A 55,437-nucleotide genomic window follows, 5' to 3' on the forward strand; every position below is an offset into this window, starting at 1 on the left:
CCACCAGCCCGCCCAGCCCCAGCAGAAGAAAGGCGTTCACGGACACTTCGGCGATGGGGAGGTATATCTGCATGATCCCTGTTAGACCACAGGGCGCCGCAAAATCAACTGCGTATGCTGCCCTGCAGAAACAGGACCGACCGAGGCGCCGGATCTGGCCCTATCACCGCTCCTTGACATAGGGCGACCCACCGGCGCGTGGCGGGATCGCCTTGCCCACGAACCCAGCCAGGATCACCACCGTCAGGATGTAGGGCAGCGCATCCATCGCCTGCACCGGAATCACGATGCCGCCCAGGTCGATATTCTGGAACCGCAACGCCACCGCCTGCAGCAGACCGAAGAGCAGGCAGGCCCCCATCGCCTGCCAGGGCCGCCACTTGGCAAAGATCAGCGCGGCCAGCGCGATGAACCCGCGCCCGGCGGTCATCTCCTTGACGAAGCCCGCCTGCAGGGCAGTCGCCAGATAGGCCCCGGCGATCCCGCACAGCACGCCACAGATCGCCACCGCGGCAAAGCGCAGACCGACCACCGACACGCCGGCGGTGTCCACGGCGGCCGGGTTCTCGCCCACCGCCCGCAGGCGCAGGCCGAACCGGGTGCGGAACAGCACGAACCAGGTCGCCGGAACCGCCAGAAACGCGACATAGACCAGGATGGAATGGCCCGAGAGAAGCTCGGAATAGATCGGCCCGAAGATCGGGACGTCGCGCACCGCGTCCGCGAAGGGAAAGGTGATCGGCGTGAACCGCGCCCCGCCCATGAGCGACGGCGTTCGGCCGCCCTGCTGGAACCAGTCCTGCGCGATCAGCACGGTCATGCCGGAGGCGAGGAAATTGATCGCCACGCCCGAAATCAGCTGGTTACCCCGAAAGGTGATCGAGGCCAGGCCGTGCAGCCCGGACAGGACCATCGACGCGACGATCCCCGCCAGCAGGCCCAGCCAGACCGATCCGGTCATCGCGGCCGCCGCGGCCGAGAAGAAGGCGGCCATGAGCATCTTTCCCTCGAGCCCGATGTCGAAGATCCCCGACCGCTCGGAATAGAGCCCGGCCAGGCAGGCCAGCAACAGCGGGGTGGCAAGGCGGATGGTGCTGTCGAGCACCTGGATGATGGTCAGGAATTCCATGTCTCAGCTCCGATCCGTTGCCAGTCGCAGGGCGAAAGCGGCGAAGACCAGCCCCAGCGTTCCGTCGATCCAGCGGCGCACCCGCACATAGCGCCGCCGCAGCGCGCCGCCCGACAGCAGGAGCGCCCAGCCGCCGTGACCCGCGAAGGAGATCGCGAAACAGATCGCCACGAAGGCGAAGATCAGCCAGGGGCCGGCGCCCGCGGTTGCCCCCAGGGCCGCGATGGCCAGCCAGAACATGATCGCCTTGGGGTTGGTCAGTTGCATCAAGGCCCCCATCACAAACAGCCGGGTGGCACCCAGCGCGGGCGCTTGCGCCGGGTTCAGGGCTGCAGGCGGCGAGAACGCGGTGCGGAACGACCGCAGCGCGAGCCAGGCCAGGTAGGCCGCGCCGGCCAGCTTCACGGCGGACAGCGCCCAGGCGGTCTGCTGGATCAGGACGCCGACGCCCAGCATCGTCAGGACGTTCAGGCAGGCGCTGCCCGATGCGATCCCAAGCGTCGCAATCAGTGCCGCGCGGCGGCCCTGCGCCATGCCCAGCCCCAGCAGGAAGGCCACCGCCGGTCCCGGGCTGAGCGTGCCCACGAACAGGATCGCGAAGGCGGGCAGGAAGAGGGGCAGGTGATCCATGCGCGGGCCTTTCCGGTCACTCCGTCTTGGTGCTGTGCTCGGCGTCGGGCAGCGGGTTGGTTTCGCCGATATTGCGCCGCTTGTTGCCCATCGCCATGAAGATCCGCTCCAGCGGCATCCGCACCATGTTGTCCAGCGCCCCGGTGAACAGGATCACCAGCGCCTGGATCACCACGATCAATTCGCGCGGGATGTTGGTCCACAGCGCCAACTCCGCGCCGCCCTGGTAGAGGAACCCGAACAGGATCGCCGCCAGGAAGACGCCGAACGGATGGCTGCGCCCCATCAGCGCCACGGCGATGCCGATGAACCCCGCGCCCTCGGTCGAGTTCAGCACCAGCCGCTCGGCCTCGCCCATCACGTTGTTGATCGCCATCAGACCGGCCAGCGCGCCCGAGATCAGCATCGCGATCATGGTGATGCGGAAGGGCGAGATGCCGGCATAGATCGCGCCGGTCTCGGAATGGCCATAGGCGCGGATCTCGTATCCCAGGCGGGTGCGCCACATCAGCGCCCAGACCACGACGCAGGCCAGAACCGCGATCACCAGCGACACGTTGGCCGGGGCGGCCTTGGAGAACGTGATGCCGATCGGCGCCAGCAGGTCGTGCAGCGTCGGCAGGTGGACTGCCTCGGGGAAGCTGCGGGTCGCCGGATCCATCGATCCCTCGGGGCGCATCACGTTGACCAGCATGTAGTTCAGGAGCGCCGCGGCGATGAAGTTGAACATGATCGTGGTGATCACGATATGGCTGCCGCGCCGGGCCTGCAGATAGGCCGGGACCGCCGCCCAGGCGGCGCCGAAGACCATCGCCGCAACGCTTGCGCCCAGGATCGCGATCGACCAGTGCGGCCAGGGGACGTAGAGGCAGGCCACCGCCACGCCCAGCCCGCCCAGCATCGCCTGGCCCTCGCCGCCGATGTTGAACATGCGGGCGTGAAAGGCGATGGCCACGGCCAGGCCGGTGAAGATGAAATTCGTGGCATAGTAGAGCGTGTAGCCCCAGCCATAGGTCGATCCCAGAGCGCCCGAGACCATCATCTTGACCGCGGCAACCGGATCCTCGCCAATGCCGATGATGACCAGCGCCGACAGGATCGCCGCCAGGATCAGGCTGATCAGGGGGATGAGGACCACATCGGCCCATTTGGGCATCCTGTCCATGTTACGCGGCCTCCCCGGATACGCCGGCCATCAGCAGGCCAAGTTCCTTCTCGTCGGTCTCGTCCGGCAGGCGTTCGCCCATGATGTGACCGTCGAACATCACCGCGATCCGGTCCGAGAGCGAGAAGATCTCCTCGAGCTCGACCGAGACCAGCAGCACCGCCTTGCCCTCGTCGCGCAGGGCCACGATCTGCTTGTGGATGAACTCGATGGCGCCGATATCGACCCCTCGCGTGGGTTGACCCACCAGCAGCAGATCCGGGTTGCGCTCGATCTCGCGGGCCACGACGATCTTCTGCTGGTTGCCGCCCGAGAAGTTCTTGGCCGACAGCCAGCCGTCGGTGGGGCGCACGTCGAACTTCTCGATCTTGCGCTCGGTGTCGGCGCGCAGCGCGGCGTTGTTCATGAAGATCCCGCGCTGATAGGCCGGGTCGCGGTGATAGCCGAAGGCGACGTTCTCCCAGGCGTGGAACTCCATGATCAGCCCCTCGCGCTGGCGGTCCTCGGGCACATGCGCAATACCGCCCGCGCGCCTTGCCTGCCCGTCCGAGCCGGGCCCGGACAGCGCCAGAGGCGCGCCGTTCAGGCGCACTGTGCCGGCGCCCTCACGCATACCGCCCAGCACCTCCAGCAGTTCGGACTGGCCGTTGCCGGCGACCCCGGCAATGCCCAGGATCTCGCCGGCCCGCACGGTCAGGTCGACGCCCTTGAGCCGTTCGACCCCCTTGTCATCGACCACGCGCAGGTTCTCGACCTCGAGCACGGTCTTGCCTGGCTTGGCCGGCACCTTGTCGACCCGCAGCAGGACCTTGCGCCCCACCATCAGCTCGGCCAGATGCTCGGGGCTGGTCTCGGCGGTCTTGACCGTCGCCGTCATCTCTCCGCGCCGCATCACCGAGACGGTATCGGTCGCCTCCATGATCTCGCGCAGCTTGTGGGTGATCAGGATGATCGTCTTACCCTCCTCCTTGAGCCGGTGGAGGATGCGGAACAGCTGATCGGCCTCGGCCGGGGTCAGAACGCCGGTCGGCTCGTCCAGGATCAGGATGTCGGCCTGCCGGTAGAGCGCCTTGAGGATCTCGACGCGCTGCTGGCGGCCGACGCCGATCTCGTCGATCCGCGCATCGGGATCGACATTCAGCTCGTATTCCTGGGCCAACATCTTCAGCTCCTTGCGGGCCCGCGCCAGCGATGGCTTGAGCAGGCCGGAATCCTCGGCCCCCAGCACGACATTTTCAAGCACAGTGAAGTTCTCGACCAGCTTGAAATGCTGGAACACCATGCCGATGCCGGCGGCGATGGCGGCCTGGCTGTCGGGGATCTCGGTCCTGGTGCCGTTGATCCAGATCTCGCCCCTGTCGGCCTTGTAGAAGCCGTAGAGGATGCTCATCAGCGTCGACTTGCCGGCGCCGTTCTCGCCGATGATGCCGTGGATCGTGCCGGGCGCGACGCGGATCGAGATGTTCTTGTTGGCCTGAACGGGTCCGAAGGACTTGGATATGCCCTTGAGTTCGATGGCGGGGGCGTCGGAGCTCATGGTCTGTTCCTCGGTCGCCGGCGCGGTCCGGCTGTGCGACGGTCGCACGCGCCGTGCGTCAGGGGTGGTCCGGATATGGGGAATGCAAAGACAACGGGGCCGCGACACGGGGCGGCCCCGCCGGGTTCATTCGATCAGAAGCTCAGCGCCGGGCAGCTGTCATTGGCGTAGTAGCTCACCACGTCGATCTCGCCGTCGATGATCTTCTGGCGGGCCTCGTCGACCGCGGCCTTCATCTCGTCCGAGACCAGCGACTGGTTGTGCTCGTCCAGCGCATAGCCGACGCCGTTCTCGGCCAGGCCCAGCACCATCGAACCGGTCTCGACGTCCGCACCGGCCTTCATCGCCTCGTAGACCGCGACATCGACCCGCTTGAGCATCGAGGTCAGGACCTTGCCGGGATGCAGGTAGTTCTGGTTACTGTCCACGCCGATCGACAGGATGTCTTCGTCCGCGGCGGTCTGTAGGACCCCCACGCCGGTGCCGCCGGCGGCAGCATAGACCACGTCGGCGCCCTGGCTGATCTGCGCCTTGGTCAGTTCAGATCCCTTCACCGGGTCGTTCCAGGCGGCCGGCGTGGTGCCGGTCATGTTGGCCAGGACGTTGATGTCGGGATTCACCGCCTTGGCGCCCTGCGCATAGCCGCAGCCGAAATGCCGGATCAGCGGGATGTCCATGCCGCCGATGAAGCCGATCGTGTCGGACTCCGAGGCCATCGCCGCCATCATGCCGACCAGGTAGGAGCCCTGGTGTTCCTGGAAGCTGATCATCAGGACGTTGTCGGGGATCTCGGGAAGGAAGCCGTCGATGTTGACGAACTTGGTGTCGGGATAGTCGCCGGCAACGGCCTCGACCGGTGTGGCGAAGGCGAATCCGGTGGTGATCACCGGGTTGGCACCGGCCTCGGCAAAGCGGCGGAGCGCCTGTTCGCGCTGCGCCTCGGACTGCAGCTCGATCTCGCGGAATGTGCCGCCGGTCTCGTCCGCCCAACGCTTGGCGCCATTATACGCCGCTTCGTTGAAGGACTTGTCGAACTTGCCGCCCAGATCGAAGATCAGGGCGGGTTCAGCCAGCGCGGTGCCCGCGGTCAGGGCGATAGCGGCGGCGGCTCCCGTGAGGGATTTCATGAGGGTCATAGTCTACTCCCGTTGGTTCTTGTCGGTCCGGCGGCGCGGGTTGTCCCGTCGCACCGGTTGCAGAGCAGAGAACTGCAATGATGCCGGCAATCAAAGCCGCAGCCGGCGCAGGTGGTCAACAGCTTTTTGACCAATCGGTTCAACATTCCGGGCTTGCCGCTAGGGCAGGTCGCACACCATCAGAATCGCATCGGCGGCGTCAAGTCCCGGGCGGCGGTAATATCCCCGGCGCAGGCCATGCCGGCGGAACCCGCAACGGTGGTAGAGCGAGATCGCCGGCAGGTTGTCCGACGCGACCTCGAGAAAGGCCCGGGTGGCGCCCCTGCGCGTGGCCTCGGCCTGCCAGGCGGCCATGCAGTCCGCCGCCAGTCCGCGGCGGCGATGCTCGGGATGCGTGGCGATGGTCAGAAGCTCGGCCTCGTCGACGATGATCCGACCGAGAGCAAAGCACCGCACGTCCCCGGCAAGAATGGTATCGGCGCCATCGAGCAGCGTGGCAAACTCGGCGGCGCTCCACGGTCGGGTCAGCGTGAAGGCCGCGGCATGGGTCTCGGCCAGCGTCTCGGGGGTCATCCGTCCAGCAGCATCGGCGGCACGTCGCGCGACGGCGCGGCGTCGGCGGGGCGCAGATAGAGCGGTGCAGGGGGCGGTGCTTCGCTGTGCCGGCGCGTGGCCGCGATCCGGGCGATCGCGCAGGCCAGGTCGCCCGGCGCGGCATCGTCGAACAGCGGGGAGGGCGCATCGGCCCGTGCGATCAGCGAAGGCTCCCGGCCCGGCGGAGCGACATAGACCTGCTCGCGCGGGGCCGGGATCGCGGGCAGGTGGCCGGCGGGCGCCAGCGCGGCGCGGGCCTCGAAACCCGTCACGCCGATCGCAGGAACCCCGAGACCCAGCGCCAGTCCCCGCGCCGCCGAGACCGCGATTCGGATCCCGGTGAAGTTGCCCGGACCGATGCCGACGCCCAGGGCCGCAAGGTCGCGCCAGTCGGCGCCGCCCGCCGCCAGCACCTCCTGCAGCAGCGGCATCAGCCGTTCGGCCTGTCCGCGCGACATCTCCTCGGCGCGGATGGCGACGATCCGGTCGCCGCACAGCAAAGCGGCCGCGCAGTGCGCGGCCGACGTGTCAAAGCCCAGAACCAGCGTGTCAGACGGCAACCGGCCGCACCTCGGTGACCTCGGGGATGTAGTGGCGCAGCAGGTTCTCGATGCCCATCTTCAGCGTCAGCGTCGAGGACGGGCAGCCGGCACAGGCCCCCTGCATGTGCAGGTAGACCACGCCGCGGTCGAACCCGTGGAAGGTGATGTCGCCGCCATCCTGCGCCACTGCCGGGCGCACGCGGCTGTCCAACAGTTCCTTGATCTGGCCCACGACCTCGGCATCCTCGCCGGAATGCTCGGCATGGCCCGACGCCGGCCGGGCATCGTCGCCCATGATCGGCTGGCCGGACTGGTAATGCTCCATCACCGCGCCCAGGATCGCCGGCTTGATGTGATCCCATTCGACGCCATCGTCCTTGATGACCGTCACGAAGTCGTTGCCGAAGAACACGCCGGAGACCCCGTCGACGGCAAAGATCCGGTTGGCCAACGGCGATTTCGCAGCTGCCTCGGCGCTGGGGAAATCCGCGGTTCCGGCCTCGAGAACGGTCTGGCCCGGCAGGAATTTCAACGTCGCGGGGTTGGGGGTCGATTCGGTCTGGATGAACATGGCGTATCTCCGCTTGGTTGCTTCGGATATGCGCCTCCGGGCCGGTCAAGTCAAGGTTTAGAACCGTTCTAATTCCGAGGCGCGCGCGTCCGCCCGCGCAGGTATTTCGCCGCCGAGCGATAGTGGCTGGCACCTGCCGCCTCGGCCCAGCGGCCGGTTGTCCAGTCGTTGCGCGCGCCCTTCATCGGCCCGCCATAGAGCGCCGCCTGATCCAACCCTTCGAGCAGCGACATCAGCCTTGCATGGTTCGCGTCCAGAAGAGCCCGCGCCGCGTCCCAGTCCAGCCCGGCCTGCGCCTGACGCAGATCGGCGTTGTAGGCCTTGAGCTGGTTCCACTTGTAACCCGGCGCGGGAAAATCGACCGGTTTGCCGGCCTGCCCGTCCGTGTACCAGCCCAGAAACAGCTGGATCCAGTGTGCGCGGTGTCCGACGAGATCCTTGGGGGTCACGCCGTCCTCATCGGCGACCAGGCGCAGGGCGCGCGGAAACCGGTCCAGCACATCGCTCAGCTTGGCGAAATCCTGCGTGGTGCGGGCGATCAGGTCTGGCTTGGTGACGGCTGCGGGCATCTGGTCCTCCGGCCCGCAGTTTTGCCCTGCCGGCCACGGCGCGCCTTGCGCCAGATCAACCGGGCAGGTTCAGGTGATCGCCTCGAGCTTTTCCTTGCTCAGATGCCCCGGCACGATGGTGATCGGGATCGGCAAATCGCCCGAGCTCCGGCTGAGCTGCGACACCAGCGGCCCGGGTCCCTTCTTGTCGGTGCCCGCGCCCAGGACCAGAACGCCGATCTCGGCGTCGTCCTTGATCTGCGCGATGATCTCGTTCACCGGCTCGCCCTCGCGGATCACCAGCTCCGGTTCGACCCCCTGCTTGTCGCGCATCCATTTCGCGAAGACCTCGAAATGGGCATGGATGCGTTCGCGGGCCTCCTCGCGCATCACCTCGCCGACGCCGATCCAGTGGTTGAACTCGTCCGGCGGGATCACCGACAGGATCGCCACGCCGCCGCCGGTGCGCGCTGCGCGCATCGCGGCGAAGCGCATGGCGTTGAGGCACTCGCGGCTGTCATCCAGGACGACAAGGAACTTACGCATGTATCCGGCTTTCCATTTGCCGCGGATCATGCCCGAGGCCGCAAAGGCTGGCAACCGTCGGCACGGGCATCATGCCGATGCCGCCCAGTCCCAATACATCTCGCGCACCCGGCGGGTGACCGGGCCGACCTGATAATGGGTGTCGTCGAAGGCCGTGACCGGCGTCACCTTGTTCATGTTGCCGGACATGAACACCTCGTCGGCGTCGCGGAAATCGTCGAAGCCCAGAACCGTCTCGTGCACAGTCACGCCATCGGCGCGCAGGTTCGCGATGTGGCGGGCGCGGGTGATCCCGGCCAGGAAGGTGCCGTTGGGCACGGGGGTGAACACTTCGCCGTCGCGCACCATGAAGATGTTGGCGGTCGCGGTTTCGGCGACGTTGCCCATGGCATCGGCCACCAGCGCGTTGGTGAAGCCCTTGGCCCGCGCCTCGCGCAGCATCCGGGCGTTGTTGGGATAGAGGCATCCCGCCTTGGCGTTGACCACCGCATCCTCCAGCACCGGCCGGCGGAACCGGGTGCGGGTCAGCGTGACCGACGCGCTCTCCGGTGCCATTGGGATCTCTTCGAGGCAGATGGCGAATCCCGTCGCGTCGGGTTTCGGCACGATCGCGGTGGCATCGCCGTCGATGCCCCAATACATTGGCCGGATATAGACGGCACTGCCGGCGGGATAGGCCTTGAGCCCGTCCTGGACGATCTCGACCATCTCGGCCGCGCTCTTGGTCGGCGTGATCAGCAGCGCCTCGGCCGAGCGGTTGGTGCGCGCGCAATGCGCCTCGAGATCCGGCGTCAGCCCGTTCACGAAGCGGGCGCCGTCGAACACGCCGGATCCGAGCCACGCGCCATGATCGGCCGCCCGCATCACGGGGATGTCCCCGTCATGCCAGCTGTCTCCGAAAAAGGTGCGGATGTTCTTGCCCGTCGCCATGTCAGCCTCCCTTTCAACGGCCGGAGCCTAGGCAGAGCTGGGTCAGAGGTCCAGACCCTTTCGCAGCTTGCCTAGCGCGTCGCGTCCGGAAGCGGCAGCGCGTTGCGCCGGGTGATGGTGCGAAGGGCGAAGTTCGAGCGCAGGTTGCGGATGCCGGGCACCTGCATGAGCTGGTTTTCAAGGAACGCGTCGAATGCCGGCAGGTCGGCGGCCACCACCCGCAGCAGGATGTCCCGCGATCCGGTCATCAGATAGCACTCCATTACCTCGTCGCAGCCCTGGATGGCCCGTTCGAACTGATCGATGGCCGCGCGGTCCTGGCGGCTGAGTTCGACCGAGACGAAGATGCTCACGCCGAGCCCCAGCTTGGCGGCATCGACCCGCGCGCCGTAGCCGGTGATCACGCCTTCCGCCTGCAACCGCTCCACCCGCCGCGCGCAGGGCGTCGGTGACAGGCCGACCCGTTCGGCCAGCCCGGTAATGGTGGCCCGCCCGTCCTCCTGGAGGGCGGCGACGATGCGGCGGTCGATTCCATCCATTGGTGGATTCCTCCATCCTGGTGCCTCGTGGTGGAGAAATACCCTAAGGCCCGCGTGGCCGTAAGGCAAGAATGGTGACAATCACTGTGCGAAGAGTTGCAAAATGAGTCGAAGAACAAAGGAGGAGTCGCATGAAACTGTTTCCCGTCGACGCGCCCGGCCATGAGCAGGTCGTGCGGATCGAAGACCCCGAGAGCGGGCTGCGCGCCATCATCGCCGTGCACTCCACCCAGCTGGGTCCGGCGGCAGGCGGTGTCCGGATGCGCCCCTATTCCAGCCCCGAGGCGGCGCTGGAGGATGCGCTGCGCCTGTCGCGTGGCATGACCTTCAAGAATGCCGCGGCCGGCCTGCCGCTGGGTGGCGGCAAGGCGGTGATCGACGCCGATCCCGCCCGCCAGAAGACCCCCGAGATGCTGCGCGCCTTCGGCCGCGCCGTCGAGGCGCTCGAGGGCCGCTACTGGACGGCCGAGGACATGGGCATGACGCCGCAGGACATGGCCGAGATCGGCACCCAGACCGCGCATGTGGCCGGCCTGGCCGATGGCGCCTATGCCAGCGGCGATCCCTCGCCGATCACTGCGCGCGGCATCTTCAACGCCATCGGCACCGCTGCCCGGCACCGTTTCGGCAGCGATGATCTGTCGGTACGGACCGTTGCGGTGCAAGGGCTCGGCCATGTCGGCTGGCATCTGTGCGATCTGCTGCACAGTGCGGGCGCGCAGCTGGTCGTAACCGATGTGGATGCCGAACAGGTCGGCCGCGCCGTGGAGAGCTTTGGCGCACGGCTTGTGGGAATCGACGAGATCTATGGCGTCAAGGCCGATATCTTTGCGCCCTGCGCAATCGGCGCGATCCTGAACCGCAACACCATCCCGCAACTGAAGGTCGGTGTGGTGGCCGGCGGCGCCAATAACCAACTGGCCACCGACGAGGACGGCCGCCGTCTGCATGAGCGCGGCATTCTCTATGCGCCGGATTTCGTGGCCAATGGCGGGGGCATCATCAACGTGGCGACCGAGATCCTGCGGATCGACAACCGCGCCGCGTGGGTGGACGAGAAGCTGGACGCGCTGAACCGGACGATGGACCGCATCCTGACCGGTGCCGCACGGCGATCGGTCAGCCCGAACGAGGTTGCCGAGAGCATCGTCGCCGAGATCCTGCACAAGACCGCGGCTTGAGCCGCGGCGCCGCCCCGGCCGTCAGATCACGGCCGGCGGCAGCATTCCCACGATGTCATAGGTCTGGCGCAGGATCGGCGCCGTAATCGTCCGGGCGCGTTCGGCGCCGCGGGTCAGGATCCGGTCGATCTCGGTCGTGTCGTCCATCAGGCGGGCCATCTCGGCGGCGATCGGCGCAAGCTTCTCGACCGCCAGATCCGCCAGCGCGGGCTTGAACGTGCCGAATTGCTGGCCGCCATATGCCGCCAGCACCTCGCCGACGCTCTGATCGCTGAGTGCTGCGTAGATATCGACCAGGTTTCGCGCCTCGGGCCGGTCCTTCAGCCCGGCCGCCTCGGAGGGCAGCGGTTCCGGGTCGGTCTTGGCCTTGCGGATCTTCTTGGCGATAGCATCGGCATCGTCGGTCATGTTGATCCGGCTCATGTCGGACGGGTCCGACTTGGACATTTTCTTTGACCCGTCGCGCAGGCTCATGACACGAGTGGCCGCGCCCTGGATCACCGGCTCGGTGAGCGGAAAGAACTCCACCCCGTAGTCATGGTTGAACTTCGCCGCGATGTCGCGGGTCAGCTCCAGGTGCTGCTTCTGATCCTCGCCCACCGGCACGTGGGTCGCGTGGTAGACCAGGATGTCGGCCGCCATCAGTGCCGGATAGGCGAACAGCCCCAGCGAGGCGTTCTGCGCGTTCTTGCCGGCCTTGTCCTTGAACTGCGTCATCCGCTGCATCCAGCCCATGCGGGCGACACAGTTGAAGATCCAGGCCAGCTGCGCGTGTTCGGGCACCTGGCTCTGGTTGATCAGGATGGATTTCGCGGGGTCCAGCCCGGCGGCGATATAGCCCGCGCACAGCTCATGCGTGGCGCGGCGCAGTTCGGCCGGGTCCTGCCAGACGGTGATCGCGTGCAGATCGACCATGCAATAGATGGTCTCGAAGTCGTCACCCTGCATCCGCACCCAGTTCCGCAGCGCGCCCAGGTAGTTGCCCAGGTGCAGGTTGCCCGAGGGCTGCGCCCCGGAAAACACGCGCGGAGTGAATTGCGTCTCGGCCATGAAAGGGAACTCCCGTCTGGAAAATTCGGCCCATGTCGCTTACCCATGCCTCTCAGGGACGTCAACCGCCGCAAAACAAGGCCCCGCACCCATGAGCAGCCCGCACTACACCCCCGCCGTGAACCCGTTGCCCCCCGTCGTCGTGGCGCTTGTCCTGGTGATCACGGGGATCGAGCTTGCTTTTTCGCTGGGCGCGCGCGGCATCATCGGTGGCCCCGAGGCGGTGGGCTGGCGGCTTGCGGCGATCCAGGGCTATTCGTTCTCCGGCGATATCCTGGAGTGGATGTGGCAGACCGGCCAGTGGCCGCCCGAGCACCTGAAACGTTTCGTCACCTATCCCTTCGTGCATGCCAGCTTTACCCACACGCTGTTCGTCTGCGTCTTCGTTCTGGCGATGGGCAAGATGGTGGCCGAGGTGTTCGGAAATGCCGCCATGCTCGCGGTCTTCGTGCTGTCGGGCGTGGGCGGCGCGCTGGCCTATGGCCTGCTGCTGTCCGAACCCTATCCGCTGATTGGCGGCTTCCCGGCGGTCTACGGGCTGATCGGCGCCTTCACCTGGCTGTTGTGGCGCAACCTGTCGCTGGTGGGCGAGAACCAGAGCCGGGCCTTCGTTCTGATCGCCTTCCTGATGGGCGCGCAACTGCTCTTCGGCCTGCTCTTCGGCGGCACCAATGACTGGGTGGCGGACCTGGCCGGATTTGGCACCGGCTTTGCGCTGTCCTTCTTCGTCGCGCCCGGCGGTTGGGCAAGGATCCGGCGCGGGATCCGGCACGACTGACGCCCGCCGCCTATCCCCGGCGCAGCGCCCGGCGCATCTCGGACAGGCGGAAGGCGCCCAGCATCTGGCCCAGTGCGAAATACACGGCAGCGCCCAGCGCGATCAGCCCCAAGAGCGCGGCATAACGCCAGCCCGGCAACCCAAACACCGCCGGCGCGGCCCGGACAACCGCCCACAGGCAAAGCCCCATCAGCGCCGAGGCCAGCGCGATGCGCAGGCTGCGGGTGCGGAACCGCGCGTCGAACCGGGCGGCCTCGCCCATGCCGCGCGCGCCCAGCGCCAAAAGAACCACCATTGCCCACCCGGCGGTCGAGGCGGCGATGGCCGGGGCCAGCCAACCCACCAGCGGATAGAGGCCGAAGGCCAGCCCGGCATTGATCGCCATCGCCACGACGGCATAGCGGAACGGGCTTACCGTGTCCTCGCGCGCGAAATAGAGCGGCTGAAGCAGCTTCTGCAGCACGAAGGCCGGAAGCCCGACGCCATAGATTGCCACCGCGACGGCGATGGCGGCGCTGTCCTCGGGGCCGGTGGCGCCGCGCTCGAACAGGACCGAGACCAGGGGCAGGGGCACCGCCAGGAACGCGGCGGTCGAGGGCAGCGTGAGCAGCAGCGTGAACTCGCCCGCCCGGGACAGTGCGTCGCGGGCGCCGGTCTCGTCCCCCACCCGCAGACGCCGGGACAGGTCCGGCAGCAGCACAATGCCGACCGCGATGCCCACCACGCCCAGCGGCAGTTGATAGAGCCGGTCGGCGGCGAACAGCCAGCTTACCGCCGTCTCGGTGCGCGACGCGACCAGCTGACCCACCACCAGATTCACCTGCGTCACCCCCATCGCCAGCGCCGCGGGCACCGCGACACGCACCAGGTGGCGCATCCGCGGGGTCACGCGCGGCAGGCCGGGGCGCAGGCGGAACCCGGCGCGTTCGGCGGCGACCCAGACCAGCGCCAGTTGCGCGATACCGGCCACCGGGATCACCCAGACCAGCCAGTCGATGACCGCCCCGCCGACAATCGCGCCCGCGATCATCGCCCCGCAGGCAAAGACATTCAGCAGAACCGGCGCGGCGGCGGCAGCGGCAAACCGGCCGGTGGCGTTCAGGATCCCGGAAAACAGCGCCGCCAGCGACATGAACAGGATATAGGGGAACACGATCCGGCCATATCCGACCGCCATGTCGAAACGCCCGTCGCCGGCGAAGCCGGCTGCAGTGGCCCAGACCAGAACCGGCATGAAGATCATGCCCAGCGCCACCAGCCCCAGCACCACCGCGCCGAGGAGCGAGAATGCCTCCTGCGCCAGGCCGTGCGCATCCTCGCCGCCCTCCAGCCGTTTCGAGAACATCGGCACGAAGGCGGCGTTGAACGCGCCCTCGGCGAAGAAGCGGCGGAACAGATTGGGCAGGCGGAAGGCGGCGACGAAGGCGTCCATCACCGGGCCGGGGCCGATATAGGCGGTCAGCAGGATCTCGCGGGCAAAGCCCAGGATCCGGCTGGCCAGCGTCCAGAAGCCGACGGTGAAGAACCCCGACAACAGGCGGATGGGTTTCATGAAGCCGCCCGTTCGACGCCCGCGGCGATGGCCTTGCGCAGTCGCGCCTCGAGCGCGCGCTGTTTCGGCTGGGAATGGTATTTCAGCCCGAACATGTCCTTGACGTAGAACGTGTCGACCACCTGTTCGCCATAGGTGGCGATGACGGCGTTGGCGATATAGACATTCGCCTCGGCCATCGCCCGCGCCAGGTCATAGAGCAGGCCCGGCCGGTCGCGGGTGTCGACCTCGATGATCGTGTAGATCTCGGATCCCTCGTTGTCGAAGGTGATATGCGTCGGCACCCGGAAAGCGCGCTCACGCTTCTTCACCTTGTCGCGCGAGACCAGCGCATCGCGGGCCACGACCTCGCCGCCCAGCGTCTTGTGGATCAGCTGCGTCAGGCGCGGCAGACGGTCGGCCTCGTAGGGATGACCCTCGGCGTCCTGGATCCAGAACGCGTCGGTCACGAAGCCGTCCTTGGTGGTATAGCTGCGCGCGTCGACCACGTTGGCCCCGGCCAGCGCCAGCGCCCCGGCGATGCGGGCGAAGATGCCGGGGTGGTCGGCCATCGCGAAACAGGCGCGGGTGGCGTCGCGGTCCTCGTCGGGATGCAGGCGGATCTCGACCGCGCCGGGGTCGCCGCCCTCCTCCAGCCGTTTGAGCATCCCGGCGAACTCCACGTGGGTGGACAGGTTCAGACCCTGCCAATACGGGTCGTAATGCCGGGCGGTCTCGGCCTTGAGATCGGCCTTGGACCAGTCGGCGAGCGCCTTGCGCAGGGCCTTCTTGGCCTCGGCGCCCCGATTTGCACGGCTGAGATCCTCAAGCCCGGTTTCCAGCGCCCGCCTGGTCTCGGCATGCAGCGCCCGCAGCAACGTGGCCTTCCAGTTGTTCCAGGTCGTCGGGCCGACCCCGCGAATGTCGCAGACCGTCAGAACCGTCAGCAGGTCCAGCCGCTTGACGCTGCCAACCGCCTTGGCAAACCCGCGCACGGTGCGCGGGTCGGCGATGTCGCGTTTCTGCGCCATGTCCGACATCAGCAGGTGATAGCGCACCAGCCATTCCACTGTCTCGCTGTCGGCCTTGTTCAGCCCCAGCCGCGGCGCGACCTTGCGGGCGATCTGGGCGCCGAGGATCGAATGGTCCTGCTCGCGGCCCTTGCCGATGTCATGCAGCAGCAGCGCCACGTAGAGCACCTTGCGGTTCACGCCGGTCTTCAGGATCGACGACGCGACCGGCAGCTCCTCGATCAGCTCGCCGCGCTCGATCTGGGCCAGCTGGGCGATGCACTGGATCGTGTGCTCGTCCACCGTATAGCTGTGATACATGTTGAACTGCATCATCGCCACAATCGGCTGGAACTCGGGGATGAAGGCCGACAGCACGCCCAGTTCGTTCATCCGCCTGAGCGCCCGTTCCGGGTTGCCGTGTTTCAGCAGCAGGTCGAGGAAGATCCGCTGCGCCTCGCGGTCGTTGCGGGTCTCTTCGTCGATCAGGTGCAGGTTGGCGGTCACAAGGCGCATGGCGTCCGGGTGGATCAGCATGCCGGTGCGCAGCGCCTCCTCGAAGATGCGCAACAGGTTCAGCTTGTCGGCCAGGAACTTGCGATCGTCGGCCACGGCCAGCCGGTTGTTGACCACCGTGTAGCCCGCCCGGGTCTTGGGCCGGCGGCGAAAGATCCGCTCCAGCAGCGGGGCACTCTTCACATGCGCCGCCTCCAGCTTGGTGAGGAATATGCGGGTCAGGTCGCCCACCCGCGTCGCCTCGAGGAAATAGCGCTGCATGAAGACCTCGACGCCGCGCCGCCCGGCGCGGTCCTCGTAGCCCATGCGCTCGGCCACCTCGACCTGCAGGTCGAAGGTCAGCTTCTCGCTGGGCCGGCCGGTGACCAGGTGCAGATGCGCGCGCACCGCCCACAGGAACTCCTCGGCCTGCACGAAGGTGTCGAACTCCTCGGGCCGGAACAGGCCCAGCGGCACCAGCTCGGCGACGTCCTGCACCCCATAGATGAACTTGGCGATCCAGTAGAGCGATTGCAGGTCGCGCAGACCGCCCTTGCCCTCCTTCACGTTGGGCTCGACCATGTAGCGCGCGCCCTGCTTGATATGCCGCTCGTCGCGTTCGGCCAGCTTGGCCTCGATAAAGTCCCGCTCGCCGCCCTTGAACAGGTCGGATTTCAGCCGCCCGTCCAGCTCCTCCGCCAGCTCGGCATCGCCGGCCAGAAAGCGCTGCTCCAGCATCGCGGTGCAGATCGTGGAATCCTCGGCGCCCAGACGCAGGCAATCGCGGATGGTCCGTGTCGAATGCCCGATCTTCAGGCGCAGGTCCCACAGGATATAGAGCATCGACTCGATGACGCTCTCGGCCCAGCCGGTGACCTTGTAGGGCGTCAAAAACAGCAGATCGACATCCGAGAACGGCGCCATCTCGCCCCGGCCATAGCCGCCGACCGCGATCACCGCGATGCGCTGGCCCGATGTCGGGTTGGGTTGCGGATGCAACAGCTCGCCGGCGACATAGAGCGCGCTGCGCACGATTCCGTCGGTCAGGTAGGTATAGGCGCGGGTCAGCGGCCGCGCGGCAAAGGGCTGCTCGGCGAAGCCCGTCGCGATCTCCTTGCGGCCCGCGTCCTGCGCGGCGCGCAGGATCCTGACCACCTCGGCCCGAAGCGCCCCGTTGTCGGGGGATTGCATGGCGGCGGTCCGGATGCTGTCCTGAACCGCCACAGGGTCGAAAATCAGATGCGGGTCGCGGATCAGCGGGCCTTTCAGCTCCGGCCGAAGCGGTGACGGAAAATCCGGATCAGAATCCGGCGCCGGAGAAGCTGCTTGGGGCAGGGTCAATCACAACCACCTGTTTGTTCTGGATCGTGGCCACGGCCAGCCCCCTTTCATTAGTGCCATCGCGGCGCAAACGGAAGATGCCGCCGACACCCTGGAACCCCGCGCCCTGGGTCAGCGCGGCGCCGGTCAGGGCGTTGGACTTGCCGGCCCCCACCAGCGCGCCGATCGCGGCGATGCCGTCATAGGCCAGCCCGCCGATCGGATGCGGCGCCCCGCCATAGGCCGCGGCATAGCGGGACTGGAAGCTCTGGGACTTGACCGGATCGGGCAGTGCGAACCATCCGCCCTGCACCCCCGGCAGTTCCAGCGTCTGCGCGGGAATGTCCCAGCGGGTCAGGCCGATATACTGCTTGGACTCCGGCGGCACCCCCGCCTCGGGCAGCAGCTGGCTGAACAGCGGCAGCGCACCGGCCGTCGTCGCGGTCAGAAAGACCGAGTCCGCCCCGGTGGCATCTACCATCGACTTCACCTGCGGCACGGCGGCGATCACGCCCTGTTGCGAGCGCTGGAACGGCACCGTGCCGGCCACGCGTGCCGGGCTGCCCGAGATCGCCGCCTCGATGGCGGCGCGCCCCAGCTGTCCGGCCTCGTCGTTGCTGTGCACGACGACGATATTGCCCTTGCCCTGCCGCGCCGCGTAACGGGCCAGCCGGTTGGCGGTGTTCTGGAAGGTCGGCCCCAGCACGAAGACATTGCCGCCGGCGATGTTGGTGTTGTTGGAAAACGCCAGCAGGTTGACGTTGTCGTTGAGCACCGCGAGACCGGCGGCGTTGGCCGACTGCGCATAAACCGGCCCCAGGATGATCTGCGCGCCCTCGGACACCGCCTGTTTCGCCACCGCGGCGGCCTGGCTGGCATTGCCCGCGGTGTCGTAGACCCGAAGGTCGATCCGCACGCCGGACAGGTCTTGCATCGCCAGCCGCGCCGAGTTCTCGAGGCTCTGCGCCAGCACGGCATCGCCGGACTGCCCCGACCCCCTCGGCACCAGAAGGGCGACGGGCACCGGTTTGCCGGTGTCGACGGTCGGCCCCCCGCTGCCGGTGGCGGCCGGGTCACAGGCCGCGAGCAGCGCGGCAGAGACAAGGGCCAGCCCCGTGAGGGTCAACTTGCGGGCGGTCTTGAAAACGGCAAACATGTGAATGACAACTCCCTGTTCCGGCATCTGGCGGCCGTAGCGATCAGCCGCGATCATAAACGTCATGAAAGGCGGGTCCAGCTTTGACTTACCAAATCGTTCCGCTGCCGCCCGGGCTCTACTTCGTGGGAACCCCGATCGGCACGGCGCGCGACATCACCCTGCGGGCGCTCGACGTGCTGGCCTCGGCCGACGTGATCGCCGCGGAGGATACACGCAGCCTGCGCCGGCTGCTGGAGATTCATGGCGTTCCCCTCGCTGGGCGGCGGATAGTGGCCTACCACGACCACAGCGGCGCCGGCGCGCGCGCCCGCCTGCTGGCGGCGTTGGCGGATGGAAAATCGGTGGCCTACGCCTCCGAGGCCGGAATGCCGTTGATCGCCGATCCCGGTTTCGATCTCAGCCGGGCCGCCGCCGAGGCGGGCCACATGGTCACCGCCGCGCCGGGTCCGTCCGCCGTGCTGACCGCGCTGACGCTGGCCGGGTTGCCGACGGATGCGTTTTTCTTCGCGGGGTTCCTGCCCAGCGCGGCCAAGGCCCGGCGCACCCGGCTCGAGGCGCTGCGCGACATGCCGGGTACGCTGGTCTTCTACGAATCGCCAAAGCGCGTGGCCGACAGCCTGGCCGACATGGCGCAGGTCCTGGGGGACGCGCGCCCTGCGGCCCTGTGCCGGGAGCTCACCAAGAAATTCGAGGAGGTGCGCCGCGTCCCGCTGGGCGATCTGGCGGCGCAGCTGGCGGCGCAGGGCGTGAAGGGCGAGATCGTTCTGCTGGTCGACCGCGTCCCGCCCGAGGCCGCAAGCGAGGCCGAGATCGAAAAGGCCCTGTTAACCGCGCTCGAGTCACACTCGGTCAAGGATGCCGCCGACCTGGTGTCGCGGATGCACCGGATGCCGCGCAGGCCGGTCTACCAGATGGCGCTGAAACTCGGAGGCAAGTAGGCATGGGATCACCCCGCCGGCGCGGATATCTCAACCACCGGACCGGCGAGGCGGCCGAGCAGCGCATCGCCCGCGACTATGAGCGGCGCGGGTTCGCCATCGCCGGGCGGCGCTGGCGCGGGCCGGGCGGCGAGATCGACCTGATCGCCCGAAACGGCCGGGGCGTGGTCTTTGTCGAGGTCAAGCAGAGCCGCGATTTCGACCGCGCGGCCGAGCGTATCGGCCGGCGGCAGATGGATCGCATCTGTGCCTCGGCGCAGGCTTTCCTGGCCGGGGAGCCGGACGGGCAACTGACCGAGATGCGGTTCGACGTGGCGCTGGTGGACGCAACCGGTGCGTTCCGGATCGTCGAGAATGCCTTTGGCCTGACCTGAACAGCATTGCACCCTCGTGCTGGCTGCGCCATGTATCGGCTGTTCGCAACAGGGGTGCGCCATGAAGATCGCCTTTCAGATGGACCCGATCGGGGCCGTGGACATCAACGCCGACAGCTCGTTCCGTCTGGCCGAAGAGGCGCAGGCGCGCGGGCATCAGCTGTTCTACTACGACCCCGACCGCCTGGCCTATCAGGAGGGGCGGATCACCGCGCGCGGGCACGACATGGAGGTGCAGCGTGTCGCCGGCGATCCGGCCCGGCTGGGCCCCGAGCGCGAGGTGGACCTGTCGGAATTCGACGTGATCTGGCTGCGCCAGGATCCGCCTTTCGACATGCACTACATCACCGCGACCCACCTGCTCGACCGGCTGCGGGGGCAGACCCTGGTGGTGAACGACCCGTTCTGGGTGCGCAACTATCCCGAAAAGCTGCTGGTGCTGGATTTTCCCGACCTGACCCCGCCGACCACCGTGGCCCGCGATCTGGCGACCATCAAGGCGTTCAAGGACCGGCATGGCGACATTATCCTCAAGCCGCTCTACGGCAATGGCGGTGCGGGCGTGTTCCGGCTGGACGGTAGTGATCGCAACCTGACCTCGCTTCATGAACTCTTCACCGGGTTCAGCCGCGAGCCGCTCATCGTGCAGAAATTCCTGCCCGACGTGAGCCAGGGCGACAAGCGGGTGATCCTGGTCGATGGAGAGCCCGTGGGGGCGATCAACCGGGTGCCGGCGGCGGGCGAGACCCGGTCGAACATGCATGTGGGGGGGCGGCCCGAAAAGGTGGGGCTGAGCGAGCGCGACCGCGAGATCTGCGCGGCCATCGGCCCGCTCCTGCGCGAGAAGGGCCAGATCTTTGTCGGCATCGACGTGATCGGCAACTACCTGACCGAGATCAACGTGACCTCGCCCACCGGCATACAAGAGCTGGAGCGGTTCGACGGCATCAACGTGGCCGGCCGGATCTGGGAGGCCATCGAGGCCAGGCTCTAGGCCGCCACCCGGGCGCTGATGCGAAAGCTCAGCGCCTCGGCAACATGCGGCTTGTGCACATCCTCCGAGCCGTCCAGATCGGCGATCGTCCGCGCCACCCGCAGGATCCGGTGATAGGCGCGCGCCGACAGGCCGAAGCGGTCGGCGGCCTTCAGCAGCAGCGCCTTGCCCTCGGCGTCCGGGGTGGCGATCTCCTCCAGCACGCGACCTTCGGCATCGGCATTCTGGCGCAGGCCCTCCGTGCTCCGGAACCGCGTGGCCTGTATCTCGCGTGCGGCGGCGACCCGCGCGGCCACGGTGGTCGAGCCGTCGCCCGAGGCGGGCAGGTCGAGATCGGTGAAATCCACCGGCGGCACCTCCAGCCTCAGGTCGAACCTGTCCATCAGCGGGCCGGAAATACGCCCCAGATAATCCTCGCCGCAGCCGGGCGCGCGCGAACAGGCGCGGGCGGGATCCGGTAGATAGCCGCATTTGCACGGGTTGGCGGCGGCGACCAGCATGAACCGGCAGGGGTATTTCACATGCGCGTTGGCGCGCGCCACCATCACTTCGCCGGTCTCGATGGGTTGGCGCAGTGTTTCCAGGACCGTGCGGGGAAACTCGGGGAACTCGTCCATGAACAGAACGCCGTTATGGGCCAGGCTGATCTCGCCGGGTTTCGCACCCTTTCCGCCACCGACGATTGCCGCCATCGACGCGGTATGATGCGGCTCGCGGAAGGGCCGCGTGCGGCTGATCCCGCCCTCGCTCAGCAGCCCGCACAGCGACTGGATCATCGAGGTCTCCAGCGCCTCGGTGGGCGTCAGGGGCGGCAGGATGCCGGGAATCCGCGCCGCCAGCATGGACTTTCCCGATCCCGGCGTGCCGATCAGGATCAGGTGATGCCGGCCTGCCGCCGCGATCTCGAGCGCGCGCTTGGCCCGTTCCTGCCCCTTCACGTCGCGCAGGTCGCGCGGGCAGGGGCTGAGATCGACCTCTCCGGGGCTGGCCGGCTCCAGCGGGCACTGCCCGGTATAGTGGCGCAACGCCGCGCCAAGGCTCTCGGCGCCGATCACCTGCGCCGCCCCGACCCAGGCCGCCTCGGCGCTCGACGCCTTGGGGCACAGCAGCGTCCGGTCATCCGCGGCGGCGGTCATCGCCGCGGGTAGCGCGCCGGCCACCGGTACCAGAGAGCCGTCCAGCGACAGCTCGCCCAGCGCAACGGTTTGTTCGGCAGCCTCGCGCGGCACGATCTCGAGCGCGGCCAGCAGGGCCAGCGCGATGGGCAGGTCGAAATGGCTGCCCTCCTTGGGCAGGTCGGCGGGCGACAGATTGATGGTGATCCGCTTGGACGGCAAAGCGATGGCCATTGCGGCCAGCGCGCTGCGCACCCGGTCGCGCGCCTCGGACACGGCCTTGTCCGGCAGCCCCACGATGGAGAAGGCGGGCAGGCCCGGGCTGACGGCGCATTGCACCTCGACCGGGCGGGCCTCTACCCCCTGGAATGCGACGGTATAGGCGCGGGCGACCATTTGTATCCTGCGTTGGTTAACACCCGATTGCTACCGCGCCGCAGGTTTCGAAACGGTTAACGTGTCTCGACGGTGTCTCCGGGCCAGGGCCGCACGGGCAGATCCTGCGAATAGGGAAACGGGTCATACCGCACCTCGCCGGCCGCGGCGCGCCAGCGATGGATCGCCGGATCGTCCAGCAGCGCATCGCAATAGGCCCGCCCCGTGTCCGACACCGGCAGGCCATAGCCGACGATCCGGGCCGCGACCGGTGCATAGAACGCATCGGCCAGGCTGTAGGCGCCGAAAAGCGGCCCGGTACGCGTGCCGGAGGCCGCGCGGGCATGTCCCCACAGCGTCTCGATCCGCTCCAGGTCGGCGCGGGTTTCCGGCGACGGGCGGAACCCGTCAAAGCAATGGGCCAGCTGCATGGGGCATTCGGCCCGCAAGGCGAGGAATCCCGTCGCCATTTCGGCGCAGAGCCAGCGGGCGGTCGCGCGCAGCGCCGGATCGGCGGGCCAGAGACCGGCCCCGGGATGCCGCTCGGCCAGTGTTTCCGCGATGGCGAGGCTTTCGCCGACCACGGTTCCGTCCGGCAGGCGCAGAACCGGCACCAGCCGCGCCGGGGCCAGCGGCGCCATGTCCTGCGCCATCTTTCCGGTGTAGAGCCCGATCATGTGTATGCGATGCGGAAGGCCGAATTTCTCGAGCATCAGCCAGCCGCGCAGCGACCAGCTGGAGAACATCCGGTCACCGATGAACAGGTCGTAGGTCATGGGCAAGAAGGATAGGCACCACGCAGGCATCCCGCCAAGCGACGATCCGTGTGGCGGGCCATCACGGACGGTGATTGATCAGGTCGGCAGTCCAGTCCTCCGGGGCGCATGTGATCCGCGTCACCGACAGGTTGTCGATCCGGTGGGCAAAGACGTCTTCGGCGCTGACGCGCAGGGCGCGCTGCAACTGACAGAGGATGACGCCGAAATGCGCCACGACCACAATGTCGCCGCCGGGATGCGCCGTCACCAGCGCATCGATGTCGCGGTCCACCCGCGCGCTCAGCTCGTGCCAGCTTTCGCCGCCGGGCGGCCGCACCTCGCCGGGCCGGTCCCAGAAGGCGCGGATGCGCTCGGGATCTTCGGCCTCGATATCGGCATGGGCGCGCAACTCCCAGTCGCCGAACCGCATCTCGCGCAGGGCGGCGCGGTCGGGCAGGCGGGTCCGCGCACCCTGGAGCGCGGTGGCGGTGTCGGCCGCACGGATCAGGTCAGACGATACGACGACCGCTTGTTCCGGCAGGTGCGCCGACAGACGTCCGATCGCTTCGGTATCGCTCAGGTCGGCGGGCAGGTCGGACCAGCCCACCATCGTCCTGGCGTGGGTCGGCCCGTGCCGGACCAGGTGCAGGCGGGTCATGGCAGCGTCCCCTTCAGCGTCATCGGCAGCCCGGCCGTGACCATGACAACCAGTTCCGCCCGCGCAGCCAGGGCGATGTTCAACCGGCCCTGCGCCTCGCGGAACCGGCGCGCAAGCGCGTTGTCGGGAACGATGCCGTGCCCGACCTCGTTCGACACCACGACCACATCCGCGGGGCAGGCCTCGATCGCCTCCAGCAGCGCCGCCTGCCGATCCGGCAGGTCATTCCCGGCCAGCAGGTGATTGCTCAGCCACATGCTCGCGCAGTCGAGCAGGACAATCTCGTCCGACCCGGCCGCCGCCAGCGCATCGGACAGCTCGAACGGCGCCTCGACCGTGCGCCACCCGCCGCCGCGCTGCGAGACGTGGCGGCGCACCTTGTCCCTCATCTCGTCATCAAGCACTTGTGAAGTGGCCAAGTAGATCCGAGATTTTCCGGTGGAAACAACCAGTTCCTCGGCAAATGCCGACTTTCCAGAAGCCGCGCCTCCCAACACCAGGGTGAATTTCGCAAGCAAGATTGTTACCTCGGTTGTGAACCGGCCGCCAGTTTCCTGCGTATAGACCACAAATGCGCAAAGACAAGCCCGGCGGTCAGCCCGGGCGTTCAGGGAGAAACGCAATGGCACTCGATTATTCCTATGACACGACAATGTCGCGCCAGGCGATGAAGGCCGAGCTTCTGGATGCGGAGACCGAGCTGAAGCTGGCCTATGCCTGGAGGGATCAGCGCGACGAGAAGGCGCTGCACCGGCTGATCACCGCCTATATGCGCCTTGCGATCTCGATGGCGGCCAAGTTCAAGCGCTATGGCGCGCCGATGAACGACCTGATCCAGGAGGCGGGACTGGGCCTGATGAAGGCCGCCGACAAGTTCGACCCCGACCGCGGCGTGCGATTCTCGACCTATGCGGTTTGGTGGATCAAGGCCAGCATCCAGGATTACGTGATGCGCAACTGGTCGATGGTGCGCACCGGCTCGACCTCGTCGCAGAAATCTCTGTTCTTCAACATGCGCCGGGTGCAGGCCAAACTGGAACGCGAGGCCGCAGCCGAGGGCATGGCGCTGGACCGCCACCAGCTGCACCAGATGATCGCTTCCGAGATCGGCGTGCCGCTGCGCGATGTCGAGATGATGGAAGGCCGCCTTTCGGGCTCCGATTTCTCGTTGAACGCGGTGCAGAGCGCGGACGAAGAGGGGCGCGAATGGATCGACGTGCTCGAGGATGACAGCGAACAGGCCGCCGAGACCGTCGAATCCCGCCACGACAATGCCCAGCTGCGCGACTGGCTGATCGAGGCGATGCAGACCCTCAACGAGCGCGAACGCTTCATCGTGCGCGAGCGCAAGCTGCGCGACCAGCCGCGCACGCTGGAAAGTCTCGGCCAGGAACTGGGCCTGAGCAAGGAGCGTGTGCGCCAGCTTGAGGCGGCGGCGTTCGGAAAGATGCGCAAAAAGCTTGAAGCCTGCTCGCGCGAGGTGCAGAATTTCCTGGCATGAGACGTTCCATTCCATTGGTCGTGGCCGTTCTGTGCAGCGCAACCCTGGCGCTGCATGCCGCGGCCGATGAGCCCGCTCTGCCGGATGAGGTTCTGGCGGGGATGGAAGCGGCCGATGTGATCCTCCTGGGCGAGGTGCATGACAACCCGCATCACCACAAGATGCAGGCCGCGGCGGTTGCGGCGCTGTCGCCCAGGGCCGTGGTCTGGGAAATGCTGACCGAGGAGGCCGCAACGCGGGTCAACCGCAAGCTGATCTCCGAGCCCAAGAAGATGGCAAAGATGCTGCGCTGGCCCGAACTCGGCTGGCCGCCGCTTGCACTTTACCTCCCAATTTTCGAGGCGTCGCCGGATGCGCCGCTCTATGGCGCGCTGGTCCCGCGTGAGGCCGCGCGCGCGGCGATGAAGGCCGGCCCGGCCAGTGCGCTGGGTGCCGATGCGGCGCGGTTTGGGCTGACCATCCCTTTGCCACCTGAGGAACAGGCGGCCCGCGAAGCGGATCAGCAGAGCGCCCATTGCAACGCCCTGCCGCCCGAGATCCTGCCGCAGATCGTCCAGATGCAGCGTCTGCGCGACGCGGTGCTGACCCGCGCCATTCTGCGCGCGGTGGAGGAGCAGGGCACGCCCGTCGTGGTGATCACCGGCAACGGCCACGCCCGCAAGGATCGCGGGATTCCCACTTTCCTTGCGCGCATGGCGCCCAATCTGCGGGTTTTCGCGTTGGGCCTGTCCGAAACCGGCGCCACCATTTCTGGCGAATTCGATGCGGTGCTCAATGCGCCGGCCCCCGAGCGCGAGAACCCCTGCGCGGCGTTCGGCTGAACGCGGTCGCACCCGGCCCATCCCGCAATCGGCTCTGGCAGAACCTTGCCGGCTTGCATAATGTTCGGCCAGTCCGCGACGTTCCGAAAGGCTTGCCATGCTGGCGTCCAAACGCATCCTGCTGATCATCGGCGGTGGAATCGCCGCCTACAAGGCGCTGGACCTGATCCGGCGGCTGCGCGAGCGCGGCGCGGCGGTGACGCCGGTGCTGACCGCGGCGGGCGCGGAATTTGTCACTCCGCTTTCGGTCTCTGCGCTGGCGGGAACCAAGGTCTATCGCGACCTGTTCGACCTGACGGACGAGGCAGAGATGGGCCATATCCAGCTCTCGCGCGTGGCCGACCTGGTGGTGGTGGCGCCGGCGACGGCGGATCTGATGGGCAAGATGGCGGGCGGGCTGGCAAACGACCTGGCCTCGACCCTGCTGATGGCGACCGATACGCCGGTCCTGCTGGCGCCGGCGATGAACGTGCGAATGTGGCAGCATCCCGCGACCCAGCGCAACCTGGCGCAGCTGAAGGCCGATGGACTGCGCGTGACCGGACCCAATGACGGCGACATGGCCTGCGGCGAGTTCGGGCCGGGGCGCATGGCCGAACCGCTGGAGATCGTCGCCGCCATCGAGGCTGCGCTGGGCGACGGGCCGCTGGCGGGCCGCCGGGTCCTGGTGACATCCGGCCCCACGCATGAGCCGATCGACCCGGTGCGCTATATCGCCAACCGCTCCTCGGGCGCGCAGGGAACCGCCGTGGCGCGGGCCCTTGCAGCGCTGGGTGCGCAGGTGGTGTTCATCACCGGACCGGCCGAGGTGCCGCCGCCCGACGGGGTCGAACTGGTGCGCGTGGAGTCCGCCGCGCAGATGGCCGCCGCGGTGCAGGAGGCGCTGCCCGCCGATGCCGGGGTCTTTGCCGCGGCGGTGGCCGACTGGCGCGTGGCCAGCGCCTCGGACCGCAAGCTGAAAAAGACCCGCGACGGGATGCCGGCGCTGGAATTCGCCGAGAACCCCGACATCCTGAAGAGTGTGGCGCAGATGGACGCGGGCCGACCGCGACTGGTGGTCGGGTTCGCCGCCGAGACCGATGACGTCATCGCCCATGCCACCGCCAAGCGTGCGCGCAAGGGGTGCGACTGGATCTTGGCCAATGACGTGAGCCCGGACACCGGCATCATGGGCGGGTCCGAGAATGCGGTGACGCTAATCACCGACAAGGGGCCGGAGACATGGCCGCGCATGGGCAAGGATGCGGTGGCCGCGCGCCTGGCCGACCGGATCGCGGCGGCGTTGGCGGAGTGATCTGTCCGCCTCCGGCGGGAGTATTTGGAAAAAGATGAAGACAAGGAAGTGTGCATGGTGACCATCCGGGTGATCCGCGAGGCGGGTGCGGACCCGTCTGTGCCTCTGCCGTCCTATGAGAGCGCGGGGGCCGCGGGGGCGGATGTGCGTGCCTCGTTTCCCGACCGCGGCGCGATCATGCTGGAGCCGGGCGCGCGGGCGCTGGTGCCCACCGGGCTGCGGGTGGAGATACCCGAGGGTCACGAGATCCAGGTGCGGCCGCGCTCGGGCCTGGCGTTGAAATACGGCATCACGCTGGTCAACACGCCGGGCACGATCGACAGCGATTATCGCGGGCCGCTGGGGGTGATCGTGCTGAATGCCGGGCACGAATCCTTCGAGATTTCCCATGGCGACCGGATCGCGCAGCTGGTCGTGGCGCCGGTAGTCCGCGCGGCGTTCGAAGAGACCTCCGAATTGGACGGGACGACGCGCGGCAGCGACGGGTTCGGATCGACGGGGCGCGGCTGATGGGGCTGGTTCTGGCCGTGGCAGCGGCGCTGTGGGGCGCCGGCTGGGCGCTGGGCGTCCCGCCGAAATCCCGGCTGACAGTCCTGGCGGGCCTGTTCCTGCTGGTGCTTGCGCTCCAACTGGTGTTGCCGGCGGGGCATCCTCTGCGAACCGCAACCGGCGGCAGCCCCGCGCCCTGGCTGCTGCTGGCGGGATTTGCCGTCCTGGCGTTGCTCTATGGCCGCTGGGTGGCGGGGCTGCGAGCACGCGCGGACGCATCCGGACCGAAGCCTGATGCGCCCACGGGTAGCTTCTCGGAGGTCGAGCTGGACCGCTATGCCCGCCATATCGTCCTGCGCGAGCTGGGCGGGCCGGGCCAGAAGCGGCTGAAGCAGGCGCGGGTGCTGGTGATCGGCGCCGGGGGCCTGGGCGCACCGGCGCTGCAATACCTCGCTGCCGCCGGGGTCGGCACCATTGGCGTGATCGACGACGACGTGGTCGAGAACGCGAACCTGCAACGGCAGGTCATCCATGACGACGCCGATATCGGCATGCCCAAAGTGTTCTCGGCGCAGCGCGCGATGGAGGCGCAGAACCCGCATGTTGCCGTGCGGCCCTATCACCGCCGCCTGACGCCCGAGATCGCCGCCGATCTGTTTGCCGACTATGACTTCGTGCTGGACGGGAGCGACAATTTCGCCACGCGCTACCTGGCCAACCGGGTTGCGGTGGCGCAGGGCAAACCGCTGATCTCGGGCGCGTTGACCCAGTGGGAGGGGCAGGTGAGCGTGTTCGATCCGGCGCATTCCGGGCCCTGCTACCAGTGCATCTTTCCCGAGGCCCCGGACGAGGCGCTGGCGCCGGCCTGCAGCGTGGCCGGCGTGGCCGGGCCGTTGCCCGGCGTCGTCGGGGCGATGATGGCGATGGAGGCAGTCAAGGTGATCACCGGCGCGGGCACGGCGCTCAGGGGCGCGTTGCTGATCTATGACGGTCTTTACGGCGAGACGCGCCGCATCGGGCTGAAACGGCGCGCCGACTGCCCGGTTTGCGGGAACAACGACAAAGGCTGAAGTGATGAGCAATCCGATCCTGTCCGACTGGACCACACCGTTCCGCATGGCCCCGTTCGACGCCATTTCCGACGACGATTTCGCCCCGGCGCTGGACTTGGCGCTGGCCGCGCATCGCGCCGAGATCGACGCCATCGCGGGCGACCCCGCGGCACCGGACTTCGCCAACACCGTCGAGGCGCTGGAGGCCGAGGGCGCGGATCTGGACAAGGTGCTTTCGGTGTTCTTCACCCTGGCCGGCGCCGACAGCAACCCGGTGCGCGAGGAATTGCAGCGGGAGTTCGCACCGAAACTTGCCGCGCATTTCTCCGAGATTTCCGCGAACAAGGCCCTGTTCGCCCGGGTTGCGGAGCTGTGGGCGCGGCGCGATACGCTGGATCTGAGCGACGAGCAGGCGCGGGTGCTGATGCTGTCCCATCGCGGATTCGTCCGGGCCGGCGCGGCGCTGGAAGGCCCCGCCGAGGCGCGGATGAAGGAGATCAAGTCGCGGCTGGCCACGCTGGGGACGCAATTCACCCAGAACCTGCTGGCGGATGAACGTGGCTGGTCACTTGCCCTGGACGAGGACGACCTGGAGGGGCTGCCGGATTTCGTCATCGATGCCGCGCGTGCGGCGGGCCGGGAGAAGGGCGCTGCGGGGCCGGTGGTGACGCTCTCGCGCTCGCTGATCGTGCCGTTCCTGCAATTCTCGCCACGCCGCGACCTGCGACAGCGGGCCTACCTGGCCTGGGCCGCGCGCGGGGCCAATTGCGGCGCGACCGACAACCGGGCCATCGCGGCCGAGATCCTCGCCCTGCGCGAGGAGCGGGCAAAGCTGCTGGGTTACGACGATTTCGCGACCTACAAGCTGGAAACCGAGATGGCGCGCAGCCCCGACCGGGTCCGGGAGTTGCTGATGCAGGTCTGGGAGCCTGCGAAGGCGCGGGCCGAGGCGGATGCCGAGGTGCTGACGCGGATGATGCAGGCCGACGGAGTGAACGGCCCGCTTGAGCCGTGGGACTGGCACCACTACGCCGAGAAACGGCGCCGGGCCGAGCATGATCTGGAGGAGGCGGCGCTCAAGCCCTATCTGCAGCTCGACCGGATGATCGAGGCGGCTTTTGCCTGCGCGCATCGCCTGTTCGGGCTGGAGTTCCGGCCGCTGGACGTCCCGCTCTATCATCCCGACTGCCGCGCCTGGGAGGTGACGCGCGGGGACCGCCACGTGGCGGTTTTCGTCGGCGATTATTTCGCGCGCGGGTCGAAACGCTCGGGCGCGTGGTGTTCGGCGATGCGGCAGCAGGCGAAGTTCCCCGAGGAGCAGGCGCCGGTCGTCATCAACGTGTGCAACTTCGCCAAGGGCGATCCGGCGCTTTTGTCCTGGGACGATGCACGCACGCTGTTCCATGAATTCGGCCATGCGCTGCACCAGATGCTGTCGGATGTGACCTATGAAAGCATCAGCGGCACCTCGGTGGCGCGCGATTTCGTGGAACTGCCCAGCCAGCTCTACGAGCATTGGCTGGAGGTGCCCGGGGTGCTGGCCGAGTTTGCCACCCATGCCGAGACCGGCGAGGCGATGCCGCAGGATATGCTGGACCGCCTGCTTGCGGCGGCGAATTTCGACATGGGTTTCCAGACGGTGGAATATGTCGCCTCGGCGCTTGTCGATCTGGAATTTCACGACGGCCCGGCGCCGGCCGATCCGATGGCGAAACAGGCCGAGGTGCTGGCCGGGATCGGCCTGCCCCACGCCATCGGGATGCGCCACGCGACGCCGCATTTCGCGCATGTCTTTGCCGGCGACGGCTATTCCTCGGGCTATTACAGCTACATGTGGTCCGAAGTGATGGATGCCGACGCCTTTGCCGCCTTCGAGGAGGCGGGCGGGGCCTTCGATGCCGGGCGCGCGGCGGCGCTGGAGCGCCACATCCTGTCGACCGGCGGCTCAAAGGAGCCCGAGGAGCTTTACGTGGCGTTCCGGGGGCGGCTGCCCGAGGTCCGCGCGCTGCTCAGGGGGCGGGGGCTGGCGGCGGGCTGAACGCGGGGATGCGCCTGCGGCGCAGGCCTCCGGCGGGAGTATTTTTCAAAAGATGAAAATGGCTCAGTAGCCCAGATCGCGGTCGACGAGATGCACAAACCCATCGCCGGTCTCGCCGCGGCGAATGTTCTCGACGATGACCTGCGCGGCGGTTTCGGGACGGGTTTCCGAAGCGATATGCGGGGTCACGGTGACCTGCGGGTGCGCCCAGTAGGGATGCTCGGGCGGCAGCGGTTCGGTCCGGAACACGTCCAGCGTGGCATGGGCCACCTGGCCGCTGTTCAGGGCTGCCAGAAGGGCCGCGTCGTCGATCAGGGCACCGCGGCCCGGGTTGAGGATGCGCGCGCCGCGCGGCAGCAGGGCCAGGCTGTGGGCGTCGAGCGTGTTTTCGGTGGCCGGCGTGTCGGGCAGTAGCAGAACCAGGATTTCGGCGGTCGACAGCGCGCGCTCCAGCCCCTGGGGGCCGTGCAGGCAGGTGACGCCGTCGATCTCGCGGGGCGAGCGGCTCCAGCCGCTGACGTCGAAGTTGAGCCGGGCCAGCGTGCTGGCGGCCGCTGCACCCAGCGCGCCCAGCCCCAGCACGGTGACGCGGCGGCCGCGCGCCAGCGGCGGCACGTCCTGCCGCCATTGACCGTCCAGCCCGCGGATATGGGCATCCATCCCCAAATGGTAGCGCAGCACATGGCCGGTGACCCATTCTGTCATGCCCTCGGTCAGCCCGGTATCGACCATGCGCGCCAGCGGAACGGTCAGTGTCGGGTTGGGCACGATGGTCTCGACCCCGGCCCACAGGCTGAGCACCGCCTTGAGCCGGGTGAACGGAGTGAAATCCCACAGCCCGCCATTGGGCGCGTAGACCACATAATCGACCTCGTCCGGCGGCAGATCGGTGTCCAGCGCCGCCGCGACGCCGGCCTCTTCGAGACCGCGGGACAGGAGCGGGCGATAGACCGGCCACAGCGCCGGGCGGGCGGAGAACAGGATGTTGGCGGTCATGGCACCTCAGACGCGGTGGCGGGGGCGGTGAATATGGGCGCTGTGGACGATTCCGAAAGCGGCCATCAGCACCAGCATGGCCGAGCCGCCATAGCTGACCATCGGCAGCGGCACGCCGACGACGGGGGCCAAGCCCATCACCATCGACATGTTGACCGCGAAGAACAGGAAGAAGTTGATGCCGATGCCCAGCGTGACCAGTGACGAGAACCGGTCGCGCGTGGCCAGCGCTGTGGCGATGCAGAACAACAGGATCAGCGAATAGAGCAGCAGCAGCGAGAAGCCACCGATGAAGCCGAACTCCTCGGCCAGGGTGGTGAAGATGAAATCGGTGTGTTTCTCGGGCAGGAAGTTGAGCCGCGATTGCGTGCCCTGCATGAATCCGCGCCCCGACCAGCCGCCCGATCCCAGCGCGATCTTGGACTGGGTAATGTGATAGCCCGCCCCCAGCGGATCGGTGGAGGGGTCGAGGAACGTGTCGATGCGCCGGTATTGGTAGTCCTTGAGCATCTGCCAGTCGGTGCCGCGGCTCTTGAACACCGCAACGATCACGCCCACGCCCGAGGCGATCACGGCGGCAAAATAGGCCCAGTGTACGCCTGCCAGGAACATCAGCCCGCCCCCCGCAGCGAGAAGAAGGATCGCGGTGCCGAGGTCGGGCTGTTTGAGCACCATGAAGGTGGGCAAAAGGATCATCATCACCGGGATCAGGACCCAGATCGGGCGCGAGGTCTTCTGCCCGGGGAGCCAGTCGTAATAGGCCGCCAGCAGCATCACCATCGTGATCTTCATCAATTCGGAGGGTTGCAGCCGCATGAAGCCCAGGTCGATCCAGCGCTGCGCCCCCATGCCCACGGTGCCGAACAGTTCGACCGCCAGCAGCAGGAGGATCGAGATGCAATAGGCCACCACCGCCATGTTGCGCCAGAACCAGATCGGCACCAGCGCCACGGCGGTCATCACCGCAAGTCCCAGCGCGAACCGCTTCATCTGCGGTTCGGCCCAGGGCGAGTAGGATCCGCCGGCCACCGAGTAGAGCATCAGGAACCCCACCCCCGCCACGCTGGCCAGAAGCAGGGTCAGCGGCCAGTTCATGTAGAGGATCTTGCGCAGGCCGGTGGGCGTGGATTTGACGTTATATTCGAGATAACTCATGCCCGGTCGTTCCCGTCGGTATCCAGCGTCGGGCGGTCCTCGCGCTGAAGGCGCTCCTGCTGGGCCTGGATCCGCGAGCGGTCGCCCTTGGGATAGGCCTCAAGCGGGGGCGTGCCGTCATAGAGCGCCTGCAACAGCACGTCGCGCGCCACGGGCGCCGCGGCCCGCGATCCACCGCCGCCATGTTCGACGACGACGGAAACCGCGTATTTAGGGGCCTCGAACGGTGCGAAACAGACGTACAGCGCGTGGTCGCGGCGTTCCCAGGGCAGATCCTCGTTGCTGATCACCCCGGCGGCGCGTTCGGCGGCGGTGATGTTGCGCACCTGGCTGGTGCCGGTCTTGCCGGCCATGCGCAGCCCCTCGGCGATGATGCGCGAGCGGTAGGCGGTGCCGCGCCGGTCGTTCGACACGGCATACATCGCCTTGCGCATCTTGCGCAGGTTGTTCTCGTTCAAGCCCAGGGATCCGCCGCGGATCAGCGGCGTCTCGATCCCGTTGATGGACTTGACCAGCCGTGGCGCAACTTCGCGCCCGGTGGCGATGCGCGCGGACATCACCGCCAGCTGCAGCGGAGAGGCCAGCATGAAGCCCTGGCCGATCGAGGCGTTCGCTGTGTCGCCGATCAACCAGCCTTCGCCATACACGCGTTGTTTCCAGTCCTGGGTCGGCGTCAGCCCGTCGGCCACCGCCGACATCGGCAACTCGTGCCTGACTCCAAGGCCGAACCGGTTGGCCATCGCCGAGATCCGGTCAATCCCGACCTTCAGCGCCAGGTCGTAGTAGTAGACGTCGCAGCTGCGCTTGAGCGAGGTCTCGAGATTCACGTGTCCGTGCCCGCCGCGCTTCCAGCAGTGGAACCGACGGCTGCCGACCTTGAGGAAGCCGGGGCAATAGACGGTTTCCTCGGGCTCGATCATCCCCTCTTCGAGCGCCGCCATCGCGGTGATCATCTTGAAGGTCGAACCCGGCGGATAGGTGCCCTGCACGGTCTTGTTGGCCAGCGGGCGATAGGGGTCCTCGGTCAGGCCCCGGTAGTCGGCCACCGAGATGCCGCGCACGAAGAGGTTGGGATCGAAACTGGGCGAAGAGGCGATCGCGCGCAGGTCGCCGGTTTCGCAGTCCATCACCACCACCGCGGCGCTTTCGCGGCCCAGACGCGCCTGAACATAGTGCTGCAGCTTGGCATCGACGCTCATTTGCAGATCGGCGCCGGGCTGGCCTTCCTGGCGGTCAAGCTCGCGCATGACGCGGCCGGTGGCGTTGACCTCGACCCGCTTGGCGCCGGCCTTGCCGCGCAGGATGTCCTCGCGCTTGGCCTCCAGCCCGACCTTGCCGATCTGGAACCGGGGGATGCGCAGCACCGGTTCGGGATCCTCCATCTTGCTCAGGTCATAGTCGCTGACCGGGCCGACATAGCCGATGACATGGGCGAAATCGCCTTGCCAGGGATAAACCCGGGTCAGCCCCACCTCGGGCGTAATGCCTGGCAGGGCCGGGGCGTTTACCGCGACCTTCGAGATCTCCTCCCAGGTGATCCGGTCGGCCAGGGTGATCGGCAGGAACGGCGGCGAGCGCCGCATCTCGGCGCGGGCGCGTTCGACATCCTCGGGCCGCAGCTCGATCAGGCGCGACAGGTCCGAGATCACCTTGTCCACGTCGCCGGCATCCTCGCGCACGATGATGATGCGATAGGACGGCACGTTCTGGCCCAGGATCACCCCGTTGCGGTCGAACAGCTCGCCCCGGGTCGGCGGGATCAGGCGGATGTTGATCCGGTTCTCCTCGGCCAGCAGGCGGAACTGGTCGGCCTGGTCCACCTGCATGTAGCGCATGCGCATCGCCAGCGCGCCGACAAACGCCGCCTGGGCGCCGCCCAGCAACAGGGCGCGGCGGCTGAGCTTGCGGTGTGTCGCCTCGATATCGCGGGGGTTGCGTTTCATGACCGCGCCCCCATCGCGCCGGCATCCGAGGGCGCAAGCCGGCGCACCCCGAACAGCACCTGGCTGGCCAACACGACCAGCGGGTAGACGGCAATGGTCAGCACCAGCTGCAACAGGACCAGCACCAGTGGCGCGGTCCCGCTGTCGGTGACGACAAGGATCAGCTGGTTGACCAGGGTTATGGCGACGAGCACGACGCCCACCGCGAACCATTCCCCGACAAAGCCCGCCTCGCTCTGGCCGACGGTGCGGGGCCGGAGAAAGGCGCAGCCGGCAACCACCAGCGCCGCCAGCAGGCCCGGCGGCCGTTGCAGCAGCAGATCGGCGGCCAGCATCACTGCTGCGACGACGGCGATCGGCACGAAATCCGGGCGCCGCATGGTCCAGGCGAAGGTGAGCGCGATCAGCAGATCCGGCGGCGTCCAACGGTTGGGCAGCGTGCTGAGCGGCAGCAGGTGGAAGAACATGATCACCAGCGCCAGCCCGGCATAAACCAGGCGCATCATCCAGATCCGCGAGGACGAGAGCTTATCCATCGGTGGGTACCTCCGGCAGGTTCGGAGCAAGCGCTGTGTCGCCCGTGGGGGCCGGGCGTTCGGGCGCGACGATGCCGCCGGGGGTCTCGATCGGACGGGCGCCGGGGTGGCGCAGCACCCGCAGGAACTCCAGCCGTTCGTAATCGGCGGCCAGACGCACCCGCAGCCGCCCGGCGGGATCCTGCGCCACCTGGCCGATCAGCAGGCCGGCCGGAAACACGCCGCCGTCGCCCGAGCTGATCACGCGGTCGCCCGGTCGCACCAGTTCGCGGTTCTCCAGGAAGTCGATCGCCGGGGCGGCCGTATTGTCGCCCGCGATCAGCGCAGTCTGCCCCGAGGGCTGGATGGTCGCCGGTATGGCGCTGGCCGCGTCGGTCAGCAGGATCACCCGGGCCGAGTTCCGTCCCACGCCCGAGATCCGTCCCACGAGCCCGATCCCGTCCATCGCCGCCCAGCCATCGACGATGCCGTCGCGCGCGCCGACATTGAGCAGCACGGACTGCCGGAAGGGTGACCCGCTATCGGCCATCACCACCCCGGTGATATAGGTCAGGCGCGGATCCAGCCGCACATTGTTGAGATCCAGAAGGCGCGCGTTCTCCTGCTCCAGCTGCAGCGCGGCCTCCTTCCAGGCGCGCATCTGGCGCAGTTCGCTGCGCAGCTCGCGATTCTGTTCGCTCAGACGCTGATAGCTCTGAAAATCGCGGATCAGGTTGATCGTCGCCGTCACCGGAACCATCGCCCAGTCCATCGACGGCACGACCGCATCCGTGACCTGAGCGCGGAACCGCTCGACCCGCGGGCTGTCGATGCGCCAGATCAGGAAGATCCCGGCCAGGCACAGCAGCACGACACCCAGCAGCAGGCGCCGCAGGGGGCCGGCAAAGTCATCGCGCTGTGATCTGTCCCGTGCCATCGGACTCCTGTTCGAAGGGACCGCCCGGCTGGTGGGGTCGGACCCCAGTGCAAAGGGTGCGCGTGCTAGCTGTCGTAGTCAATCGCATGGCGCAGCTGTTTCTCGTATTCCAGCGCCTTGCCGGTCCCTAGGGCAACACAGTTGAGGCTTTCGTCGGCGATCGACACCGCCAGACCGGTCTGCTCGCGCAGCGCGAGGTCGAGATCGCCCAGCAAAGCGCCGCCGCCGGTCAGCATCACGCCGCGGTCGACGATGTCGGCGGCCAGGTCGGGCGGGGTCGTCTCCAGCGCGGTCATCACGGCCTCGCAGATCTGCTGCACCGGCTCGGCCAGCGCCTCGGCGATCTGGGCCTGGCTGACCTCGATCTCCTTGGGCACGCCGTTCAGAAGGTCGCGCCCGCGGATCTGCATCGACGCGCCGCGCCCGTCATCGGGCATGCGCGCGGTGCCGATGGTGGTCTTGATCCGCTCGGCGGTGGTCTCGCCCACCAGGAGGTTCTGCTGCCGCCGCAGGTAGCTGACGATGGCCTCGTCCATGCGGTCGCCGCCGACCCGGACCGAGCGGGCATAGACGATATCGCCAAGGCTCAGCACCGCCACTTCGGTGGTGCCGCCGCCGATGTCCACGACCATGTTGCCGGTCGGATCGGTGATCGGCATGCCCGCGCCGATGGCCGCCGCGATCGGTTCGGCAATCAGACCGGCGCGGCGCGCGCCGGCGCTCAGCACCGATTGGCGGATCGCGCGTTTCTCGACGGGCGTGGCGCCATGCGGCACGCAGACGATGATCTTGGGTTTCGAGAATGTCGACCGCTTGTGCACCTTGCGGATGAAATGCTTGATCATCTCTTCCGCGGTGTCGAAATCGGCGATGACGCCCTCGCGCATCGGCCGGATCGCCTCGATGCTGCCGGGGGTGCGCCCCAGCATCAGCTTGGCGTCCTCGCCCACGGCCAGTACCTTCTTGACGCCGTCCTTGACGTGATAGGCGACCACGGATGGTTCGCTCAGGATCACGCCGCGTCCCTTGACATAGACCAGCGTGTTCGCCGTGCCGAGGTCGATTGCCATGTCCGACGAGAACAAGCCGCCCAAGTTTCCGAAGAGCCCCATTTTGGTGTGATCCTGCTTGCCGAATTATCGCTATCTCCCACGACTCGACGGACGCAGGTTGAATGACTTATAGGGCGGAGAAGCCTTGTGTAAAAGGCCCGAATCCGCTGGAGTCAGCGCCAAACCGCTTTCCTCGGTCCAAGGTCAAGGCAAGATGCTGTCCTATCAACATATTTACCACGCCGGCAACCTGGCGGACGTGCACAAACACGCGCTGCTGGCGTGGATGCTGGACTACATGACGTCCAAGGACAAGCCGCTGAGCTTTCTTGAGACTCATGCCGGGCGCGGGCTCTACCGCCTGGATGCCGCCGAGGCGCTGAAGACCGGTGAGGCGGCGGCGGGTATCGGGGCGATGGAGCGGCGGTTTGCACCGGATCACCCCTATCGCCGGGCGCTGGACGCGGTGCGCCGGGCCGAGGGTCCGGATGCCTACCCCGGATCCCCGCGCGTCGCAGCCGCGCTGCTGCGGGAGCGGGACAGCCTGCATTTGGCCGAGCTGCACCCGCAGGAACATGCGGCGTTGGAGCGGGCGATGCGCGGTTTTGCCGCGAAACTGCATGCCGCAGACGGGTTCGAGACTGCGATGTCGATCTGCCCGCCGACACCGCGCCGGGGATTGCTGCTGATCGACCCCAGTTATGAACTTCCCGGCGATTACAAGGCGATGCCGAAGCGGATCGCGGCGCTGCACCGCAAGTGGAACGTCGGGGTGATCGTGCTGTGGTATCCGATCCTGACCGATGCGCGCCATGACGAGATGCTGACGGCGCTGAAGGCGTCGGACTTCCCCGGCAGCATCCGGCATGAAGTGCGGTTCCCGCCGGCGCGGGAGGGACACCGGATGGTCGGATCGGGCATCTTCGTGGTCAATGCGCCATTTGGCTTTGGCGAGGCCGCGGCGCACGTTGCCACGCTGTTTCCCGAAGCGGACTTCGGGAATGGTGCGTAGGATGGGGTTGAACCCCATCCTACGGCGGGTTCAGGACACGTCCTTGTAGGAGATCTCGCGTGCGTCCGAGCCGGGGCCGGTCTTCTCGCGGCGCACCAGCAGGCGGTTGAGCGCGTTGACATAGGCCTTGGCGCTGGCCACCACCGTGTCGGTGTTGGCCGACTGGCCGGTGGCGATCATGCCATCCTCTTCCAGCCGCACCGACACCGTGGCCTGCGCATCGGTCCCCTCGGTCACCGCGTGGACCTGGTAGAGTTGCAGGTTGGCGGTGTTGGGATGAAGCTCGCGGACCGCCTTGAAGGTGGCGTCCACCGGACCGTCGCCCTGGGCGGTCGCCGACACGTCCTTGCCGTCGATCTCCATCTCGACCGTGGCTTCGGCCGGGCCGCCGGTTCCGCAGACCACCTTCATCGACACGATCTGCAGCCGGTCGTTCTCGGGGTCTTCGCCGAGGCGCATCAGCGCCACGATATCCTCGTCGTAGACCTCCTTCTTGCGGTCGGCGAGTTCCTTGAACCGAACGAAGATGTCCTTGAGCTGGTTGTCGCCCACCTCGAACCCGAGCTGGTTCAGCTTGTCACGCAGCGCGGCGCGGCCCGAATGCTTGCCCATCACCAGGTTCGATTCGGTCAGGCCCACATCCTCGGGCCGCATGATCTCAAAGGTTTCGGCGTTCTTGAGCATCCCGTCCTGGTGGATACCGGATTCGTGGGCAAAGGCGTTCTTGCCGACGATGGCCTTGTTGAATTGCACGGCAAAGCCCGAGACGGTGGCGACCCGGCGCGAGATATGCATGATCTTGGTGCTGTCCACCCGCGTGTGCCAGGGCATGATGTCGCCGCGGACCTTGAGCGCCATCACCACTTCTTCCAGTGCGGTGTTGCCGGCGCGTTCGCCCAGCCCGTTGATGGTGCATTCGATCTGCCGCGCGCCGCCCGCCACGGCGGCGAGGCTGTTGGCGGTCGCCATGCCCAGATCGTTGTGGCAATGGGTGGCGAAGACCACGTCCTCGGCGCCCGGCACCTCGGCGATCAGCCGCCGGATCAGGTCGGCCGACTCCACCGGGGCGGTATATCCCACGGTGTCGGGGATGTTGATGGTGGTGGCGCCCGCCTTGATGGCGATCTCGACCACGCGGGCGAGGTAGTCCCATTCGGTGCGGGTCGCGTCCATCGGCGACCATTGCACGTTGTCGCAGAGGTTGCGGGCGTGGGTCACCGTCTGGTGGATGCGCTCGGCCATTTCGTCCTGGTTCAGGTTGGGAATGGCGCGGTGCAGCGGCGAGGTGCCGATGAAGGTGTGGATGCGCGGTTGCGCGGCATTCTTCACCGCCTCCCAGCAGCGGTCGATATCCGGCAGCTGGGCGCGCGCGAGGCCGCAGATCACCGCGTCCTTGCTGCGCTTCGCGATCTCGGCGACGGCGCGGAAATCGCCCTCGGAGGCGATGGGGAACCCGGCCTCGATGATGTCGACGCCCATGTCGTCGAGCAGTTCGGCGATCTCGAGCTTTTCCTCATGCGTCATGGTGGCGCCGGGGCTTTGTTCGCCGTCGCGCAGGGTCGTGTCGAAGATCACGACGCGATCATTGTCGATGGAATTGGTCATGTGGATAACTTTCGTGTCTGTCCTAGGGCCTCTTGGCGCGCAAGCCTGTCCTCTGAGCGGGCGCGCCGGCGGGCACGCTCAGAGGCGGATTAGGATCAGGAGGCCACGCAGCGCCGCGCCCCGGGGGGCGATGTCGGAAACGATATGGGCGTTCTGCGTCATGCCGTCAGTCTATACATCGGGCAGGCGGGAAGGGAAGGGCGAATTTTCCGGCCCCCGGCGTGGGCGGCAGTGTCGGTCTTTGAGTATTTGGAAAAAGATGAAGTCTTGAAGGGCGGTTCGGCCCGTCTAGCTGAGGCGTATGGAACGGGCATTGGTGATCGGAGCGTCGGGCGGCATTGGGCGCGCGCTGTCGGCGGCGCTGGAGGCGCGGGGCGTCGGGGTTTTGGGCCTGTCGCGGTCGGGCGACGGGCTGGACCTGACGGATGAGGAGTCCGTGGCGCGCGTGCTGGGCGGCCTGGACGATCCTTTCGACCTGGTGCTGGTTGCCTCGGGCGCGCTGGAGATCGATGGGGCCGAGCCGGAGAAGTCGGTTCGCGCGATCCGGGCGCAGGCGATGATGGACCAGTTCGCGCTGAATGCCGTCGGGCCGGCCCTGGTGCTGCGCGAGGCGGGGCGGCTCTTGCCGCGGGACCGGCGAGCAGTCTTCGCGGTGCTCTCGGCGCGGGTGGGATCCATCGGGGACAATCGGCTGGGCGGTTGGATCAGCTACCGTGCGGCCAAGGCGGCGGTGAACCAGATCGTGCATACCGGCGCCATCGAGTTGGCGCGGACGCATCGGCATGCTGTCTGCGTGGCGCTGCATCCCGGCACGGTGGCAACCCCGTTCACCGCGAAATACCTGGGCCGGCATCCGGCGGTTGAACCGGCCGAGGCGGCGGGCAACCTGCTGTCGGTGATCGACGGTCTGGGCCCGGATGATACCGGCGGGTTCTTCGACTGGGCGGGCAAGACGGTGCCGTGGTGACGCGGCTGGTTCTTGTCCTGGGCGATCAGCTGAGCGACGGGCTGTCGGCCCTGCGCGCGGCGGACAGGGACCGTGATGTGGTGGTTATGGCCGAGGTTGCCGATGAAACCACTTATGTGAGACATCATCCCAAGAAGATCGCGCTGGTGCTGGCAGCGATGCGCAAGCATGCGGCGCGGCTGCGCGCGGCCGGGTGGCGCGTGGCCTATACCGCGCTCGACGATCCCGACGCGTCGGGATCGATCTGCGGCGAGCTGTTGCGGCGGGCCGAGGAATTCGGCGCGGACGAGGTGCTGGCCACGACACCGGGCGAATGGCGGCTGATCGATGCGCTGCGCAACTGTCCGCTGAAGGTGGTGTTCCACGCCGATGATCGGTTCATCGCCAGCCGCGCGGATTTCGAGGACTGGGCAAGCGGGCGCAAGGCGCTGCGGATGGAGTATTTCTATCGCGCCATGCGCCGCAAGACCGGGCTGTTGATGGAAGGTGACCAGCCCGCCGGCGGCAAGTGGAACTATGATTCCGAGAACCGCAAGCCGCCGCCCGAGGGGATCGACCACAAGGGTCCGATGCAATTCACCCCCGACGCGGCGGTCGAGGAGGTGCTGGACCTGGTCGAGAAGCGGTTCGGAGGCCATTTCGGCGACCTGCGCCCCTTTGCCTTCGCAACCGAACCGGGGCAGGCGAAGCGGGCGCTGGCGCATTTCATCCGGCATGCGCTGCCGCGTTTCGGCGACTACCAGGACGCGATGATGCGGGGCGAGCGCTGGCTCTACCACGCGGTGATCTCGCCCAGCCTGAACATCGGCCTGCTGGACCCGCTGGAGGTCTGCCGGGCGGCCGAGGAAGCCTGGCGGGCCGGCGACGTGCCGCTCAACGCCGCCGAGGGGTTCATCCGGCAGATCCTGGGATGGCGGGAATTCGTGCGCGGGATCTATTTCCTGGAGGGGCGTGATTACGCATCCCGCAATGCGCTGGGCCACGCGCGGGATCTCCCCTGGCTCTACTGGGGCGGCGAGACGCGGATGCGCTGCATGGGCGAAGTGGTGGCGCAGACCCGGGCCGAGGCCTATGCCCACCATATCCAGCGGCTGATGGTGACGGGGAATTTCGCGCTTCTGGCCGGGATTGACCCGCATCAGGTGCATGAGTGGTATCTGGCGGTCTATGCCGATGCCTTCGAATGGGTCGAGGCGCCGAACACGGTGGGCATGAGCCAGTTCGCCGATGGCGGGATCGTGGCGTCGAAGCCCTATGTGTCGAGTGGAAACTATATCGACCGGATGTCGGACTATTGCGGCGACTGCGCCTATTCGGTCAAGGCCAAGACCGGGCGGGAGGCGTGCCCGTTCAACCTGCTCTACTGGCATTTCCTCGACCGGCACCGAGACAGGTTCGAGGGCAACCCTCGGATGGCCAACATGTATCGCACCTGGGACCGGATGGACGACGAGAAGCGGCGGGCGGTTCTGGACGGCGCCGAGACTGTCCTGGCACGGCTGGATTCCGGCGAGGTGGTCTGAGCGCCGGGCGGTGGTGCCCTAAGGTCGGACGGTCCTTGCCTCGGCAAAGGACAGAAGCCTTCGCGAGTCCTCGTCCCACAGGTGCAGCCGCGCGTTGACCAGGCTTTCGCGGATGGTCATGCGGTTGCCGGTCGCCAGTTCGGGTTGATCGCGCAACACGTCGGGCAGGCGGTAGAACGGGATCCGGGCATAGAGGTGGTGGACATGGTGGATGCCGATATTCGCGCTGAGCCATTGCAGCACCGAGGGCAGCACGTAATGCGAACTGCCGTGCAGAGCGGCCTCGTGCAGTTGCCAGTCGGCCTCGTCGTCCCATTGCGTCGTCTCGAACTGGTGCTGAACGTAGAACAGCCAGACGCCGGCGGTGGCGGCCAGCAGCGTGGTGGGCAGGAAGATCAGCAGGATCGGCATCCAGCCGCCGAGATAGAGGATCGCGCCCAGCCCCATCAGGATCGCGGCATTGGTCGCCATCGCGCTGACCCAGTAGCGGGCCTTGGCCATGAAGCCCAGCGGCACGCGGTTCTGCACCAGGAACAGATAACCCGGCCCGAGCCCGAACAGCACGATCGGGTGCCGGTAGAGGCGGTAGATCAGCCGGTTCAGCGGGGTCATCGCGCGATACTCGGCCACGGTCAGCGTGTGCACGTCGCCGATGCCGCGCCGACCCAGGTTGCCCGAGGCGCTGTGGTGGATCGAATGCGACCGCCGCCAAACGTCATATGGGGTAAGGGTCAGTACGCCGATCACCCGGCCCAGCCAGTCACCTACGGTGCGGTTGCGGAAAAACGCCCCGTGACCGCAATCGTGCTGAATGGCGAACAGGCGCAGCAGGAAGGCCGCGTTCAGCAGCGCCGCGCCCAGCGTGAGCCAGTAGCTGACGCCAAGCGACCACCATGCCAGCCCCCAGAGGCAGACGAACGGCCCGATGGTCACGGCCAGCTCGAACGAGCTGCGCAGCGTGTCGGGGTCGCGGTATTCCGAGAGGATCTTGATCCAGTCGCGGGCAGCCCGCGGCCCGGGTCGGTGCCGGTGTGTGGTTTTGAGATCGGGCATGGGCCTGCTTGTTGTCGTTATTGGCGGAGTTCACGGGCAGGAGTGCCCGTGCCGCGAACTCGCGCAATCTAACAGCAAAGCAGCGGCGGGCCAACGACAGTTGGAGGGGAATCGCAAAAACCTTTTCCCGGGGAAAGGCCGGGGTCTCAACCGTCGTCCGCGGGCGCCTCGTCGGTCAGCGCGCCGTTTTCCCACACGCCGGTCTCCTCGGCGCCGGTGGCATAGCGCATGGTGCCTTCGCCCTGGCGTTTGCCATTGCGGAAATTGCCCTCGTAGACGTCGCCATTGGCATAGGTCGCCGTGCCGTAGCCGCTGATTTTGCCGTTCTCCCAGGTGCCGGAATACTTGAACCCGTTGCCCATGACGATCTCGCCCTGGCCCTCGCGCTGGTTCTCGACATAGGTGCCGGTATAGACCGAACCGTCGGGATAGGTGGCCTTGCCTTCACCGTGGCGCAGCCCGTCCTGCCACTCGCCCTCATAGCGGTATCCGTCGGCATAGGTCATCACGCCGTAGCCGTGGTTGCGGGCATTGCGGAAGGCGCCCTTGTAGACGATGCCGTTGGGATAGGTGGCCACGCCCTCGCCCTCGATCACGCCGGCGACCCATTCGCCCTCGTAGGTCGAGCCGTCGGGATAGGTGATCTTGCCGGTGCCGTCGGCCAGGTCCGCCTTGAACTCGCCCTCATAGACCGACCCGTCGGGATAGGTGACCTTGCCGGTGCCGTCGATCTGTCCGGCGACCCAGGAGCCGGTATAGGTATAGCCGTCGGTGGCGGTAAAGGTGCCCTGGCCGTGGCGGCGGTCATCGGCGAACTCGCCCTCGTAGACGTCGCCATTGGCATAGGTGACCTTGCCCTTGCCCTCGCGCCGGCCGGCCACCAGTTCACCCTCGTAGACATCGCCGTTGGGCTGGGTCAGGCGGCCCTGGCCGTTGATCTGCCCCTCGGCCCATTGACCGACATAGGTCAGGCCGTCAGGCAGGGTCAGCGTACCTTCGCCGTGGCGCTTGCCGTCCTTGACCTCGCCCTCGTAGACCGCGCCGTCGGGATAGGTGATCGTGGCCTGGCCCTGTTTCTTGTCCAGCACCCATTCGCCGTCATAGACATAACCGCCGGGGCTTTGCATCACGCCGCGTCCGTGGTGCTTGCCGTTCTGGAACTGGCCCTCGTAGCGCACGCCGTTGGCATAGACCGCGACGCCCTGGCCGTGGATCGCGCCGTCCTGCCATTCGCCCTCATAGGTGCCGCCATCGGAAAACGCGATCTTGCCCAGACCGTGCGGCTTGCCCTTGGCGAACTCGCCCTCATAGACCGAACCGTCGGGGAACCGGGCCGTGCCGGTGCCGCGAATCTCGCCCTCGACCCACTCGCCGGTATACTCATAGCCGTTGGGCAGCCGGTAGGTGCCGACGCCGTGCTGCAGTCCGCCGCGGAACGTGCCTTCGTAGACGCCGCCGATGTCGTCCTGCGTGGTCAGAACCTGCCCGTCCTGCGCCTGCGCCGCACCCGAAAGCGCCAGCGCGGCGACGAGCCCGATCATGTTGCGGATGCCGTCCATCTATGCCCCTGTCTGACCGGCCTGGTGCCGATCCTGCCCTGTTGCGGGCAAAATTACGGCACCCGGGCGACCGGGGCAACGTGTTTTGCCGCCACAGGGTTCCCCTTGGGCCGGGATCTGCTAAATGGCAGGACCGAAGGACAGGGCAAGGGGGCTGGCATGGCCGACCGTTTCCGCATCACATGCGCGCAGCTGAACCCGGTTGTCGGGGATCTCGCTGGCAACGCCGCCAAGGCGCGCGCGGCCTGGGAACAGGGGCGTGATGCAGGGGCCGACTTGGTGGCGCTGCCCGAGATGTTCATCACCGGCTACAATTGCCAGGACCTGGTGATGAAACCGGCCTTTCACCAGGCCGCCATCGCCGAGACCCGCGCGCTGGCAAAGGAATGCGCCGACGGGCCGGCGCTGGCGGTCGGCGGTCCCTGGCTGGAGGGCGTCGATCTCTGCAATGCCTACCTGATCCTGAAGGGCGGGCAGGTCTCGGCTGCGGTGCTGAAACATCACCTGCCCAACGAGACGGTGTTCGACGAGATGCGCGTCTTCGACGCCGGGCCGCTTGGCGGGCCCTATGCGGTGGGCAACACGCGCGTCGGCAGCCCGATCTGCGAGGACGCCTGGCACGAGGACGTGGCCGAGACCCTGGCCGAAACCGGGGCCGAGTTCCTGCTGGTGCCCAACGGCTCGCCCTATTACCGCGACAAGACGGACGTGCGGCTCAACCACATGATCGCGCGGGTGGTCGAGACCGGCCTTCCGCTGATCTATCTCAACATGGTGGGCGGTCAGGATGACCAGGTCTTCGACGGCGGCAGCTTCGGGCTGAACCCCGGCGGCGAGCTGGCGCTGCGAATGCCGGTCTTTGACGAGGTCGTGACCCATGTGGATCTCGAGCGGGGCGAGGCCGGCTGGCGCATCGTCCCCGGTGACATCGCGCCCTTGCCGGATGCCTGGGAGCAGGATTACCGCGCGATGGTGGAAAGCCTGCGCGACTATTGCGGCAAGACCGGGTTCGGAAAGGTGTTGCTGGGGCTGTCGGGGGGCGTGGACTCGGCGCTGGTGGCGGTGATTGCCGCCGATGCGCTGGGGCCGGACAACGTGCGCTGCGTGATGCTGACCTCGGAATATACCAGCGCGGATTCGCTTGGGGACGCCGATGCCGTGGCGCGGGCGCTGGGCGCGCGCTATGACCATGTGCCGATCTCGGCGGCCCGGGCGGCGGTGACCGACACGCTGGCGCCGCTCTTCGAGGGCACCCAGCCGGGGCTGACCGAGGAGAACATCCAGTCGCGCCTGCGCGGCCTGCTGCTGATGGCGCTGTCCAACAAGTTCGGCGAGATGCTGCTGACCACCGGCAACAAGTCCGAGGTGGCGGTGGGCTATGCCACGATCTACGGCGACATGGCCGGGGGCTACAACCCGCTCAAGGATCTCTACAAGACGCGGGTTTTCGAGACCTGCCGCTGGCGCAATGCCAATCACCGGGATTGGATGAAGGGGCCGGCGGGCGAGGTGATTCCGCCGCGTGTGATCGACAAGCCGCCCTCGGCCGAACTGCGCGAGGACCAGAAGGACAGCGACAGTCTGCCCGATTATCCCGAGCTGGACGCGATGCTGGAAATCCTGGTCGACCGCGACGGCTCGATCGCCGATTGCGTCGCGGCCGGTTTCGACGCTGAGGTCGCGCGCAGGGTCGAGCGGCTGATCTACCTGAGCGAATACAAGCGATTCCAGTCGGCGCCGGGCACACGCCTGAGCCCGCGCGCCTTCTGGCTGGATCGCCGCTATCCCATCGTCAACCGCTGGCGCGATCCGAGCTGACGCCGGGCGTCGGATCATTCATGGGACCTGACCGGGATCGCGGATGCCTCGGATAGTGCCTCGCCCAGATTGGGGATGCCGCCCGGCCGCCCCTCCGCCGGAAGCCCGTAGCTCAGCCCGCGCCCGATCCGATGGGCCAGGGCCGACCAGGATCGGGCCAGGGGCTGCGGCAACTCCTGCTCCAGAACCGTGTCGAACAGAGCAAGCCAGAGCGGAAAGTGCCGCTGCTGCACGTTCCCCGCCCCCTGATGGACACGCATCGGGTTGCCGTCGTAGCCGCGGTGCAGCAGCAAGGCGTTGCGCCAGAAGCTTGCGATCTTCTTCTCATGCGCCGGCCAGTCCGAGACATGCGCGGCAAAGACAGGCCCCAGCTCGGTGTGCGTGCGGACACGGGCATAGAATTCCGACACCACGAGGTCGATCTGCGCCTCGGTGACCGGGATGCGGGGCGGCATGGTCATACGGCGGCGATCCAGACCACGCCCAGTCCGATGACGAGGTAGACCAGCGTGTTGATCAGCCAGCGGATCAGACCGGCATCCGACTCGGGGTCAATTCCCAGGCGCTGGCAGACCTTGGTTCCCGGCCAAAGGATCGCTTCGAAGACTTTCATGGCTCAACCTTTAATGGGTATTTCTGATGCGTATTACCTAGTCGCTGTAAATACGCATTGCAAATGCTAATTAAGGTGCTCGCAACTGAGCGGTTTCACCGATCGCATACTGCGCGCCCTGATACCGGAGATGCGCACAGCACCCGACGGGTCACGATCCGGTCTACTCCCACCACCGGTCGATCGTGGCGATATCGGCGTCGGACCAGCCGAAATGGTGGGCGAACTCGTGCACGGTGACATGCGCGATCAGATCCTCGATCGGCACTGTGCCCCGGTCGCGCCACTCGGCGAGGATCGGCTGACGGAACAGCCAGACCACATCGGGCCCGACGGGGTGATCGAAGACCGACTTCTCGGTCATGGGAATGCCCTCATAGAGCCCGGTCAGGTCCAGCGGATCCGTGATCCCGAGATCGCGCAGCATGTCCGGGTCGGGCCATTCGGCTACGCGCAAGGCCACCTGTTCGGCCAGCCGGCGCACATCTGGCGGCATCGCCGCAACGGTGTCGCGTGCGATCTGTTCGATCCGGTCGAGGCTGGGCGCCTGGGGCATGTGGCACTTATCGCCGCCGCGGGTGCGGACGCAAGGCGCATGGCGCCCGAGGCGCTGCCTGGCCTGCTCCGAGACCTGTGGCATTTCGGCAACTTGCCCGATTTGCGCCACATTTTTGCCCGAAATTCCACACAATTGTGGCGGAAAGGTCAAATGAGTGTGACACGTCCGCCCCCTGCGGGCTGATGTGTCTCGGGCAGACCCGGCCGGATCCCGGAAGCGACAGCAGATCGCGGGACGGCAAAAGTGACTATTGCGCTTGAGGTTTTGCCATGAAGCAAATCATCGACAGGTCCGAGTTCTCGTCCGACCACCCCGAGCACATGCGGGTGACCGGGCGGCCCATCGACGACGCCGTGACCGAGGACGCAATCCGCGCCCTGATGGAGCGCCACAAGGTCGAGGAACTGCGCGTCGCCGCCCTGCGCAAGGCCGCGCCGGAGGCGCATGTCGAAGACCTCGAAAAGATCGTCACCGAAGAGCCCGCGGCCACCGAAAAACCCCGCCGGACAGGCCGCCGGTTCCGCCTGCGCTATGAGCCGAAATGGAGCCACATCCTGCTGGTGCTGGCGCTGGCCGTGACGCTGGCCCGGCCTTGGCTGATCCCCGCGCTGGTTCTGCTTGTTCTGGCCTGCACGGCCATTGTCTATTTCACACTGGGCCATGATCGCAGCGCCGAGTTGCTGCGCGCTGGCTATGACCGGCTGGCGGCACGCCGCCCCGACCTCGCCGCGCGCCTGCGCGCCCGCGGTATCCGGGCATCGGCCGCGATCACGCGCCTGATCGCGCGTCTGCCCGAACGCTGGGTCGGTGGCCTCTACCTGCCGGATTTCGAGCCGCGCGGCGACCTGCCCGAGAAGATGCGCGAAGACCCGTTCGACCGGCTCAAGCGGCAACTCAACGAGAATTGAGCGCCGCCCGAGCGGCGCCCCCTATCCGTTCAACTGATAGCTGACCGGTACGAAGCGGAACCCCTCGCCGCGCGTGTCGACGAAACCGGCCGCCGGGAAGGGCATGTGATAGCCCAGCATCGGCAGCTTGTCGGCCGCCAGCATGCCCAGGATGCGCCGGCGGCTTTCGGTGGCCATCGCCTTGTCGGTGTCAAAGCTGACCTCCCATTCGGGATGCGCGAAGGACCAGACATAGTGGTTGGCAAGGTCCGCGATCAGCACCATCTGCTTCCCGCCGCTCTCCAGCATATAGGCCATGTGGCCCGGGGTGTGGCCGAAGGCGGCCATCGCGGTCACGCCGGGGGCGACCGCGCCGCCATCCTCGATGAAGCTGGTCTTGTCCGCCAGCGGCGTCACGTTGCTGGCGACCAGGTCGCCGACGCGGTTGCCGGCCTCCATGCCGGACCAGAAGTCGTATTCCTGGGCAGCGGTGACATAGCGGGCATTGGCAAAGGTCGGCGCGCCCTCGGTCATCAGCCCGCCGATATGGTCGGGATGCATGTGGGTCAGCACGACGACGTTGATGTCGTCGGGTGATACGCCCACCTCGTTCAGCGCGGTCTGGATGCCGCCCTGTCCCAGGCCGGTATCGAACAGCACCAGCTCGCCGCCGGTGTCGACCAGGGTCGGGGTGAAGTAGAACTGCGCGCTGTCGGCGGGGATGAAGTTCTCTTCGGACACGCGGGTGAAATCCGCGTCCGAGGCGCCGCCGCCGAAAATGTCCTTGACCCCCTCGCGGGCGAAACTCCCGTCCAGCAGCGCGGTCACGCTCATATCGCCGAGGGCAAAGCGGCGGGCCGCGACGGACGGGGCGGCCGCGGCATGGGATGCGGCGTGGGTGGAGGTTGCGGCCCCGGCCAGCGGCAACGCGGCGGCACCGGCCAGGGCGGTGCGGCGTGTGATCTTGACGGTCATCTGCGGATCTCCTTGCTGGTTGAACGGACGCTAGAAGTGTAGATCACGCGGGCGCGTCTTCCACTGTGCAATTGCCGCCGGGGCTGTGCGGAAATGCGCGTCGTGATAGGCTGACCGCCATGAGCGCCAACACGACCAGGCCCGATGGCGGGGATGTGTCCGCCTTCCTGCAGACGGTGACGCCGCCGTCCAAGGCCGCCGAGGCGGCCCGGCTCGACTCACTGTTCCGCCAGGTGACCGGCTTCGCCCCGCTGATGTGGGGGCCGTCAATCGTGGGGTATGGGCGGTATCGATACCGCTATGCGTCCGGGCGCGCGGGTGAGTTCCTCGCCACGGGTTTCAGCCCACGCAAGGCGGCGCATTCGATCTATGTCCTGCCGGGATACACCGATTTCGCGCCGATCCTGGCGCGGCTGGGCAAGCACCGGACAGGGAAATCCTGCCTCTATGTGAACAAGCTGGCGGATATCGACGTGGCGGTCCTGGCCGAGCTGATCCGCGCCGGTCTCAACGACCTTGCGACCCGCTGGACAATCGAGCCGACCTGACCCGCTTCGCTTTTTTCCAAATACTCTCGCCGAAGGCACGCGCGCTTGCGCGCGTCCCAGCCCGCCCGGCCGGCGCCACGCTGGACAATTCGCGGGGCCTGTGACAACAGACGCCCCAACAGGAGACGCCCATGACCACCACCCGTTTCGCCCCGTCGCCCACCGGCTATATCCATGTGGGCAATCTGCGCACAGCGCTGATGAATTGGCTGATCGCCCGCAAGGCCGGCGGCACCTTCATCCTGCGCATCGACGACACCGACCCCGAACGGTCGAAAGAGGAATATGTCGACGCGATCAAGCAGGACCTGGAGTGGCTGGGCCTGACCTGGGACCGGATCGAGCGGCAGTCGCAGCGGCTTGACCGCTATGCCGAGGCCGCGGACAGGCTGCGCGCCGCGGGCCGCTTCTACGAGGCGTTCGAGACGCCCACGGAGCTGGATCTCAAGCGCAAGAAGCAGCTCAACATGGGCCGGCCGCCTGTCTATGACCGCGCCGCGCTGTCACTGTCGGAAGCAGAGAAAGAGGCGCTGCGCGCCGAGCGCGGTGACGGCGTCTGGCGGTTCAAGCTGAAGCACGAGCGGATCGAGTGGGCCGACGGCATCCTGGGCGATGTGTCGATCGACGCGGCCAGCGTCAGCGACCCGGTGCTGATCCGGGGCGACGGGCAGGTGCTCTACACGCTGGCCTCGGTGGTGGACGACACCGAGATGGGGGTGACGGACGTGGTGCGCGGATCGGATCACGTGACCAACACCGCCACACAGATCCAGATCATCGAAGCGCTGGGCGGCACCGCGCCCCGCTTCGCGCATCACTCGCTGCTGACCGGACCGCAGGGCGAGGCGCTGTCCAAGCGCCTCGGCACGCTGGCCTTGCGCGATCTGCGCGACCAGGGCGTGCAGCCGGCGGCGTTGCTCAGCCTGATGGCGCGGCTGGGGTCCGCCGATCCGGTGGAACTGCACGGTGACTTGGCCGAGCTGATCGAAGGGTTCGACGTCACCCGCTTCGGGGCGGCGCCGACCAAGTTCGACGTGAACGACCTGTTTCCGTTGACCGCGCGCTACCTGCAATCGCTGCCGTTTGAGGCGGTGCGCGCAGAGGTGGCTGCACTGGGCGTTCCCGACGCGTTGGCCGAGCCGTTCTGGCTGATGGCGCGCGAGAACATCACCACGCTTCGGGACCTGGACGGCTGGTGGCGGCTCTGCCGCGACGGGGCCGAACCGTTGGTGGCCGACGAGGATCGGGCCTTTGTCGCCGAGGCGATGCGGCTGTTGCCGGAAGGTCCCCATGACGACGCGACCTGGGGTCAATGGACCGCCGCGGTCAAATCCGCCACTGGCCGCAAGGGCAAGGCGCTGTTCATGCCGCTGCGCAAGGCGGTGACCGGGATGGAACGCGGCCCCGAGATGGCGACGCTCCTGCCGCTGATGCAGGTGATCCGGGCGCGCGACCTGGCCTGACGCGATACCGCCCCGGACTTGATCCGGGGCCTCCGGCGCGGGACTGGACAAGAGGCCCCGGATCAAGTCCGGGGCCGGGTCTCAGACCTCCTGCACGATCCGCACACCGATTGCGGCGAGGCGCGCGTCGACCAGCGCGGTCTCGTCGCGCGTCAGCGGCTGGTGGCGCGGGTAGCGCGGTTCCGCGCGGTCGTCGAGGATCGGCGTGTCCCAGCCGTCGGTGGTGTCGATGAACCGGTCGATGCCGGCCTCTCCGAAGACGCGCAGATAGCCCTGCAACACCACGTCGACATAGCTCAGCAGCACCGGGTGGCGGGCGGTCGGGAAACTGTGCCGCGCGGCCGGAACGGCATAGACCGCGATCTCGGCCGGATGCTTGAGGCGATGCGAGACCGCCTGCGTTGCGGTGACCCTGTCATAGGCCCATTCGCGCTCGTCCAGCGCCTGCCAGTCGTCGCCGGGGACATGCGCGATCATGCCGTCGATCTCGGCTCCGGGATCCGGGATCGCGGTGAGGAACGCCACCGGCCGCAGATCGGTGTGACGCCAGGCGCGCCGCCAGCCGCGCAGGCTGGCGGGTTGCGGATCGGGGAAATCGTGCGTGGCGGTGTTCACCAGGCTGCCATAGCCGAAGAAATAGGGCTCTTTGATCATGGGTCTCCTGAGGGGTTTGCGATTGATGTATGTCAAACAGGGTTTTTCGGTCATGTGCAATAAGGTTGCGGACATCACCATGGGGGGAGGCCCATGCGAATCACCAAGCGCACGAACATTGCCGTCCGGCTGTTGATGTATTGTGCCGCCCATCCGGACCGGCTCGTGACCAAGGCCGAGATCGCCGAGGTGTGCAACATCTCGGAAAACCACCTGGCGCAGGTGATCAACCAGCTGGGCCAGCTGCGGATCCTGCACACCCGGCGCGGGCGCAACGGCGGCATGAGCCTGGGCGTGCCGGCCGACCGGATCCGGATCGGCGAGGTGTTCCGCCATGTCGAGGGCGGGCTGCCCATTGCCGAGTGTTTTGCCGATGCCGACAACACCTGTCCGCTGACCAGGGCCTGCCGGCTGCGCGTGGCGCTGCAGGATGCGGCCGAGGCGTTCTATTCCGCGCTGGATGCGATCACGCTGGAGTCGCTGGTCTGCGACAATGTCGACCTGATGAAGATCCTGCGGCCGGTGACCTGCGCCCGCTGAGGCCGCGACGGGTCAGTCCTGCGCCCGCAGGATCCGGGCCGGGCGGGCGGCCAGGGGCGACCAGGCGAACAGCAGGCCCGCGGCCAGTGTCGTCAGCACGCCGCCGGTGACGATGGCGATGGCCGAGGACCAGATCACCGCATAGTCCGTCTCGAAGACGAAGCGGCTGACCGCCCATCCGCCTGCCGCGCCTGCGGCCAGGGCCACCAGGCCCGCCGCCGCGCCCAAGAGGGCCGAGCGCAGGGCGAAGCTGGCCAGAATGCGCTGGCGCGGGGCGCCCAGGGTCTTGAGGATCGCCGCCTCGTAGGTGCGCGCGCCTTCCCCCGCCGCCGCCGCGCCGATCAGCACCATGAACCCAGTCAGGAGGGCCGCCCCAGCGCCCCAGGACGTGGCGGCCGCCACGCCGGCCAGCAGCTCGGCCACCCGGTCGATGGCGTCGCGCACGCGAATGGCCGAGATGTTCGGAAAGCGCGTCGCCAGGTCGCGCAGGATCGCCGCCTCGGCCTGCGGTTCGGCATAGACGGTGGCGATGAAGGTGTGCGGCGCGGCCTGCAGCGCGGCGGGGTTCATCGACAGCACGAAACCCATCCCGGCATCCGAGAAGTCGACCTCGCGGAACGAGGCGATGGTGGCGGTGATGTCGCGGCCGAGGATGTTGATCGTCAGCCTGTCGCCCAGGTCGAGCCCCAGCTCCAGCGCCTCTTCCTCGGCAAAGCTGATCAGCGGCGGGCCGTCATAGTCCGGCCCCCACCAGGTGCCGCGGGTCAGGCGGGTGTTGTCGGGCAATTCGCCGGAATAGGTCAGGCCGCGGTCGCCCTCCAGCACCCAATGCGACCCCGCGACTTCGCGGGCGGGGCGGTCGTTGATCCGGGTGATGACACCGCGCAGCATCGGTGCGGTCTCGACGCGTGACACGGCCGGATCGCCATCCAACCGGGCGCGGAAGTCGGGCATCTGGTCCTTCTGGATGTCGACGAAGAAATACGAGGGCGCCACGTCGGGCAGGTTGCCGGCGATGGTCTGGCGCAGGTTGCCGTCGATCTGCCCGATTGCCGCCAGCACCGAGAGCCCGAGACCCAGCGACAGCACCACAGAGGCGGCGCCCTCGCGCGGGCTGGAGATCGCCGCCAGCGCCCAGCGCAGGGCAGGCCGGCCGCGGGCGGCCGGCGCGGTGCGCCGGGCGAGGGCGCGGATCGCCAGCGCGGCCCCGGCGAGAAGCGTCAGCGCACCGGCCAGTCCACCCGCCGTCCACAAGGTCAGCCGGGCCGAGCCGCTGAACCAGGCCGCCAGCCCGACGAGCAGCGCCAGGCCCAACGCCAGCGCCAGCAGATAGCGCATCGGCGGCAGCAGCCGCGCCGAGGAGAGTGCGTCGCGAAACAGCGTCGCCGCGCGCACTTCCTCGGTCCGGGCCAGCGGCCAGAGCGTGAAGATGATCGCGGTCAGAAGCCCGTAAAGCGCGGCCTCGGCCAGCGGCGCGGGGTAGAGGGCAAAGACCGCCGGCACCGGAAGCCGGGTTTCGATCAGCGGCGCCAGCAGAACCGGCGCCAGCCCGCCCAGCGCAAGGCCCAGCGCGACCCCCAGCAGAGACAGCGCGCCGATCTGCAGGAAATAGGTCTGGAAGATCGTCGCCCGGTCCGCGCCCAGCGTGCGCAGGGTGGCGATGGTGGCGGTCTTGTCGGCCAGGTAGGCGCGCACTGCCGCCGAGACACCGACCCCGCCCACTGCCAGCCCCGAGAGGCCCACGAGGATCAGGAACGCGCCCAGCCGGTTCACGAATTCGGCGATGCCGGGGGCGCCGTTGCGCGCGTCGGTCCAGCGCATGCCGCTTTCCGGCAGCGCGCGCTTGGCCTGTGCGGAGAGGGTGGCGAGGTCCGTGCCGTCGGGCAGGTCCAGGCGATATTTGGTGGAATAGAGCGTTCCGGCGCCAAGCAGTCCCGAATCCGCCAGGCTCTCGGTGCGCGCCAGGGTGCGCGGCCCGAGGCGGAACCCGTCGCCGGCGCTGTCCGGCTCGTGGGTCAGCACCGCCATCATCACGAAATCCTGCGTGCCCAGCCGGAACTGGTCGCCCGCCTGCAGGCCCAGCCGGTCGGCGAGAACCCGCTCCATCACCGCGCCGGGCGTGTCGCCCTCGCCGGCCAGCGCGGTGTCGAGCGGCATCGCCGGGTCGAGCCTGACCTGGCCCACCAGCGGATAGGCCGCGTCCACCGCCTTGACCTGGGTAAGCGCGCGATCGGCTTGCGCATCCTCGCCGGCCACCGCCATCGA

The 55,437-nt window shown here is 67.6% G+C and carries 55 protein-coding genes (2 of these 55 running past the window's edge); 19 read left to right on the top strand and 36 right to left on the bottom strand.

Annotation, left to right across the window (positions count from 1 at the left end; translation table 11 throughout):
• From BMX57_RS14145 to BMX57_RS14205, 13 genes are all read right to left on the bottom strand, one after another.
• Nucleotides 1-73, bottom strand: the beginning of a protein-coding gene (locus BMX57_RS14145; RefSeq protein WP_092368338.1) for a sulfite exporter TauE/SafE family protein. Its footprint begins 851 nt before the window's first position; the window shows 73 of its 924 coding nt (coding positions 1-73); the start codon lies at nucleotides 71-73; the stop codon falls past the left edge of the window.
• Nucleotides 74-163: 90 nt separating this feature from the next.
• Entirely contained in the window at nucleotides 164-1,129 is a 966-nt protein-coding gene (locus tag BMX57_RS14150; RefSeq protein WP_092368341.1) for an ABC transporter permease, read from the bottom strand.
• 3 nt (nucleotides 1,130-1,132) lie between these two features.
• Nucleotides 1,133-1,759, bottom strand: coding sequence for a LysE family translocator (locus BMX57_RS14155; RefSeq protein ID WP_092368344.1), 627 nt, complete (start codon nucleotides 1,757-1,759; stop codon nucleotides 1,133-1,135).
• 16 nt (nucleotides 1,760-1,775) lie between these two features.
• On the bottom strand, nucleotides 1,776-2,924 hold the full coding sequence (locus BMX57_RS14160; protein ID WP_092368347.1) for an ABC transporter permease: 1,149 nt from the start codon (nucleotides 2,922-2,924) through the stop codon (nucleotides 1,776-1,778).
• A gap of 1 nt (nucleotide 2,925) precedes the next feature.
• On the bottom strand, nucleotides 2,926-4,461 hold the full coding sequence (locus tag BMX57_RS14165) for an ABC transporter ATP-binding protein (RefSeq protein ID WP_092368350.1): 1,536 nt from the start codon (nucleotides 4,459-4,461) through the stop codon (nucleotides 2,926-2,928).
• Between the two features lie 134 nt (nucleotides 4,462-4,595).
• Nucleotides 4,596-5,597, bottom strand: coding sequence for a BMP family lipoprotein (locus BMX57_RS14170; protein ID WP_092368352.1), 1,002 nt, complete (start codon nucleotides 5,595-5,597; stop codon nucleotides 4,596-4,598).
• Nucleotides 5,598-5,756: 159 nt separating this feature from the next.
• Nucleotides 5,757-6,170 carry a GNAT family N-acetyltransferase gene (locus tag BMX57_RS14175; protein WP_092368355.1) on the bottom strand — a complete coding sequence of 138 codons (414 nt, stop codon included), beginning with the start codon at nucleotides 6,168-6,170 and terminating at the stop codon, nucleotides 5,757-5,759.
• Nucleotides 6,167-6,751 carry a tRNA (adenosine(37)-N6)-threonylcarbamoyltransferase complex dimerization subunit type 1 TsaB gene (gene tsaB / locus BMX57_RS14180; protein ID WP_092368358.1) on the bottom strand — a complete coding sequence of 195 codons (585 nt, stop codon included), beginning with the start codon at nucleotides 6,749-6,751 and terminating at the stop codon, nucleotides 6,167-6,169. Before tsaB ends, BMX57_RS14175 begins: the two co-directional genes overlap by 4 nt.
• A complete protein-coding gene (locus BMX57_RS14185; protein ID WP_092368361.1) occupies nucleotides 6,741-7,304 on the bottom strand; it encodes a NifU family protein in 564 nt (187 codons plus the stop codon). The genes tsaB and BMX57_RS14185 overlap by 11 nt, the downstream gene beginning before the upstream one ends.
• A gap of 68 nt (nucleotides 7,305-7,372) precedes the next feature.
• The gene (locus tag BMX57_RS14190; RefSeq protein ID WP_092368364.1) at nucleotides 7,373-7,873 is read right to left on the bottom strand and encodes a ClbS/DfsB family four-helix bundle protein; all 501 of its coding nucleotides are present in this window, start codon (nucleotides 7,871-7,873) and stop codon (nucleotides 7,373-7,375) included.
• 69 nt (nucleotides 7,874-7,942) lie between these two features.
• Nucleotides 7,943-8,398: a universal stress protein gene (locus BMX57_RS14195; protein ID WP_092368822.1), complete on the bottom strand. Its 456-nt coding sequence runs from the start codon at nucleotides 8,396-8,398 to the stop codon at nucleotides 7,943-7,945.
• Between the two features lie 69 nt (nucleotides 8,399-8,467).
• A complete protein-coding gene (locus BMX57_RS14200) occupies nucleotides 8,468-9,328 on the bottom strand; it encodes a branched-chain amino acid aminotransferase (protein WP_092368366.1) in 861 nt (286 codons plus the stop codon).
• Nucleotides 9,329-9,399: 71 nt separating this feature from the next.
• Complete coding sequence (locus BMX57_RS14205) at nucleotides 9,400-9,867, bottom strand: Lrp/AsnC family transcriptional regulator (RefSeq protein WP_092368369.1); 468 nt, start codon at nucleotides 9,865-9,867, stop codon at nucleotides 9,400-9,402.
• A 131-nt stretch (nucleotides 9,868-9,998) separates the two neighbouring features.
• Here BMX57_RS14205 and BMX57_RS14210 point away from each other — a divergent pair, with 131 nt between their 5' ends.
• A complete protein-coding gene (locus tag BMX57_RS14210) occupies nucleotides 9,999-11,048 on the top strand; it encodes a Glu/Leu/Phe/Val family dehydrogenase (protein WP_092368372.1) in 1,050 nt (349 codons plus the stop codon).
• Between the two features lie 21 nt (nucleotides 11,049-11,069).
• Here the strand turns inward: BMX57_RS14210 and trpS are convergent, their stop codons facing one another.
• A complete protein-coding gene (trpS, locus tag BMX57_RS14215) occupies nucleotides 11,070-12,098 on the bottom strand; it encodes a tryptophan--tRNA ligase (protein ID WP_092368375.1) in 1,029 nt (342 codons plus the stop codon).
• Nucleotides 12,099-12,189: 91 nt separating this feature from the next.
• Between trpS and BMX57_RS14220 the strand changes: the two genes are divergently transcribed.
• Nucleotides 12,190-12,876 carry a rhomboid family intramembrane serine protease gene (locus BMX57_RS14220; RefSeq protein WP_092368378.1) on the top strand — a complete coding sequence of 229 codons (687 nt, stop codon included), beginning with the start codon at nucleotides 12,190-12,192 and terminating at the stop codon, nucleotides 12,874-12,876.
• Nucleotides 12,877-12,886: 10 nt separating this feature from the next.
• Here the strand turns inward: BMX57_RS14220 and murJ are convergent, their stop codons facing one another.
• From murJ to BMX57_RS14235, 3 genes are read right to left on the bottom strand one after another with little or no spacing between them, the layout of a single operon-like run.
• Nucleotides 12,887-14,428: a murein biosynthesis integral membrane protein MurJ gene (gene murJ / locus BMX57_RS14225; protein WP_092368381.1), complete on the bottom strand. Its 1,542-nt coding sequence runs from the start codon at nucleotides 14,426-14,428 to the stop codon at nucleotides 12,887-12,889.
• On the bottom strand, nucleotides 14,425-17,253 hold the full coding sequence (locus BMX57_RS14230) for a [protein-PII] uridylyltransferase (protein ID WP_092368384.1): 2,829 nt from the start codon (nucleotides 17,251-17,253) through the stop codon (nucleotides 14,425-14,427). The genes murJ and BMX57_RS14230 overlap by 4 nt, the downstream gene beginning before the upstream one ends.
• Nucleotides 17,213-18,388 carry a penicillin-binding protein activator gene (locus BMX57_RS14235; RefSeq protein WP_092368825.1) on the bottom strand — a complete coding sequence of 392 codons (1,176 nt, stop codon included), beginning with the start codon at nucleotides 18,386-18,388 and terminating at the stop codon, nucleotides 17,213-17,215. Before BMX57_RS14235 ends, BMX57_RS14230 begins: the two co-directional genes overlap by 41 nt.
• A gap of 83 nt (nucleotides 18,389-18,471) precedes the next feature.
• Here BMX57_RS14235 and rsmI point away from each other — a divergent pair, with 83 nt between their 5' ends.
• The 3 genes from rsmI (at nucleotide 18,472) to gshB (ending at nucleotide 20,697) form a co-directional block, all read left to right on the top strand.
• Complete coding sequence (gene rsmI / locus BMX57_RS14240; protein WP_092368387.1) at nucleotides 18,472-19,329, top strand: 16S rRNA (cytidine(1402)-2'-O)-methyltransferase; 858 nt, start codon at nucleotides 18,472-18,474, stop codon at nucleotides 19,327-19,329.
• A 2-nt stretch (nucleotides 19,330-19,331) separates the two neighbouring features.
• On the top strand, nucleotides 19,332-19,703 hold the full coding sequence (locus tag BMX57_RS14245; protein ID WP_092368390.1) for a YraN family protein: 372 nt from the start codon (nucleotides 19,332-19,334) through the stop codon (nucleotides 19,701-19,703).
• 61 nt (nucleotides 19,704-19,764) lie between these two features.
• A complete protein-coding gene (gene gshB, locus BMX57_RS14250; RefSeq protein WP_092368393.1) occupies nucleotides 19,765-20,697 on the top strand; it encodes a glutathione synthase in 933 nt (310 codons plus the stop codon).
• On the opposite strand, the gene BMX57_RS14255 is transcribed toward gshB, so the two are convergent.
• The 4 genes from BMX57_RS14255 to cobU all read right to left on the bottom strand — a co-directional run bounded on the left by BMX57_RS14255 (nucleotide 20,694) and on the right by cobU (nucleotide 24,232).
• A complete protein-coding gene (locus tag BMX57_RS14255; RefSeq protein ID WP_092368396.1) occupies nucleotides 20,694-22,208 on the bottom strand; it encodes a YifB family Mg chelatase-like AAA ATPase in 1,515 nt (504 codons plus the stop codon). The two genes, gshB and BMX57_RS14255, sit on opposite strands and share 4 nt — an antisense overlap.
• 56 nt (nucleotides 22,209-22,264) lie before the next feature.
• Entirely contained in the window at nucleotides 22,265-22,963 is a 699-nt protein-coding gene (locus tag BMX57_RS14260; RefSeq protein WP_092368399.1) for a glutathione S-transferase, read from the bottom strand.
• Between the two features lie 61 nt (nucleotides 22,964-23,024).
• A complete protein-coding gene (locus tag BMX57_RS14265; RefSeq protein WP_092368402.1) occupies nucleotides 23,025-23,603 on the bottom strand; it encodes a histidine phosphatase family protein in 579 nt (192 codons plus the stop codon).
• Complete coding sequence (gene cobU / locus BMX57_RS14270) at nucleotides 23,600-24,232, bottom strand: bifunctional adenosylcobinamide kinase/adenosylcobinamide-phosphate guanylyltransferase (protein WP_308419742.1); 633 nt, start codon at nucleotides 24,230-24,232, stop codon at nucleotides 23,600-23,602. Before cobU ends, BMX57_RS14265 begins: the two co-directional genes overlap by 4 nt.
• Here cobU and BMX57_RS14275 point away from each other — a divergent pair.
• From BMX57_RS14275 to BMX57_RS14300, 6 genes are all read left to right on the top strand, one after another.
• Nucleotides 24,226-25,104 (top strand): RNA polymerase factor sigma-32, encoded by an 879-nt coding sequence (locus tag BMX57_RS14275; RefSeq protein WP_092368405.1) that lies wholly within the window; start codon nucleotides 24,226-24,228, stop codon nucleotides 25,102-25,104. The two genes, cobU and BMX57_RS14275, sit on opposite strands and share 7 nt — an antisense overlap.
• On the top strand, nucleotides 25,101-25,925 hold the full coding sequence (locus tag BMX57_RS14280) for a ChaN family lipoprotein (protein WP_092368408.1): 825 nt from the start codon (nucleotides 25,101-25,103) through the stop codon (nucleotides 25,923-25,925). The genes BMX57_RS14275 and BMX57_RS14280 overlap by 4 nt, the downstream gene beginning before the upstream one ends.
• A gap of 97 nt (nucleotides 25,926-26,022) precedes the next feature.
• On the top strand, nucleotides 26,023-27,219 hold the full coding sequence (gene coaBC, locus BMX57_RS14285; RefSeq protein WP_092368411.1) for a bifunctional phosphopantothenoylcysteine decarboxylase/phosphopantothenate--cysteine ligase CoaBC: 1,197 nt from the start codon (nucleotides 26,023-26,025) through the stop codon (nucleotides 27,217-27,219).
• A gap of 54 nt (nucleotides 27,220-27,273) precedes the next feature.
• Entirely contained in the window at nucleotides 27,274-27,729 is a 456-nt protein-coding gene (dut, locus tag BMX57_RS14290; RefSeq protein WP_092368414.1) for a dUTP diphosphatase, read from the top strand.
• Nucleotides 27,729-28,778, top strand: a complete 1,050-nt coding sequence (locus tag BMX57_RS14295; protein WP_092368417.1) for a HesA/MoeB/ThiF family protein — start codon at nucleotides 27,729-27,731, stop codon at nucleotides 28,776-28,778. Before dut ends, BMX57_RS14295 begins: the two co-directional genes overlap by 1 nt.
• Nucleotides 28,779-28,782: 4 nt before the next feature.
• Complete coding sequence (locus BMX57_RS14300; protein ID WP_092368420.1) at nucleotides 28,783-30,798, top strand: M3 family metallopeptidase; 2,016 nt, start codon at nucleotides 28,783-28,785, stop codon at nucleotides 30,796-30,798.
• A 63-nt stretch (nucleotides 30,799-30,861) separates the two neighbouring features.
• On the opposite strand, the gene BMX57_RS14305 is transcribed toward BMX57_RS14300, so the two are convergent.
• The 6 genes from BMX57_RS14305 to BMX57_RS14330 all read right to left on the bottom strand — a co-directional run bounded on the left by BMX57_RS14305 (nucleotide 30,862) and on the right by BMX57_RS14330 (nucleotide 37,456).
• A complete protein-coding gene (locus tag BMX57_RS14305; RefSeq protein ID WP_092368423.1) occupies nucleotides 30,862-31,794 on the bottom strand; it encodes a 2-hydroxyacid dehydrogenase in 933 nt (310 codons plus the stop codon).
• 6 nt (nucleotides 31,795-31,800) lie between these two features.
• On the bottom strand, nucleotides 31,801-32,949 hold the full coding sequence (gene rodA / locus BMX57_RS14310) for a rod shape-determining protein RodA (RefSeq protein ID WP_092368426.1): 1,149 nt from the start codon (nucleotides 32,947-32,949) through the stop codon (nucleotides 31,801-31,803).
• A complete protein-coding gene (mrdA, locus tag BMX57_RS14315) occupies nucleotides 32,946-34,892 on the bottom strand; it encodes a penicillin-binding protein 2 (protein ID WP_092368428.1) in 1,947 nt (648 codons plus the stop codon). Before mrdA ends, rodA begins: the two co-directional genes overlap by 4 nt.
• Nucleotides 34,889-35,428, bottom strand: coding sequence for a rod shape-determining protein MreD (locus BMX57_RS14320; RefSeq protein WP_092368431.1), 540 nt, complete (start codon nucleotides 35,426-35,428; stop codon nucleotides 34,889-34,891). The genes mrdA and BMX57_RS14320 overlap by 4 nt, the downstream gene beginning before the upstream one ends.
• Complete coding sequence (mreC, locus tag BMX57_RS14325; RefSeq protein WP_092368434.1) at nucleotides 35,421-36,344, bottom strand: rod shape-determining protein MreC; 924 nt, start codon at nucleotides 36,342-36,344, stop codon at nucleotides 35,421-35,423. Before mreC ends, BMX57_RS14320 begins: the two co-directional genes overlap by 8 nt.
• A gap of 65 nt (nucleotides 36,345-36,409) precedes the next feature.
• Complete coding sequence (locus BMX57_RS14330) at nucleotides 36,410-37,456, bottom strand: rod shape-determining protein (RefSeq protein WP_092368437.1); 1,047 nt, start codon at nucleotides 37,454-37,456, stop codon at nucleotides 36,410-36,412.
• 154 nt (nucleotides 37,457-37,610) lie between these two features.
• Here BMX57_RS14330 and BMX57_RS14335 point away from each other — a divergent pair, with 154 nt between their 5' ends.
• Nucleotides 37,611-38,408, top strand: a complete 798-nt coding sequence (locus BMX57_RS14335) for a 23S rRNA (adenine(2030)-N(6))-methyltransferase RlmJ (protein ID WP_092368439.1) — start codon at nucleotides 37,611-37,613, stop codon at nucleotides 38,406-38,408.
• 30 nt (nucleotides 38,409-38,438) lie between these two features.
• On the opposite strand, the gene BMX57_RS14340 is transcribed toward BMX57_RS14335, so the two are convergent.
• On the bottom strand, nucleotides 38,439-40,013 hold the full coding sequence (locus tag BMX57_RS14340; RefSeq protein ID WP_092368441.1) for a 2-isopropylmalate synthase: 1,575 nt from the start codon (nucleotides 40,011-40,013) through the stop codon (nucleotides 38,439-38,441).
• Nucleotides 40,014-40,314: 301 nt separating this feature from the next.
• Here BMX57_RS14340 and BMX57_RS14345 point away from each other — a divergent pair, with 301 nt between their 5' ends.
• Nucleotides 40,315-40,980 carry an SDR family NAD(P)-dependent oxidoreductase gene (locus tag BMX57_RS14345; protein WP_092368444.1) on the top strand — a complete coding sequence of 222 codons (666 nt, stop codon included), beginning with the start codon at nucleotides 40,315-40,317 and terminating at the stop codon, nucleotides 40,978-40,980.
• Nucleotides 40,977-42,503, top strand: coding sequence for a cryptochrome/photolyase family protein (locus BMX57_RS14350; protein WP_177175462.1), 1,527 nt, complete (start codon nucleotides 40,977-40,979; stop codon nucleotides 42,501-42,503). The genes BMX57_RS14345 and BMX57_RS14350 overlap by 4 nt, the downstream gene beginning before the upstream one ends.
• A gap of 18 nt (nucleotides 42,504-42,521) precedes the next feature.
• On the opposite strand, the gene BMX57_RS14355 is transcribed toward BMX57_RS14350, so the two are convergent.
• Nucleotides 42,522-43,556 carry a fatty acid desaturase gene (locus BMX57_RS14355; RefSeq protein ID WP_092368450.1) on the bottom strand — a complete coding sequence of 345 codons (1,035 nt, stop codon included), beginning with the start codon at nucleotides 43,554-43,556 and terminating at the stop codon, nucleotides 42,522-42,524.
• 146 nt (nucleotides 43,557-43,702) lie between these two features.
• Nucleotides 43,703-45,115 carry an MORN repeat-containing protein gene (locus tag BMX57_RS14360; protein WP_092368453.1) on the bottom strand — a complete coding sequence of 471 codons (1,413 nt, stop codon included), beginning with the start codon at nucleotides 45,113-45,115 and terminating at the stop codon, nucleotides 43,703-43,705.
• A 159-nt stretch (nucleotides 45,116-45,274) separates the two neighbouring features.
• Here BMX57_RS14360 and BMX57_RS14365 point away from each other — a divergent pair, with 159 nt between their 5' ends.
• Nucleotides 45,275-46,933 (top strand): NAD+ synthase, encoded by a 1,659-nt coding sequence (locus BMX57_RS14365; protein ID WP_092368456.1) that lies wholly within the window; start codon nucleotides 45,275-45,277, stop codon nucleotides 46,931-46,933.
• A gap of 14 nt (nucleotides 46,934-46,947) precedes the next feature.
• Here BMX57_RS14365 and BMX57_RS14370 read toward each other — a convergent pair whose 3' ends face one another.
• From BMX57_RS14370 to BMX57_RS14375, 3 genes are all read right to left on the bottom strand, one after another.
• Nucleotides 46,948-47,394: a group III truncated hemoglobin gene (locus tag BMX57_RS14370; RefSeq protein ID WP_092368459.1), complete on the bottom strand. Its 447-nt coding sequence runs from the start codon at nucleotides 47,392-47,394 to the stop codon at nucleotides 46,948-46,950.
• A complete protein-coding gene (locus tag BMX57_RS20705) occupies nucleotides 47,391-47,546 on the bottom strand; it encodes a hypothetical protein (RefSeq protein WP_177175463.1) in 156 nt (51 codons plus the stop codon). The genes BMX57_RS14370 and BMX57_RS20705 overlap by 4 nt, the downstream gene beginning before the upstream one ends.
• Before the next feature lie 163 nt (nucleotides 47,547-47,709).
• Entirely contained in the window at nucleotides 47,710-48,102 is a 393-nt protein-coding gene (locus tag BMX57_RS14375; RefSeq protein WP_092368462.1) for a metallopeptidase family protein, read from the bottom strand.
• A 272-nt stretch (nucleotides 48,103-48,374) separates the two neighbouring features.
• Here BMX57_RS14375 and BMX57_RS14380 point away from each other — a divergent pair, with 272 nt between their 5' ends.
• Nucleotides 48,375-49,013, top strand: a complete 639-nt coding sequence (locus BMX57_RS14380; protein WP_092368465.1) for a hypothetical protein — start codon at nucleotides 48,375-48,377, stop codon at nucleotides 49,011-49,013.
• Between the two features lie 21 nt (nucleotides 49,014-49,034).
• Here BMX57_RS14380 and BMX57_RS14385 read toward each other — a convergent pair whose 3' ends face one another.
• Entirely contained in the window at nucleotides 49,035-49,967 is a 933-nt protein-coding gene (locus tag BMX57_RS14385; RefSeq protein WP_092368468.1) for an MBL fold metallo-hydrolase, read from the bottom strand.
• 119 nt (nucleotides 49,968-50,086) lie between these two features.
• Between BMX57_RS14385 and BMX57_RS14390 the strand changes: the two genes are divergently transcribed.
• Entirely contained in the window at nucleotides 50,087-50,515 is a 429-nt protein-coding gene (locus BMX57_RS14390) for a DUF1801 domain-containing protein (RefSeq protein ID WP_092368471.1), read from the top strand.
• Nucleotides 50,516-50,646: 131 nt separating this feature from the next.
• Nucleotides 50,647-51,978, top strand: coding sequence for a glutamate--tRNA ligase (gene gltX / locus BMX57_RS14395; protein ID WP_092368474.1), 1,332 nt, complete (start codon nucleotides 50,647-50,649; stop codon nucleotides 51,976-51,978).
• Between the two features lie 81 nt (nucleotides 51,979-52,059).
• Here the strand turns inward: gltX and BMX57_RS14400 are convergent, their stop codons facing one another.
• Nucleotides 52,060-52,629, bottom strand: a complete 570-nt coding sequence (locus tag BMX57_RS14400; RefSeq protein ID WP_092368831.1) for a gamma-glutamylcyclotransferase family protein — start codon at nucleotides 52,627-52,629, stop codon at nucleotides 52,060-52,062.
• 96 nt (nucleotides 52,630-52,725) lie between these two features.
• On the opposite strand from BMX57_RS14400, the gene BMX57_RS14405 reads away from it, so the two are divergent.
• Nucleotides 52,726-53,172: an RrF2 family transcriptional regulator gene (locus tag BMX57_RS14405; RefSeq protein ID WP_092368477.1), complete on the top strand. Its 447-nt coding sequence runs from the start codon at nucleotides 52,726-52,728 to the stop codon at nucleotides 53,170-53,172.
• Nucleotides 53,173-53,184: 12 nt separating this feature from the next.
• Here BMX57_RS14405 and BMX57_RS14410 read toward each other — a convergent pair whose 3' ends face one another.
• Nucleotides 53,185-55,437 carry the 3' portion of an ABC transporter permease gene (locus BMX57_RS14410; protein ID WP_092368480.1) on the bottom strand. Its footprint extends 276 nt past the window's final position, so the window shows 2,253 of its 2,529 coding nt (coding positions 277-2,529); its start codon lies beyond the right edge, outside the window; it ends in the stop codon at nucleotides 53,185-53,187.

Origin of the sequence: Cribrihabitans marinus, assembly GCF_900109035.1 — a bacterium.
Classification (GTDB): Bacteria; Pseudomonadota; Alphaproteobacteria; order Rhodobacterales; family Rhodobacteraceae; genus Cribrihabitans; species Cribrihabitans marinus.

Bases quoted from the DNA above. Each gene is read 5' to 3' on its own strand.
- BMX57_RS14150 (WP_092368341.1), bottom strand. From the start codon at position 1,129: ATGGAATTCCTGACCATCATCCAGGTGCTCGACAGCACCATCCGCCTT.
- BMX57_RS14155 (WP_092368344.1), bottom strand. From the start codon at position 1,759: ATGGATCACCTGCCCCTCTTCCTGCCCGCCTTCGCGATCCTGTTCGTG.
- BMX57_RS14160 (WP_092368347.1), bottom strand. From the start codon at position 2,924: ATGGACAGGATGCCCAAATGGGCCGATGTGGTCCTCATCCCCCTGATC.
- BMX57_RS14165 (WP_092368350.1), bottom strand. From the start codon at position 4,461: ATGAGCTCCGACGCCCCCGCCATCGAACTCAAGGGCATATCCAAGTCC.
- BMX57_RS14170 (WP_092368352.1), bottom strand. From the start codon at position 5,597: ATGACCCTCATGAAATCCCTCACGGGAGCCGCCGCCGCTATCGCCCTG.
- BMX57_RS14175 (WP_092368355.1), bottom strand. From the start codon at position 6,170: ATGACCCCCGAGACGCTGGCCGAGACCCATGCCGCGGCCTTCACGCTG.
- BMX57_RS14185 (WP_092368361.1), bottom strand. From the start codon at position 7,304: ATGTTCATCCAGACCGAATCGACCCCCAACCCCGCGACGTTGAAATTC.
- BMX57_RS14190 (WP_092368364.1), bottom strand. From the start codon at position 7,873: ATGCCCGCAGCCGTCACCAAGCCAGACCTGATCGCCCGCACCACGCAG.
- BMX57_RS14195 (WP_092368822.1), bottom strand. From the start codon at position 8,398: ATGCGTAAGTTCCTTGTCGTCCTGGATGACAGCCGCGAGTGCCTCAAC.
- BMX57_RS14200 (WP_092368366.1), bottom strand. From the start codon at position 9,328: ATGGCGACGGGCAAGAACATCCGCACCTTTTTCGGAGACAGCTGGCAT.
- BMX57_RS14205 (WP_092368369.1), bottom strand. From the start codon at position 9,867: ATGGATGGAATCGACCGCCGCATCGTCGCCGCCCTCCAGGAGGACGGG.
- BMX57_RS14210 (WP_092368372.1), top strand. From the start codon at position 9,999: ATGAAACTGTTTCCCGTCGACGCGCCCGGCCATGAGCAGGTCGTGCGG.
- trpS (WP_092368375.1), bottom strand. From the start codon at position 12,098: ATGGCCGAGACGCAATTCACTCCGCGCGTGTTTTCCGGGGCGCAGCCC.
- BMX57_RS14220 (WP_092368378.1), top strand. From the start codon at position 12,190: ATGAGCAGCCCGCACTACACCCCCGCCGTGAACCCGTTGCCCCCCGTC.
- murJ (WP_092368381.1), bottom strand. From the start codon at position 14,428: ATGAAACCCATCCGCCTGTTGTCGGGGTTCTTCACCGTCGGCTTCTGG.
- BMX57_RS14235 (WP_092368825.1), bottom strand. From the start codon at position 18,388: ATGTTTGCCGTTTTCAAGACCGCCCGCAAGTTGACCCTCACGGGGCTG.
- BMX57_RS14245 (WP_092368390.1), top strand. From the start codon at position 19,332: ATGGGATCACCCCGCCGGCGCGGATATCTCAACCACCGGACCGGCGAG.
- gshB (WP_092368393.1), top strand. From the start codon at position 19,765: ATGAAGATCGCCTTTCAGATGGACCCGATCGGGGCCGTGGACATCAAC.
- BMX57_RS14255 (WP_092368396.1), bottom strand. From the start codon at position 22,208: ATGGTCGCCCGCGCCTATACCGTCGCATTCCAGGGGGTAGAGGCCCGC.
- BMX57_RS14260 (WP_092368399.1), bottom strand. From the start codon at position 22,963: ATGACCTACGACCTGTTCATCGGTGACCGGATGTTCTCCAGCTGGTCG.
- BMX57_RS14265 (WP_092368402.1), bottom strand. From the start codon at position 23,603: ATGACCCGCCTGCACCTGGTCCGGCACGGGCCGACCCACGCCAGGACG.
- BMX57_RS14275 (WP_092368405.1), top strand. From the start codon at position 24,226: ATGGCACTCGATTATTCCTATGACACGACAATGTCGCGCCAGGCGATG.
- BMX57_RS14280 (WP_092368408.1), top strand. From the start codon at position 25,101: ATGAGACGTTCCATTCCATTGGTCGTGGCCGTTCTGTGCAGCGCAACC.
- coaBC (WP_092368411.1), top strand. From the start codon at position 26,023: ATGCTGGCGTCCAAACGCATCCTGCTGATCATCGGCGGTGGAATCGCC.
- dut (WP_092368414.1), top strand. From the start codon at position 27,274: ATGGTGACCATCCGGGTGATCCGCGAGGCGGGTGCGGACCCGTCTGTG.
- BMX57_RS14295 (WP_092368417.1), top strand. From the start codon at position 27,729: ATGGGGCTGGTTCTGGCCGTGGCAGCGGCGCTGTGGGGCGCCGGCTGG.
- BMX57_RS14300 (WP_092368420.1), top strand. From the start codon at position 28,783: ATGAGCAATCCGATCCTGTCCGACTGGACCACACCGTTCCGCATGGCC.
- BMX57_RS14305 (WP_092368423.1), bottom strand. From the start codon at position 31,794: ATGACCGCCAACATCCTGTTCTCCGCCCGCCCGGCGCTGTGGCCGGTC.
- rodA (WP_092368426.1), bottom strand. From the start codon at position 32,949: ATGAGTTATCTCGAATATAACGTCAAATCCACGCCCACCGGCCTGCGC.
- mrdA (WP_092368428.1), bottom strand. From the start codon at position 34,892: ATGAAACGCAACCCCCGCGATATCGAGGCGACACACCGCAAGCTCAGC.
- BMX57_RS14320 (WP_092368431.1), bottom strand. From the start codon at position 35,428: ATGGATAAGCTCTCGTCCTCGCGGATCTGGATGATGCGCCTGGTTTAT.
- mreC (WP_092368434.1), bottom strand. From the start codon at position 36,344: ATGGCACGGGACAGATCACAGCGCGATGACTTTGCCGGCCCCCTGCGG.
- BMX57_RS14330 (WP_092368437.1), bottom strand. From the start codon at position 37,456: ATGGGGCTCTTCGGAAACTTGGGCGGCTTGTTCTCGTCGGACATGGCA.
- BMX57_RS14335 (WP_092368439.1), top strand. From the start codon at position 37,611: ATGCTGTCCTATCAACATATTTACCACGCCGGCAACCTGGCGGACGTG.
- BMX57_RS14340 (WP_092368441.1), bottom strand. From the start codon at position 40,013: ATGACCAATTCCATCGACAATGATCGCGTCGTGATCTTCGACACGACC.
- BMX57_RS14345 (WP_092368444.1), top strand. From the start codon at position 40,315: ATGGAACGGGCATTGGTGATCGGAGCGTCGGGCGGCATTGGGCGCGCG.
- BMX57_RS14355 (WP_092368450.1), bottom strand. From the start codon at position 43,556: ATGCCCGATCTCAAAACCACACACCGGCACCGACCCGGGCCGCGGGCT.
- BMX57_RS14360 (WP_092368453.1), bottom strand. From the start codon at position 45,115: ATGGACGGCATCCGCAACATGATCGGGCTCGTCGCCGCGCTGGCGCTT.
- BMX57_RS14365 (WP_092368456.1), top strand. From the start codon at position 45,275: ATGGCCGACCGTTTCCGCATCACATGCGCGCAGCTGAACCCGGTTGTC.
- BMX57_RS14370 (WP_092368459.1), bottom strand. From the start codon at position 47,394: ATGACCATGCCGCCCCGCATCCCGGTCACCGAGGCGCAGATCGACCTC.
- BMX57_RS20705 (WP_177175463.1), bottom strand. From the start codon at position 47,546: ATGAAAGTCTTCGAAGCGATCCTTTGGCCGGGAACCAAGGTCTGCCAG.
- BMX57_RS14375 (WP_092368462.1), bottom strand. From the start codon at position 48,102: ATGCCCCAGGCGCCCAGCCTCGACCGGATCGAACAGATCGCACGCGAC.
- BMX57_RS14380 (WP_092368465.1), top strand. From the start codon at position 48,375: ATGAAGCAAATCATCGACAGGTCCGAGTTCTCGTCCGACCACCCCGAG.
- BMX57_RS14385 (WP_092368468.1), bottom strand. From the start codon at position 49,967: ATGACCGTCAAGATCACACGCCGCACCGCCCTGGCCGGTGCCGCCGCG.
- BMX57_RS14390 (WP_092368471.1), top strand. From the start codon at position 50,087: ATGAGCGCCAACACGACCAGGCCCGATGGCGGGGATGTGTCCGCCTTC.
- gltX (WP_092368474.1), top strand. From the start codon at position 50,647: ATGACCACCACCCGTTTCGCCCCGTCGCCCACCGGCTATATCCATGTG.
- BMX57_RS14405 (WP_092368477.1), top strand. From the start codon at position 52,726: ATGCGAATCACCAAGCGCACGAACATTGCCGTCCGGCTGTTGATGTAT.